This window comes from Paraburkholderia sp. RL18-085-BIA-A (assembly GCF_046027075.1).
Classification (GTDB): Bacteria; Pseudomonadota; Gammaproteobacteria; order Burkholderiales; family Burkholderiaceae; genus Paraburkholderia.
Genome location: NZ_JARESU010000061.1, coordinates 1 through 52,177, shown reverse-complemented (window position 1 = coordinate 52,177; position 52,177 = coordinate 1). Strand labels below are relative to the sequence as shown.

Annotated in this window: 47 protein-coding genes, 2 pseudogenes and 1 riboswitch; of the genes and pseudogenes, 15 read left to right on the top strand and 34 right to left on the bottom strand. The window is 61.9% G+C overall.

Annotation, left to right across the window (positions count from 1 at the left end; genetic code table 11):
* Positions 1 to 209: 209 nt before the first annotated feature.
* From P0D89_RS31155 to P0D89_RS31140, 4 genes are all read right to left on the bottom strand, one after another.
* Positions 210 to 1,391 carry a glycosyltransferase gene (locus P0D89_RS31155; protein ID WP_408361642.1) on the bottom strand — a complete coding sequence of 394 codons (1,182 nt, stop codon included), beginning with the start codon at positions 1,389 to 1,391 and terminating at the stop codon, positions 210 to 212.
* Between the two features lie 98 nt (positions 1,392 to 1,489).
* Positions 1,490 to 2,359, bottom strand: a complete 870-nt coding sequence (locus tag P0D89_RS31150) for a glycosyltransferase family 2 protein (RefSeq protein WP_408361641.1) — start codon at positions 2,357 to 2,359, stop codon at positions 1,490 to 1,492.
* On the bottom strand, positions 2,356 to 2,862 hold the full coding sequence (locus P0D89_RS31145) for an LbetaH domain-containing protein (protein ID WP_408361647.1): 507 nt from the start codon (positions 2,860 to 2,862) through the stop codon (positions 2,356 to 2,358). Before P0D89_RS31145 ends, P0D89_RS31150 begins: the two co-directional genes overlap by 4 nt.
* A gap of 1,274 nt (positions 2,863 to 4,136) precedes the next feature.
* Positions 4,137 to 6,383, bottom strand: a complete 2,247-nt coding sequence (locus tag P0D89_RS31140) for a polysaccharide biosynthesis tyrosine autokinase (protein ID WP_408361640.1) — start codon at positions 6,381 to 6,383, stop codon at positions 4,137 to 4,139.
* A gap of 941 nt (positions 6,384 to 7,324) precedes the next feature.
* On the opposite strand from P0D89_RS31140, the gene P0D89_RS31135 reads away from it, so the two are divergent.
* From P0D89_RS31135 to P0D89_RS31125, 3 genes are all read left to right on the top strand, one after another.
* Positions 7,325 to 7,549: a hypothetical protein gene (locus P0D89_RS31135; protein WP_408361639.1), complete on the top strand. Its 225-nt coding sequence runs from the start codon at positions 7,325 to 7,327 to the stop codon at positions 7,547 to 7,549.
* 315 nt (positions 7,550 to 7,864) lie between these two features.
* Complete coding sequence (locus P0D89_RS31130; RefSeq protein WP_408377666.1) at positions 7,865 to 9,292, top strand: cytochrome P450; 1,428 nt, start codon at positions 7,865 to 7,867, stop codon at positions 9,290 to 9,292.
* A gap of 436 nt (positions 9,293 to 9,728) precedes the next feature.
* A complete protein-coding gene (locus P0D89_RS31125; protein WP_408361638.1) occupies positions 9,729 to 10,997 on the top strand; it encodes a hypothetical protein in 1,269 nt (422 codons plus the stop codon).
* Positions 10,998 to 11,080: 83 nt separating this feature from the next.
* Here the strand turns inward: P0D89_RS31125 and atzF are convergent, their stop codons facing one another.
* From atzF to P0D89_RS31085, 8 genes are all read right to left on the bottom strand, one after another.
* Positions 11,081 to 12,886 (bottom strand): allophanate hydrolase, encoded by a 1,806-nt coding sequence (gene atzF / locus P0D89_RS31120; protein ID WP_408361637.1) that lies wholly within the window; start codon positions 12,884 to 12,886, stop codon positions 11,081 to 11,083.
* Positions 12,887 to 12,904: 18 nt separating this feature from the next.
* Positions 12,905 to 16,504 carry an urea carboxylase gene (uca, locus tag P0D89_RS31115; protein WP_408361636.1) on the bottom strand — a complete coding sequence of 1,200 codons (3,600 nt, stop codon included), beginning with the start codon at positions 16,502 to 16,504 and terminating at the stop codon, positions 12,905 to 12,907.
* Between the two features lie 174 nt (positions 16,505 to 16,678).
* On the bottom strand, positions 16,679 to 17,320 hold the full coding sequence (locus tag P0D89_RS31110) for an urea amidolyase associated protein UAAP2 (RefSeq protein WP_408361635.1): 642 nt from the start codon (positions 17,318 to 17,320) through the stop codon (positions 16,679 to 16,681).
* A 16-nt stretch (positions 17,321 to 17,336) separates the two neighbouring features.
* The gene (locus tag P0D89_RS31105; protein WP_408361634.1) at positions 17,337 to 18,041 is read right to left on the bottom strand and encodes an urea amidolyase associated protein UAAP1; all 705 of its coding nucleotides are present in this window, start codon (positions 18,039 to 18,041) and stop codon (positions 17,337 to 17,339) included.
* A 16-nt stretch (positions 18,042 to 18,057) separates the two neighbouring features.
* Positions 18,058 to 18,849, bottom strand: coding sequence for an ABC transporter ATP-binding protein (locus tag P0D89_RS31100; RefSeq protein WP_408361633.1), 792 nt, complete (start codon positions 18,847 to 18,849; stop codon positions 18,058 to 18,060).
* Positions 18,846 to 19,658, bottom strand: a complete 813-nt coding sequence (locus P0D89_RS31095; RefSeq protein ID WP_408361632.1) for an ABC transporter permease — start codon at positions 19,656 to 19,658, stop codon at positions 18,846 to 18,848. The genes P0D89_RS31100 and P0D89_RS31095 overlap by 4 nt, the downstream gene beginning before the upstream one ends.
* Before the next feature lie 35 nt (positions 19,659 to 19,693).
* Complete coding sequence (locus P0D89_RS31090; protein WP_408361631.1) at positions 19,694 to 20,764, bottom strand: putative urea ABC transporter substrate-binding protein; 1,071 nt, start codon at positions 20,762 to 20,764, stop codon at positions 19,694 to 19,696.
* A gap of 58 nt (positions 20,765 to 20,822) precedes the next feature.
* A riboswitch (guanidine-I (ykkC/yxkD leader) is annotated at positions 20,823 to 20,922 on the bottom strand.
* Between the two features lie 185 nt (positions 20,923 to 21,107).
* On the bottom strand, positions 21,108 to 21,272 hold the full coding sequence (locus P0D89_RS31085) for a type 2 periplasmic-binding domain-containing protein (protein ID WP_408361630.1): 165 nt from the start codon (positions 21,270 to 21,272) through the stop codon (positions 21,108 to 21,110).
* Between the two features lie 216 nt (positions 21,273 to 21,488).
* Here P0D89_RS31085 and P0D89_RS31080 point away from each other — a divergent pair, with 216 nt between their 5' ends.
* Positions 21,489 to 23,183 carry a mechanosensitive ion channel family protein gene (locus P0D89_RS31080; protein WP_408361629.1) on the top strand — a complete coding sequence of 565 codons (1,695 nt, stop codon included), beginning with the start codon at positions 21,489 to 21,491 and terminating at the stop codon, positions 23,181 to 23,183.
* A 20-nt stretch (positions 23,184 to 23,203) separates the two neighbouring features.
* Here the strand turns inward: P0D89_RS31080 and P0D89_RS31075 are convergent, their stop codons facing one another.
* From P0D89_RS31075 to P0D89_RS31065, 3 genes are all read right to left on the bottom strand, one after another.
* Positions 23,204 to 23,347 carry a hypothetical protein gene (locus P0D89_RS31075; protein WP_408361645.1) on the bottom strand — a complete coding sequence of 48 codons (144 nt, stop codon included), beginning with the start codon at positions 23,345 to 23,347 and terminating at the stop codon, positions 23,204 to 23,206.
* Positions 23,348 to 23,413: 66 nt separating this feature from the next.
* Positions 23,414 to 23,644 carry an SPASM domain-containing protein gene (locus tag P0D89_RS31070; protein ID WP_408361628.1) on the bottom strand — a complete coding sequence of 77 codons (231 nt, stop codon included), beginning with the start codon at positions 23,642 to 23,644 and terminating at the stop codon, positions 23,414 to 23,416.
* A gap of 12 nt (positions 23,645 to 23,656) precedes the next feature.
* The gene (locus tag P0D89_RS31065; protein WP_408361644.1) at positions 23,657 to 24,478 is read right to left on the bottom strand and encodes a LysR substrate-binding domain-containing protein; all 822 of its coding nucleotides are present in this window, start codon (positions 24,476 to 24,478) and stop codon (positions 23,657 to 23,659) included.
* A 124-nt stretch (positions 24,479 to 24,602) separates the two neighbouring features.
* Here P0D89_RS31065 and P0D89_RS31060 point away from each other — a divergent pair, with 124 nt between their 5' ends.
* Positions 24,603 to 25,454 carry an alpha/beta fold hydrolase gene (locus P0D89_RS31060; protein WP_408361627.1) on the top strand — a complete coding sequence of 284 codons (852 nt, stop codon included), beginning with the start codon at positions 24,603 to 24,605 and terminating at the stop codon, positions 25,452 to 25,454.
* Between the two features lie 667 nt (positions 25,455 to 26,121).
* On the opposite strand, the gene P0D89_RS31055 is transcribed toward P0D89_RS31060, so the two are convergent.
* Positions 26,122 to 26,478 carry a cupin domain-containing protein gene (locus P0D89_RS31055; protein ID WP_408361625.1) on the bottom strand — a complete coding sequence of 119 codons (357 nt, stop codon included), beginning with the start codon at positions 26,476 to 26,478 and terminating at the stop codon, positions 26,122 to 26,124.
* A gap of 292 nt (positions 26,479 to 26,770) precedes the next feature.
* On the opposite strand from P0D89_RS31055, the gene P0D89_RS31050 reads away from it, so the two are divergent.
* The 4 genes from P0D89_RS31050 to P0D89_RS31035 are packed head-to-tail and all read left to right on the top strand — an operon-like array spanning position 26,771 to position 30,875.
* Positions 26,771 to 27,847 (top strand): LLM class flavin-dependent oxidoreductase, encoded by a 1,077-nt coding sequence (locus P0D89_RS31050; RefSeq protein ID WP_408361624.1) that lies wholly within the window; start codon positions 26,771 to 26,773, stop codon positions 27,845 to 27,847.
* 15 nt (positions 27,848 to 27,862) lie between these two features.
* Positions 27,863 to 28,675: a class II aldolase/adducin family protein gene (locus P0D89_RS31045; RefSeq protein ID WP_408361623.1), complete on the top strand. Its 813-nt coding sequence runs from the start codon at positions 27,863 to 27,865 to the stop codon at positions 28,673 to 28,675.
* Positions 28,675 to 29,271 (top strand): cysteine dioxygenase family protein, encoded by a 597-nt coding sequence (locus P0D89_RS31040; RefSeq protein WP_408361622.1) that lies wholly within the window; start codon positions 28,675 to 28,677, stop codon positions 29,269 to 29,271. The genes P0D89_RS31045 and P0D89_RS31040 overlap by 1 nt, the downstream gene beginning before the upstream one ends.
* Positions 29,268 to 30,875 carry a rhodanese homology domain-containing protein gene (locus P0D89_RS31035; protein WP_408361621.1) on the top strand — a complete coding sequence of 536 codons (1,608 nt, stop codon included), beginning with the start codon at positions 29,268 to 29,270 and terminating at the stop codon, positions 30,873 to 30,875. The genes P0D89_RS31040 and P0D89_RS31035 overlap by 4 nt, the downstream gene beginning before the upstream one ends.
* Before the next feature lie 66 nt (positions 30,876 to 30,941).
* Here the strand turns inward: P0D89_RS31035 and P0D89_RS31030 are convergent, their stop codons facing one another.
* The gene (locus P0D89_RS31030; protein ID WP_408361620.1) at positions 30,942 to 31,853 is read right to left on the bottom strand and encodes a LysR family transcriptional regulator; all 912 of its coding nucleotides are present in this window, start codon (positions 31,851 to 31,853) and stop codon (positions 30,942 to 30,944) included.
* 320 nt (positions 31,854 to 32,173) lie between these two features.
* On the opposite strand from P0D89_RS31030, the pseudogene P0D89_RS31025 reads away from it, so the two are divergent.
* Positions 32,174 to 33,420: pseudogene (locus tag P0D89_RS31025) on the top strand (acyl-CoA dehydrogenase family protein).
* A 225-nt stretch (positions 33,421 to 33,645) separates the two neighbouring features.
* Here P0D89_RS31025 and P0D89_RS31020 read toward each other — a convergent pair.
* Entirely contained in the window at positions 33,646 to 33,837 is a 192-nt protein-coding gene (locus tag P0D89_RS31020) for a hypothetical protein (protein ID WP_408361618.1), read from the bottom strand.
* On the opposite strand from P0D89_RS31020, the gene P0D89_RS31015 reads away from it, so the two are divergent.
* On the top strand, positions 33,836 to 35,131 hold the full coding sequence (locus tag P0D89_RS31015; protein ID WP_408361617.1) for a metallophosphoesterase family protein: 1,296 nt from the start codon (positions 33,836 to 33,838) through the stop codon (positions 35,129 to 35,131). The two genes, P0D89_RS31020 and P0D89_RS31015, sit on opposite strands and share 2 nt — an antisense overlap.
* A 441-nt stretch (positions 35,132 to 35,572) precedes the next feature.
* Here P0D89_RS31015 and P0D89_RS31010 read toward each other — a convergent pair whose 3' ends face one another.
* From P0D89_RS31010 to P0D89_RS30960, 11 genes are all read right to left on the bottom strand, one after another.
* The gene (locus P0D89_RS31010) at positions 35,573 to 36,568 is read right to left on the bottom strand and encodes an ABC transporter substrate-binding protein (RefSeq protein WP_408361616.1); all 996 of its coding nucleotides are present in this window, start codon (positions 36,566 to 36,568) and stop codon (positions 35,573 to 35,575) included.
* 80 nt (positions 36,569 to 36,648) lie between these two features.
* Positions 36,649 to 37,353: an ABC transporter ATP-binding protein gene (locus P0D89_RS31005; RefSeq protein ID WP_408361615.1), complete on the bottom strand. Its 705-nt coding sequence runs from the start codon at positions 37,351 to 37,353 to the stop codon at positions 36,649 to 36,651.
* Positions 37,350 to 38,234: an ABC transporter permease subunit gene (locus tag P0D89_RS31000; protein ID WP_408377664.1), complete on the bottom strand. Its 885-nt coding sequence runs from the start codon at positions 38,232 to 38,234 to the stop codon at positions 37,350 to 37,352. The genes P0D89_RS31005 and P0D89_RS31000 overlap by 4 nt, the downstream gene beginning before the upstream one ends.
* Positions 38,235 to 38,281: 47 nt before the next feature.
* A complete protein-coding gene (locus P0D89_RS30995; protein ID WP_408377662.1) occupies positions 38,282 to 39,325 on the bottom strand; it encodes an ABC transporter substrate-binding protein in 1,044 nt (347 codons plus the stop codon).
* 105 nt (positions 39,326 to 39,430) lie between these two features.
* Complete coding sequence (locus tag P0D89_RS30990; RefSeq protein WP_408361612.1) at positions 39,431 to 40,255, bottom strand: ABC transporter ATP-binding protein; 825 nt, start codon at positions 40,253 to 40,255, stop codon at positions 39,431 to 39,433.
* Positions 40,249 to 41,283, bottom strand: a complete 1,035-nt coding sequence (locus P0D89_RS30985) for an ABC transporter permease (protein ID WP_408377660.1) — start codon at positions 41,281 to 41,283, stop codon at positions 40,249 to 40,251. The genes P0D89_RS30990 and P0D89_RS30985 overlap by 7 nt, the downstream gene beginning before the upstream one ends.
* Before the next feature lie 26 nt (positions 41,284 to 41,309).
* Complete coding sequence (locus tag P0D89_RS30980; protein WP_408361610.1) at positions 41,310 to 42,305, bottom strand: ABC transporter substrate-binding protein; 996 nt, start codon at positions 42,303 to 42,305, stop codon at positions 41,310 to 41,312.
* 381 nt (positions 42,306 to 42,686) lie between these two features.
* Positions 42,687 to 42,863, bottom strand: a complete 177-nt coding sequence (locus P0D89_RS30975; protein ID WP_408361609.1) for a hypothetical protein — start codon at positions 42,861 to 42,863, stop codon at positions 42,687 to 42,689.
* Positions 42,860 to 43,693, bottom strand: a complete 834-nt coding sequence (locus P0D89_RS30970) for a class I SAM-dependent methyltransferase (RefSeq protein ID WP_408361608.1) — start codon at positions 43,691 to 43,693, stop codon at positions 42,860 to 42,862. Before P0D89_RS30970 ends, P0D89_RS30975 begins: the two co-directional genes overlap by 4 nt.
* Before the next feature lie 141 nt (positions 43,694 to 43,834).
* Complete coding sequence (locus P0D89_RS30965; RefSeq protein WP_408361607.1) at positions 43,835 to 44,197, bottom strand: hypothetical protein; 363 nt, start codon at positions 44,195 to 44,197, stop codon at positions 43,835 to 43,837.
* Positions 44,198 to 44,220: 23 nt separating this feature from the next.
* Positions 44,221 to 44,361, bottom strand: coding sequence for a hypothetical protein (locus P0D89_RS30960; protein WP_408361606.1), 141 nt, complete (start codon positions 44,359 to 44,361; stop codon positions 44,221 to 44,223).
* On the opposite strand from P0D89_RS30960, the gene P0D89_RS30955 reads away from it, so the two are divergent.
* Positions 44,360 to 45,454: an AraC family transcriptional regulator gene (locus tag P0D89_RS30955; RefSeq protein ID WP_408361605.1), complete on the top strand. Its 1,095-nt coding sequence runs from the start codon at positions 44,360 to 44,362 to the stop codon at positions 45,452 to 45,454. The genes P0D89_RS30960 and P0D89_RS30955 overlap by 2 nt on opposite strands.
* 103 nt (positions 45,455 to 45,557) lie before the next feature.
* Here P0D89_RS30955 and P0D89_RS30950 read toward each other — a convergent pair whose 3' ends face one another.
* Entirely contained in the window at positions 45,558 to 46,238 is a 681-nt protein-coding gene (locus tag P0D89_RS30950) for an SDR family oxidoreductase (RefSeq protein ID WP_408361643.1), read from the bottom strand.
* Here P0D89_RS30950 and P0D89_RS30945 point away from each other — a divergent pair.
* Together P0D89_RS30945 and P0D89_RS30940 are read left to right on the top strand one after the other, a co-directional pair.
* A pseudogene (locus P0D89_RS30945) lies at positions 46,212 to 46,553 on the top strand (aldo/keto reductase); the annotation flags it as partial. The gene P0D89_RS30950 and the pseudogene P0D89_RS30945 overlap by 27 nt on opposite strands.
* A gap of 100 nt (positions 46,554 to 46,653) precedes the next feature.
* Complete coding sequence (locus tag P0D89_RS30940) at positions 46,654 to 47,517, top strand: MFS transporter (RefSeq protein ID WP_408361604.1); 864 nt, start codon at positions 46,654 to 46,656, stop codon at positions 47,515 to 47,517.
* A 195-nt stretch (positions 47,518 to 47,712) separates the two neighbouring features.
* On the opposite strand, the gene P0D89_RS30935 is transcribed toward P0D89_RS30940, so the two are convergent.
* The 4 genes from P0D89_RS30935 to P0D89_RS30920 form a co-directional block, all read right to left on the bottom strand.
* Positions 47,713 to 49,026 (bottom strand): replication-associated recombination protein A, encoded by a 1,314-nt coding sequence (locus P0D89_RS30935; protein WP_408361602.1) that lies wholly within the window; start codon positions 49,024 to 49,026, stop codon positions 47,713 to 47,715.
* Between the two features lie 314 nt (positions 49,027 to 49,340).
* Positions 49,341 to 49,454 (bottom strand): hypothetical protein, encoded by a 114-nt coding sequence (locus P0D89_RS30930; RefSeq protein WP_408361601.1) that lies wholly within the window; start codon positions 49,452 to 49,454, stop codon positions 49,341 to 49,343.
* Entirely contained in the window at positions 49,444 to 49,824 is a 381-nt protein-coding gene (locus tag P0D89_RS30925) for a GntR family transcriptional regulator (RefSeq protein WP_408361600.1), read from the bottom strand. Before P0D89_RS30925 ends, P0D89_RS30930 begins: the two co-directional genes overlap by 11 nt.
* A gap of 613 nt (positions 49,825 to 50,437) precedes the next feature.
* Positions 50,438 to 51,226, bottom strand: coding sequence for a COG4705 family protein (locus tag P0D89_RS30920; RefSeq protein WP_408361599.1), 789 nt, complete (start codon positions 51,224 to 51,226; stop codon positions 50,438 to 50,440).
* A 250-nt stretch (positions 51,227 to 51,476) separates the two neighbouring features.
* Between P0D89_RS30920 and P0D89_RS30915 the strand changes: the two genes are divergently transcribed.
* Positions 51,477 to 51,752 carry a hypothetical protein gene (locus P0D89_RS30915; RefSeq protein ID WP_408361598.1) on the top strand — a complete coding sequence of 92 codons (276 nt, stop codon included), beginning with the start codon at positions 51,477 to 51,479 and terminating at the stop codon, positions 51,750 to 51,752.
* Positions 51,753 to 52,177: the final 425 nt, after the last annotated feature.

Below are 52,177 nucleotides of genomic sequence, written 5' to 3'. Positions count from 1 at the left end.
TTGCGCTTTGACGAGACCAGGCCTGATGGGACACCGCGCAAGGTCCTCGACGTATCGCGTCTGAGCAGCCTTGGCTGGTCGCCCTCGATCGACCTCAGAACCGGAATCGAGGCCACCTATCGTGCGTTCCTCCGCGATGCAAGCCAGAATGAAGACAAGGTCCCGATGACCTGATGGCTGACAGGACATCGCCCAATCTTGCAGCGCGCCTATCCAATCGGTCGGGATACACAAAGTGACGCGTCGATGCCGCCAACCAGGGCGACGTAGTTTTGTGCAACGCGCTTCACGTGGTAACGCTCGTTGAAGCATCGCTCCGCTGCGGACCTCATCGCAGCCTTGTCTTCGTCTGACATCGTTGCCCAACGCATCAAGAGCCGGGTGATTCCCCCCTGTGTGTCTTCATCGGCCAGCCCGGCGCCATCGGCCACCACCTCCGGCCAGACGCCCACCTTGTACGTAAGCAGTACCGGTACCCCGCACGCCAGCGCTTCCGAAACCACCAGGCCAAAATTTTCTTGATGCGAAGGCAGCACCAAAACATCTGCGCAGCGCAATAGCGACCATTTGTCGGAGCCTTTGACCAATCCAGTCCACGTGATCATGTCGGCAATGCCGAGTTCGGCCGCCAGGTCTCGCAGTTTTTCCTCCAGTCCGGAATCGTCCGGGCCTGCGATGACCAAATGGTAGCGATGTCCCATGCTTTGCAAATCCCGGAAGGAGCGGATCAGCAAATCGCATCCCTTCTTCTCATGAATTCGCCCGAGGAAAAGGATGATTCTTGTTTTGTCGAGAGCGCGTGCCGAGCGCCATTGCTGGACGTCGACGCCCCGCGCCGCAGGCGGCGGCGCGGTTCCGATGACCACTACGGTCTCTCTCGCCTTATACAGTGGAAACGCCTTCCGCGCCAGTTCGCGTTCGCTTTGAGCCGTGAACAGAACAGCCTTCGCACCACCGATTAAGTGACGTTCGATGATCGTCCAGTAAACGAGCTTCTTCACATACTTCAGAGGATGCGCGTTGTTGAACCACGGATCTAGCATGCCGTGCGGCACGACGAAGTAAGGGATTTTCCGCGGACGCAACGCGACCAGTGCGGCCGCACCATGAAACTGCCACAACCCGTCCACGACGATTGCATCGTATTCTTTTGCATGAGCAGTGAGCCATCGAATGAGCGGCAGGCTGAACGCATACTTCCCGGCCTGGTGTCCGAGTCGTATGACACGTCCAAAGGCGGCGTCGTCCTGATCGACATGCGTTGGTGCATCCAGGCATACCACGTCAACGCTATGTCCTGAAACGCCTAGCTCCGCGGCCAGTCGCTTGAGGACTTCGGCGGGTCCACCGTATCGTGCATCGATGGATGAGATGATATGAAGTGTTCTCAATATTGTTCTCCCCTGCTTTGCGGCGTTCTGTCACGCGCCAGCTGGTGACCGATTATCGTGGCATTCTGAACGCGCCGCGTGCCGATCGATCCCGTTGCTCAATTCTCGGCATTGGCGCTTAGCTCTGGGCTCTCCGCCCGTGTCTGCGCGATTTTCGATTTTTCGCGGACCTTCAATACGATGAAGTATTCATAGATCGACTGCAGAACCGCATACATGAAGCCCGGACGTCCGTCTAGAAAACCGCGACGCACGAGATAGAGAAAAACGAACTTCAGAATCGGCCGGCACGGCAGCTCGTAGAAGAGACGCTTTTGATGGTAACGTCGAGTTTGAAAGCTTTCCCCGAAAAAGGCTTTGGACAAGCTGAGCCTATCCCGACTCCCGGCATTCAGCAGAAATTGATCAGCTTCGAGCGAACTGTAGGAGTTATGGCGCGCGACCCAATGCGAGATCCCTTTGCTAAACGGGTAATGATCAAGGAATTGCGAGAGCTGTTCCGTCTTTCCGTTCACCACGGTGACCGGGTTGACGAGCCGCTCGTAATGAATGTATTGCGGCTTGAAGAGACGTACGAAGTAAGGCGACGCCTGGACATGCTTAAGCCATCTCCCATTCAAGAAATCCCGGCGTCGAACCTGAAACGCAACTGCATCGGTCGGCTCGGAGACCACCTTCACAATTTCATCGGCAAGTGCGGCAGGAACGCGTTCGTCGGCGTCGAGATACAGTACCCACTCGTGCTTGAACTTGATGTTGCGTAAGCCCCAGTTCTGATGAGTGGACCAATCATCGAATGTCCGGCACATGACCCGGGCGCCGACACCGCGGGCGATTGCTACCGTTCCGTCGGTACTGTACGAGTCGAAGACCTGAATATCGTCGCACCATCCGATGACCGTCTCCAGGCAGCCCGGCAAGTCCTGCTCTTCGTTTTTCGTCAGAACGAGTACCGATATCCCGCTCATCTTGTCTCTCCCGGCCTGGTCCTGGTAGATACCTTCCGCGCGGGCATTCCGGCATAGACCGTCCACGCGCCAGACAAGCTACGCGTAACGACGGAGCGCGCCCCGATCACGGCTCCGGGCGCGATTCGAACGCCTGGGCAGACGAAGGCTTCCGAACAAATCCATACGTCGGGTCCTATTTCAATCGGCTCGGCCGTCAACTGAAACGATGGGTCATTGAAATCATGACTGCCAGTGCACAGTTGTGCGCCTTGCGATACCACGGAACGTTCGCCAAGCGAAATACGCTCGATAGAATAGAGGTTGACGCCATCGGCCACGCCTGCGAAATCGCCGATGGAAAGGTTCCATGGCGCCCAGATCTTCACGTGTGGATAGACATGAACCCCTGTACCGATCTCGGCCCCGAAAAGCCTCAACAACAGACGACGCCACCCGTGAGCAACGCGTGGAGTCGGTGCGAACAAGAGACGGTAGACGATTCCCCACACGACTCTTGCCATTCTGTTCGACAAGGAAAAGGAAGGCCCTACTCGCGAATTTACGCCCTTAAGGATCATTTTCTTACGAGAGATAGGTTGATGACTGTCACCATGGCCCGGCGGCAATCGGATGACGCAGCAATAGCCCAGCTGCATACCGTTCATGCGTTAACCATAAACACAACGACCGATTCGGCTTTCTTACTTGCGTTGCAACTTGCCTCTGCCAGACCACCCTGACTCATTGATCGGCGACAGGCTTTGCCCCTCAATTCGTCATCGTATGCTGACGCCTCTCGCCCGGGAAGATTTGGCGGAAACTCTCAAGCTTTTGGCGGCCTGCAGGGCCGAGCGCAACACGCTCCTGTGCATGCGCGGAACGCAGCGATGGAGCGGCACGTCCGTCGGACAAGGTCTTGCCGACATCAGTCAATGTGCGCTCGGCGCTTGCGCGTACCGTTACTCCGCAAAAGAGCGCAGCCAGCGGGGTGAGGAATGTCATTTGCAGAGACTTGCGCCAGCTGCATTAAAGATTTTTTCCATTGACCGTTGATCGCTCGGTGTACATGCAAAATTGAAAATGTTCAATAAAATAGCCGCGCCACCTACTATGTGTCCGGCGCATTCGGAACCTCCACGACTGGCTGCCGACAGAATCGATCCGGAAGGCAACGATGCGACACCGTCCGATCCCTACCGGCCCTCCATGCGACCGATTCGGCTAGCAGCTTTCGCAGGATCAGTTGGCGACAATTCGATGCATCGGGAGGTCTGCCACTTAAGTTTTCGTTCAATTACCTTGACCGGCTTCCGCGCGAGATCGATGCGGACCTGGTGTACTTTACCTGCCCTCCGTACCTTGCCCAGGTGACGGAGAACTACAACTATCTTTTAACGCTGTGGGACCTCAACCATCGGGAGCAGGTCGATTTTCCGGAGATTCGGGTGAGCGGGGAGTTCGAACGCCGCGAACATCTCTATAGATCGACATTGAACAAGGCAACGGGCGTCGTTGTGGGCTCCGATGCCGGCCGCGACAATGTAGTCAGACGCTACGGCGTCGATGGGGAAAGGGTCCACGTTGTACCATTCTCGCCAGCGGTCGGTACGCTATTGTCTGACGATGAGTATTGGGAGAAACACATCGATATCAAAGCCATGTACGGATTGCAATACGACTATGTCTACTATCCTGCGCGGTTCTGGCCACACAAGAACCACGTCTACATCTTGCGAGGACTGCGGATGAAATCGAGGTTCCCGCCTGTGAGACCTCATCGCTTCCGATAGCCACCTCATGCGGTGATGTCATCGTGCTTGCCACGTCCGCGGGTATAACGAGTCGCATTGCCGTACCTTGATCCGTACCCAAACCGATCGTCTGGAACATCGGTGAACAGCGTTCCGCTGACCGTCACCCCACTATCCCTTAGCCGATTCAGCGCCTCCGACTCTTCGCTGACCGGATGCATTCCGTGACGCACGACGAGAAGAGTGGTACCGGCCTGTTTTGCGAGCAGAGTGGCGTCGGTGACTGCCAGCACGGGAGGAGTATCGACAACTACGGCGTCGTATCGCTCAGAGGCCGCACGTAGGATTTCCGTCAGCCGCACGCTAGCAAGGAGGTCTGCCGCATTCGGCGATACGCCGCCCCGCGGTATCAGGTCGACGCCATGCATGACGTCTCGGATGACGACTTCGTGGAGATGTGCGCCGCGCAGCAACTCGCACAGACCGGGGCCGCTTTGTGGAGTGAAGGATGCATGGATGTTCCCCATCCTCATGTCTGCATCGATGAGAAGCACGCGCTTCCCGCCGGCTGCCAATACAGCGGCCAGGTTCACGGCAATGAACGATTTGCCGACGCCAGCACGGGAACTCGTAACGACCACCACATTGTTAGCAGGAGATGCGCTTGCCGACTGAAGGGCCGTCCTGAGGCTACGAAGGCCTTCCACGGCCGGGTCACCAGGCGCCCTCGCCGCCAGGACATGAAGGCCTGAGATCCTCCGTCTCATCATCTCTTGCAACCGCACCTGACGCTCGCTGTGGGGAACGACGGCACAGACTCGGACGCCCAAGGCGCGTTCGATTTCGACGCCCCGTTCGACACCGCCGCGCAGGGTCTTGTTGAGGATAGCCACGGCGAACCCTAGCAAAACACCCAACACCGCAGACAGAGCAAGGATCACCCGCCAGTTGGGCTTGACGGGGTTTTCCGGCGGCACGGCGACATCGACAATCCTCACGTTGCCGACATTGCCGGCTTTGACAACCCTCAGCTGTTGCGCGCTGTTAAGCAGATTCGTATAGAGATCGCTGTTCACACGAACGTCGCGCATCAGCCGCAAGGCCGCTAGCTCGGTGTCGGGAAGCATCGAGATGCGGCGACTCAAGGCATTTCGCGTGGCCTGCAAATCTGTGATTTTCGCGTCGATGGCGGCGAGCAGCGGATGTCCTGGCGTGTAACGCTGCGAGACGTCCGCGCGCTCCTGTTGCAATGTCCTCATGCTTGCATCCATATCGACGAGTTGCTGCAGAAGCAAACGACTCTCCTCTCCCAGGTCCACCGTGCCCTTGCTGTTGCGAAAGGCGTTATACCGGTCTTCCGAGCGCTGTAGCTCTTGCCGCAGCGTGGGCAGCTGACTCTCGAGAAACGTGAGGGAGTGTGCCGCTTCGGAGGACCTTCTTGCCGAGTCCTGGGCCACGTATTCCTGCGCGATCTTATTGACAACATCAGATACGCGTTCCGGATCTAGTCCCTCCAGAGATATGCGAATCATCCCCGATTGGGGTTTCGTTTCCAGAATAGACAACGCGTTCTGTATCCCGAGGATCGTCGCTTGAACCGAATGCCGTACGACCGTGAATTCGGCGCCGGCTCGCGCTACCATCGTAGTTATCAGGATCCGCGCCTCGCTGTTAGCGAGCCGGATCACCAGCTCCGTGCCGACCTTTCCCCGCCCTAACAGCTTTCCGTTCGGAGAAAGCAGTTTGAACGATCCATCAGGCCCGGCTCTCACCCGAAACTGCCGGTCGACGTCGGAGCGCGGAACCTCAAAACGGGCGACGTCGATGCGCTCTCCTCCCCAAGCAAAACGCGTCAGCCCGAACGGCGCACCGTTAGCGTCCGTTTGCTTTCGCAACGCTACAAGCCATTTCCCAACGATCGGGAAGTAACGGGGGCGCGCAGTAACCTCGAGCTGCAACTGTCGCACCGCCTCCCCCACGACAAGCCGTGACCGGATCAACTCCATTTCCGAATCGGCACCTGCTTTCACCTTGGAGTCAAAGAGCGAGGCAAGTCTTCCCAATGCCTCGTTGTCAGGCGAGCTCGAAGTCCGCGAGTCGATCTGTACGAGCACATCGGCACGGTAGAACGGCGTCTGCAGCGCAGCGTAAAACACTCCCACGCCGAAGACGGCGAGCGCCACTACGCATATTAGACGCCAGCTGTTGGCGACCACTTGCAGATACCCGGAAATTGCGGTCGCGTCGTCTTCGAGCCGATCGGGATGTGAGGCTTGCTTGCTTGGGAACATAGAAGTCGCCAAATGGATGCATTTTGCGTTCGACAACACGAGGACTCAGACAGTCTTGATTCCGTCCCATTGCGAATTGCGCTTTGAGCTACCCACGGCACCGCTTTCGCCAGTTTTGCGCGAAGAGCGATATCGGAATGGGTATATGGCAGCCGGCCGAAGCACCAGGCGAACTGTTGACACGGCTCATTTTGTTCACGGCCCCGCTCATGCCACTTTATGTAGCTGCCTGGGCGCCCACAAGAAAAGGACGGAAATCGGCAAGACGATGTCGGCTGGGGGGGCAGATATCGGTAAGAAGAATCACTGCACCCCCCGACTCGTGGCGGCGCGCAGCAAGGTTTTGTCTGCAGCCTGAAAGGAAATAGCATGTACAACTGATCGGATCGGCCACATCAGAGATGCTTAGGTACAAAACCACTCCTTGACCATCAACGGTTGCGTCGCGATAAGGACGAAAGGACGCTTAATGTCCGATATGAGGAGGACTGCTTATGTCACAGGCGAATAGAATTTTTGGGCAGCGGTTCGCGCAACGCGATCGTCCTTCATCTGCCCCATCCTGATCACGTACATCCAGGTTAGATAGGACCGATCTTCGCTTATGGGCAAGACTGGGCCTGTCAGATTTTGATCGACAATGCGCGGTTCTATCTCGACGCGTATCACGTCGACGGCCTGCGCTATGACGAAGTCAGCGCAATCGTGAATCGTGTCGGCGAAACGTTCGCGCTACACCTGAGCGCAATCGTGCGCGCGACGCGCCCGCGAAAATCACGATCTGACCTACGCGGGTCATAACGGCGCCGCGCGACTGACGTTTCTCGCGGATTCCGCCGACCGGCGCTCGTGGTATGCACACAACCACGTGCGCACAGTCACGACCCTATTGCTGTGCGCGCCAGACATTCCATTGCTATTCAAGGGCTGGGAGTGTTGCCGTGAGTTTCGACGAAATTCGCAAGCCGGCGTATCAGATGCGACCGCCGTCGGCGACGACGCGGCACGAAGTATGGAATAGCGACGTCGATGACGTCTATCCGAATCCCTCACCGGTTGGCAATGGTGGCAGTTTCGACGCATTGGGGCTGCCATTGGATGGTTTTGCGGCGTCCGGATGGCACGCGGTGCCCGCGAACGGCGCACTCCTATTAGTGAGGGGCTGACCGCGGCCAGCGACTGTCTGACTGTCGTTCGCTTCAGGCGGTCTACAGTTAGCAAAACGGATAGTTCACGAACGGCGGAACGGCAGCCCTTCCGAGTCAAGCGGTGGAAAGGCCGGGGGCACCATCGATGCAGGCATTGACCATATGTGAGCGCCTAAACTTAGTATCACGCGGCCAAAGGCGAATTTCTCAACGCCTGCATTTTCGATTAGCGGCTGCGATTTGCAAGCCGTGATCTATTCTCTACAAGAGCGTTCTACACGCCCATTGTCTTCGCACTGTGGCATGCGAAGCGGAGGAGAAGCGGAGGAGAGTATGGCGGACCTTCAACTCGACGCCAACCAGATCTCGCGCACGGTCGCGGATCTACCATGCCCGCACGGTTTGCCCCTTCTGGGCAATTTGTTGCAAATGCCACCGGCGAAACTTCACCTGATTCTGGAGCAATGGGCGAGGCGATTCGGGTCGCCATTCAGGGTTCAACTGGGCACGATTCCGGTCACAGTGTGGACGCAGGCAGATCTGTTCCAGACCGTCATGCGCGAGCGTCCGCACCTGTATCGACGCTTTTCGCCAATGGAATCCGTGATGGCGGAGCTTGGCGGAAACGGACTATTCTCCGCCGAAGGCCCGGCGTGGGAACCGCAGCGCCGACTCGTCATGCGCGCACTGTCCTTTTCCAACGTCAAGGCTTTCTATCCGTCTCTGGCAGTCATTACCGAGCGTTTTCTCGCTCGCCTGCAGCAGGCGGCAAAGGAGCATAGAACGCTCGAAATGACGGAAGAACTCAAGCGCTACACCGTTGACGTGACGAGTACGCTCGCCTTCGGCGAAGACCCGCATACCCTCGAACGGGAACAAGGGGTGATCCAGGAGCAGCTTGCCCTCATCCCCCCCGCACTCATGAGGCGCGTCACCGCGCTCTTTCCATACTGGCATTACGTCACGCTTCCCCAAGACCGACGACTCGCGCGGGCGATGGTGGAGGTGCACAGCTACATTCAGAAAATGATCGAACGGGCGCGCGAACGCATGCGCCAATTGCCTGAGGCGCCACCGCACAACCTGCTAGAAGCCATGCTTGCCGCGCACAACGAGCCCGATTCAAAGGTTACCGACGAACAGGTATCGGCGAACGTCCTCACGCTTCTGGTCGCGGGAGAGGACACGACGGCTAATGCGATTGCCTGGGGGCTCATGTACATCGCCGCAGATTCGCGTTTGCAAAACCGGCTATTCGAACAGTCGCGTGAGGCACTCGGTGAGTCAAGGATCTGTCCCGATTACGACGCATTAAAGTATCTCGACCTATGCGAGGCGGTATGCAGCGAGGCGCTCCGATTGCGGCCGGTTGCCGCAATCCAGACGTTCGAGCCACTCACTGACGTGTGCCTGGGAGGTGTTGCAATACCGGCAGGAACACGCATGCTATTTCTCGCGCGTCCAAGCATGCTGGACCCACGGAATTTCGTGCATCCAGAAACATTTGACCCTGATCGTTGGAAGCATCCGCGAGACCCGTCGGAGGGTGCGCATGAACAGAAGGCGTATCTGACATTCGGAGCAGGGCCTAGAGTGTGTCCGGGTCGATACCTCGCAGCGGTCGAGATGAGGCTGGTCATATCGATGTTGATGAGGAACTTCAAGATCGAACTGACAATTGATCCGGCCGAGATTGAAGAGGTTTCCGCGTTCACGATGGTGCCGAACAAAATGCCTGTGAGACTTGAGCCTCGTGCCTGATTTGCCCAGCTGTCCAAACCAGCTCGCGAGTACTTCATGACGAGGCGTTATTAATCAAGCCATCGTTTAAAAGAGCAGTCTCGAATTCCCGACATTAGAACCTCGGCCTATTCTCGGTCCTCCCGACCGTCCTTCACTCGATCGACACGGAGCGTCCAATTCACCTAAATGCGACATCAAAAGGCGCGAAATGACGTGGTTCATTTGGTTCGCTTTCTGATTGCATCTGTTACGCTAAATTACATGTAGCAGACAATGTGAAGCGATTTGTTAATCATGTATCGCCATCCGGGTTCGCGCGATTTGCACAGTCCATGTTTTTCGCGGGACTCGACCGGGTCATCCCGGCCAATCGATACGTTTCTAGCGAGGCGCTTGCTCCTGAAGTGATGCGGTGTACCCAATTCCTCTTTTAACTTCCAGGGCGGAGCACGACATGTCGACGGGATCGAGTTCACGATTGTTGCTCGTCATTGGTGTCTTCCTGATACTGACCGCTTGCGGCGGAGGCGGAGGCGGGAGCAGCGGCACGGGCGCTACGGGTGCCGCCGCCGCTAGTGGCGCCTCCGGCACCACCGGCTCTACGGGCTCTACTGGCTCGGACGGGGGAACGGGAGCGGCGAGCCCCGCGTCAGGCGCATCAGCCCCCAGCACTACGACGCCGACGATGGCCGCGGCGACACCGGTGATCGACGGTACGACGCTCGGTGATGCCCTCTGGCCTGCGGGCTCAACGTCGTCGGGCGGCCTGGGCCAAGCTGTGAGCGGACTCAACTGCACGCTGCGTAGCACTGCCTACACGTACACCCATCTGTCCATCTACCAGGACGGCCGCCTGCTCACGCTGCCGGGCAACGTCGGTGTGGTCGAGCCGACCATGGCTGCCCCGACGGGCTGCGCGTATCCGCTACACACGGTTGATTCGAGCGGGAAAATTCACATGGACGCGACCACTAATGCGTCATACACGCTCGGTCAGTTCTTCGCGATCTGGGGTGAAACGCTTGATGCGTCCAATGTCGCCGGAGTGACCGGCTCGCCAATCACGATCTACGTGAACGATGGCGGCACTCTCACGCAATACACGGGCGATCCTGCAAGTCTTGTGCTACCTCCGCACGGCGAGGTGACGATTGAAGTCGGCACGCCTTTGGCTCAGATCCCGACGTACACATGGACCGATCCGCCACCCTTCGATCCGAACCAGATCGCGCTCGTGTTCCTCGGTGTGGTGGGGAACAACTTCTGGCCGGCGGGCAACACGTCGACGGGTGGCACCGGTTCGCCAGTGGACGGTCTGATCTGCGCGCCCAACATGAGCGCGCTGTATCACGTCCATGCGCACCTCGCTATTTTCAAGGACGGCCAGTGGCTCGCGATGCCCGCCAATGTCGGCATTCTGTCGCAGTGCGACTATGAAATGCACACGCACGACCAGACCGGCATCATCCACATTGAAACGCCGACCTTCAAAAGGTTCACCCTTGGCCAGTTCTTCGATATTTGGGGTCAACCGCTTAGCAGCACGAACGTGGCCGGCGTGACTGGGAACGTGGTCGCCTACATCAACGACAACGGCGACTCGCGCCGCTATATGGGCGATTTGCGCGACATCGAGTTGACCTCGCTGCGCGACATCACATTGCAGATCGGCACGCCGCCAATTAGCACACTGGCCACCTATTCGTGGTACGAGCCGCAGTGATTGAGCGTGACGTGGCGGACGCGTGATCGTCCGCCAGTCGCTTCTAACGTGGCAAGTGGTGCGCGGTCAATACGACGCGTACGTCATCTGCGCTCGCTGGCGAGCCATGCTCGCCAGCCGCCAAACTTTGTGATGTCGGCCCCGAGCTCGATGCCATACCCTTCGCACACGAAGCCGGTTACCCACGCGCCATTCGCCAGTTCGACCTTCCCAAGCGCAAGCGGAGAGGGAATGGTCGCGATGAACGAGCCCAATTCCAGGCTGGGCATCTCCCAGACCTCGATGGCGATCGCCGTGCCGCCGTGCGCTACTCGCCACATGCCGGGCCGCCTCGTGCCGTCCGGCGTAGCTGCCAGCGCAGACAACCGATAGCGCGGAGCAGTTTGCGTCGCCTCCACCAGCCGCGCGCCGCGGCAGACCAGGTCGCGATTGAGCGGCAGACCCTCCATGTGGGCGCCGCACACCGCGATGCGCATCCGATCGTTGGCCGCCGTCGACCGCTTGCTCGTATCGGGCTTGCCGCCCCCCACGCATTCGACACCGCTGATTCGCTGCAGCATGTCGGCCACGCTCAACAGATACTGATCCGTGAACGCGCGCCCGAACACGGTCACGCCCCACGGCAGGCCATTCTTCATGAACCCGGTCGGCGTTGCGACGGCCGCGTAGTCGAGCAGATTCATGAAGTTGGTGTAGTAGCCGAGCAACGAGTTTGGCCCGATGGGGTCGCGCTCCAACTCCGCCAACGTGACGGGACGCGGATAAGTCGGCGTGAGAACGAAGTCCAGTGATTCGAGCGCGGCGTCGCAGATGCCCTTCAACGCTTGCAGGCGGTATTGCGCGCGAAACAGTTCGACGGCGGTGGCGCCCGGCGCTTTCGCCAGCACGTCGCGGATGACCGGCAACACGGCCTCCCCGTTCGCTTCGATCAACTCGCCAGCGACGTTGTAGCGCTCTGCGACCCACGGGCCTTGATAGAGCAGATTCGCCGCTTCGACGAACGGCCCGAAGTCGATTTCGACGGCCTCGCCGCCCGCGGCTTCGAGCATCGCGCGCGCCTTCGCAAACAGTGCCGGGCTTTCGGCACAGCCCGCGAATTCGAGTCGCGACGGCACGCCGAAGCGGAATGCGGCGAGCTTGCCGAACGCGCGTGCGTTGTTCCATTGCGGGTTCTTGCGGCTGTATGCATCTCGTGGGTCGGCTTGCGCGGTGAGCGCCAGCAGTTCGCTGGCTTCGCGTGCGGTCGCGGTGAAATAGGTCACGCAATCCAGCGTGCGGCACGCCGGCACGACGCCGGCGGTGGACAGCAAACCCTTGGTCGCCTTGAGTCCGACGAGATTGTTCAGCCCTGCCGGCACGCGCCCGGAGCCCGCCGTGTCGGTGCCGAGCGCAAAACTCGCGACGCCCAGCGCGACGGCTAGGGACGACCCCGCGCTCGATCCGCCCGACGGATAGTCGGGATGCACGCTGTTGCGGCACTTGCCGTACGGTGAACGAGTGCCGTTCAGGCCGGTGGCGAACTGATCGAGATTGGTCTTGCCGAGCGGCACGGCGCCCAGTGAGATCAACTGCGCGACGAGCGTAGCCGACTCGGCCGGCGTATAGGCGAACGCGGGACACGCGGCCGTGGTCGGAATCCCGGCCAGATCGATGTTGTCCTTGATCGCGAACGGAATGCCGTAAAGCGGCAATGATTCGATATCCTGAGTGTCCAGCCAGTCAAGATAGGGCGCGACTTCCGCTTCGCTCAGAAGGTGAATGAACAGATGAAACTCGGGATTCAGTGCAGCGGCTTTCGCCAGAAGCTCGCCGATCAGCTTGCGCGGCGTGAGCGTCCCGGCACGGTAAGCGGCGCGCAGCGAGGACAGGCGCAGATCGAATGAAGACATAGATGTTTTCTCCGGAAATCAAAGATGTTCGATGACGGCAACACGCTGTCCTGCGCGTACCGCAGAGCCCGGCGCCACGTGAATTTCGCCGACGGTCCCCGCACACGGTGCGCACACGGAGATTTCCATCTTCATCGACTCGATGACGAGTAGCACGTCGCCTGCCTCGACCGTATCGCCGGAACTCACGCGCACCTGCCAGAGGCTGCCCGCAATTTCGCTGTCCACCGCAGTTTCCCCATCTTTCAGCGGCGTCAGTTCCGCGCCCTCGGTGACCGGCGCGTCGAAGCTCTCCTCCGCCGTTCCCGCCTCGCGCCAGCGCTCGCGTTCGGCCTGAAACGCGGCTTGCTGCCGCGCGCGGAATTGCTCGATGCCGGCGGATTCGCGCGTCAGAAACGTTTGATAGTCGGCCAGCGACAACTCGGTTACCTCGATCTTCAACGGATATCGCCCGAGCGGAAAGTCCGCGCGAATGCGCAGCAGTTCGTCGGCAGGCACTTCGTAGAAGCGGATCTGGTCGAAGAAGCGCAACAGGTATGGCCGCCCGGCGAAATCCGCGAGTTCGCGGTAGCGGTTCCACATCTGCAACGTGCGGCCGACGAACTGGTAACCGCCTGGCCCCTCCATCCCATACACGCACAGATACGCGCCGCCGATACCGACCGAGTTCTCCGCCGTCCACGTGCGCGCCGGGTTGTATTTGGTGGTCACCAGCCGGTGGCGCGGATCGAGCGGCGTCGCGACCGGCGCGCCGAGATACACGTCGCCGAGCCCCATCACGAGATAGCTGGCATCGAAGACGATCTGTTTGACGGCATCAATGGAGTCGAGGTCGTTGATGCGGCGGATAAACTCGAGATTGCTCGGACACCAGGGCGCGTCCTTGCGCACCGTGGTCATGTATTTGTCGATCGCGAGCCTGCACGCGGGATCGTCCCACGACAGCGGCAGGTGCACGATCCGCGAAGGCGCGCGCAAATCCTTCTGCAACAGGACGTGCTGCCATGCGCGCTCGACGATCGCCACCAACTGTGGCAGAGGCAAAGTTTCAGGCTGATAGTGAATCTGCAGTGAGCGGATGCCGGGTGTGAGATCGATCACACCCGGCAGCGCCATCGCTTCGAGCGACTGCATCAGTGCATGGCCGCGAAAACGCAATACGAGATCGAGTTCCGCCGGGCCGATTTCGAGCAGCAGATGCGTGTCGCCGGAAACACGTGCGACGAGCCGTTCGCGATCCGTTCCGGTATCGAGCACGATCGGCGATGTAAGCGCTGCCGCCTTCGTGACTGCCGGTTTCGCCTCGATTTCGAGCGTCTGCAATTCACGCAAACGTTGGCGCGCGGCCTCGCGCGCCTCATCGATCCGCACCGGCACGAAACGTACCTTGTCACCGGCTTTCAACTGGCCGATTTGCCAAAGGTCCGCCTCAATGATCGTCACCGGACAAACGAAGCCGCCAAGGCTCGGGCCGTCGGGTCCGAGAATCACGGGCATGTCGCCGGTGAAATCGACGGCGCCGACCGCATACGGGTTATCGTGAATGTTCGACGGATGCAGTCCCGCCTCGCCGCCGTCCTCACGCGCCCACTCCGGCTTCGGTCCGATCAGACGCACGCCGGTGCGGCTGGAGTTGAAATGGATCTCCCATTCGGTGTCGAAAAACTGCTCGATATAACGCGGACTGAAGTACTCCGGCGAGCCGTGCGGACCGTAAATCACGCGCAATGTACGCACGGTTTCCAACCCAGGGACGTTGGCAAGCACCGCGCCCGCGCGTTCGTCCTGCAACGGGTGAAGATGCAGTACATCACCCGCACGCAGCGCACGCCCGCCATGTCCGCCGAACTGGCCGAGCGTGAAGGTGCTGCGGCTGCCGAGATACACCGCGACATCGAATCCGCCGCGCACGCACAGGTAGGCTCGCGCGCCCGCGCCACGGATCGTGCCGAGCGCGAGCGTAGAACCGGCGGCGACAAAGAGAGTCGTGTTCAACGGCTGTTCGATATCGTCGAGCAACACGGACAAATGCGCGCCCGTCACAGCAACGACCGCATCCGTGTTGAAACGCAAGCTCGGCCCGCTCATGGTGATTTCGAGCGCGGCAGCGTCCGCGACATTGCCGAGCAGCCCGTTGCCAAGCCGCAGCGCACGGTCGTCCATCGGACCCGAAGGCGGAATGCCGACAGCCCAATAGCCGAGACGGCCCGGATAATCCTGCACGGTCGTCTGCGTGCCGCCGCTGACCACCTCGATCGTGCTCGCCCGATACTTGAGCCCTTCGAGACAGCGCGTCCACGGTTCGCCCGATGCGAACGGCTGATCGTCGAGGATCTGCCGCAGATAGTCGCGATTCGTCTCCACGCCGTAGATGCGAGTGTTCCTCAACGCGTTATTCAGCGCAAGGCGTGCCGCGTCGCGCGTCGGCGACCACGCGATCACTTTCGCCAGCATCGGGTCAAAGTAGGGCGGCACTTCGCACCCCGCTTCCACCCATGTATCGATGCGCAGCGCGCGGCCGTCGGCGCGCGGAAACTCGATGTCGGTCAGCAAGCCCGGGCTCGGCTTGAACTCGCGGCCCGGGTCTTCGGCATAGAGCCGCGCCTGGATCGCGTGGCCCTGCGGCTGCAATTCCATCGCGAGTTCTCGCAACGGCGCGAGCGTGCCCGCGGCCAGTTCGATCATCCAACGCACGAGATCCACGCCCCAGACCTGCTCGGTCACGCCGTGCTCGACCTGCAGGCGCGTATTCACCTCGAGGAAATAGAACTGCTGCGCGGCACTGTCGTAGACGAATTCGACCGTGCCGGCCGAGCGGTAATTCACCGCCTTTGCAAGCTTCACGGCGGCGGCGCACAATGCGGCCGACATGCCGTCCGGCAAGCAGGGTGCAGGGGTTTCCTCGAGCACCTTCTGGTTGCGCCGCTGCACCGAGCAATCGCGCACACCCAACGCGATCGCATCGCCACAACCGTCGCCGAAGATTTGCACTTCGAGATGCCGCGCCCGCTCGATGTACTTTTCGAGGAACACGCCGGCATCGCTGAAGTTATTCTGGCCGAGGCGCTTGACCACCTCGAAATGCGCGCTCAGTTCCTCGACGTTCCAGCACACCCGCATGCCGATGCCGCCGCCGCCCGCGGTGCTTTTCAGCATCACCGGATAGCCGATCACCGCTGCCGCTTCGAGCGCCGCGGGCAGATCGTCGAGCAAGCCGGTGCCTTCGAGCATCGGCACGCCCTCTTCCGCCGCGATTGCGCGAGCCGTGTGCTTCAGACCAAAGGCCCGCAATTGCGCGGGCGTCGGTCCGATGAACGCAATGCCTGCCGCTTCGCACGCTTCGCCGAAGCTTGCGTTCTCCGACAGAAAACCGTAGCCCGGATGGATCGCCTGGACGTTCTCACGGCGAGCGATCTCGAGAATCTTGTCCATATCGAGGTAAGTGGCCGACGCCGGGCCATCGCCGAGACCGTGCGCGATGGGCGCCTCGCTCACGTGAAGGCTCGCGCGATCCGCTTCCGCGTAAACGGCGACACCGGTGACTTCGAGTTCGCGCAGCGTTCTAAGGATGCGGCACGCAATCGCGCCGCGATTGGCGATCAGGATTTTCTCGAACATGAAGGGAATCTTGATTCATGGGCGGGCCGTCCCGCCACGTGGGAATGCATGCCGCGGTCGTCCGCGGCAGAGGTCCGTGTCAGCGATCTGCGTGGGTCAGTTGTTCGCGCGTGCAGGTGCAGCATCGTCCGGAGCGAACCAGCATGACGAAGTAAAGCCAGTTGCGGATACGCTTCAATTCCATATCAGCAACTCCGCGGGCGTCGGGTTATAGGCATTGCACGGATTGTTCAATTGCGGGCAGTTGGAAATCAGCACGATCACATCCATTTCCGCGCGTAATTCGACGTACTTGCCTGGCGCCGAGATGCCGTCTTCGAAGGTCAGACCGCCTTCGGACGTCACCGGCACGTTCATGAAGAAGTTGATGTTCGCGCCAATGTCGTGCTTCGACAAACGTCCGTCGTGAGCACAGGCGCGCAGGTAGTTATCGCGGCAGCTATGCATGTAGCGCTTTTCCAGCGCGTAGCGCACCGTGTTGCTCTCCTGCGCGCAAGCGCCGCCGAGCGTATCGTGACGCCCACAGGTATCGGCGACGATAGTCAGCATCGGCTTGCCGAGGTTCGAATACAGCACAGTGCCCGTCGTCAGGTACAGGCTTTTCTGCCGGCGCAGCGTGCGTTGCGGGTCGAAACGTTCACGCGGATCGGCGAGACTGTAGAACAGCGTATCGACGGCCTGATTGCCTTCCAGATCGAGAATGCGCAGTGTCTGCCCAGCCTTCAGTTCGTGAAGCCACGGTTCTCCGGCCGCGAGTGTTTCGCGAAACACCGCGTGCTCCGGCCGTTTATCGCTGACTGTAAGCGTCGTTGTCATGGGGTCGGGGCTCCGCTCAAAGAAAGAGACGATCGGTATTGATGAAACCGCGTACGTTTTCCTCGCATGCGGTTCGGCAGAGTTCTGCGACGCCGCGCTCCGCGTGGCTCAACGCAAGCTTGACCGGTTTGGGCGCATATTCCGGATGCGGATCGAGCGGATGCTGGATCGCGGTGAGCACGACGAGCGTGTTCATCGGCGCATACAGGTCGACGTAGTCGCCGGCCTTCGAATTGCCGGGCACGAAATTCAGCGCGCCCTCGTCCGTGACATCGACACGGCTAAAGAGATTGAGCGTCATCAGCAGGTCCCGGATGTCGAGCCCCCACTTGCCCAGCTCGACGAGCAGATTGTCGGTGCCATTGCGATAGAACGCGTTGCGCAGTTCCTGATAACGGCCCATACCGTAGCGTTCGCGGACTTCGTCCGCATTCGATACGCCGCCGATGCTGTCGTGCCATCCACAGGTGTCCGCCACGATTGCGGCGAGCACGCGGCCCATATCGGAGTACAGGCAATGGCCGGCCGTGAGTTTCGCCGTGTGCTGGCACTTCAGCGTGTCGGGCAGGTTGAGCCGTTCACTCTTCTCGTTTGCATTGATCAACATGACGCTGACGTTCGCGCCGCCGCGCAGGTCGGTAATGCGCAACGACTGCCCGCGCTTGACGATCAACGATGCATGGCCGCCGCCGGGGACGGTTTCTTCGAGTAGCAGATCCATGGGGTTAAGACTCCTGTCAGGCTGAGACCGCTTCGACACGGGACGCGCCTTCCACCGCGGCCCGGGCCATATGGAGGGACGACGCCAAGCCGCGGCTGTGGTCGAGCGGAATGTTGTAGGTGATGCGCGCGCCGTAGGCGCCGGGTGCGTGAGGATCGACACGGACTTTGTCGAACACCAGCACGCGGCTGCCGAGCGTGAAGCCTTCCTTCAGGTCGTGCGTGACCATGAAGATCGTCAGCTTCGATTCGCGCCACAGACTCAGCAGCAATTCGTGCATGTCCTTGCGGATGCCGGGATCGAGCGCGCCGAAGGGCTCATCGAGCAGCAGCACGCGCGGCTTCATCATCAGCGCCTGGGCAATCGCCAGGCGCTGTTGCATGCCACCCGACAGTTGCTGCGGATATTTGTCCAACGCCGCGCCAAGGCCCACGTGTTCCAGCATCGCTGCGGCCTCGTCACGCGCCGCACGCCGTCGCGCACCGAACAGCCGGCCCGTGAACTTCGCGCGCGGCAATTCGAGTCCCAGCATCACGTTGCGGATCACCGTGAGATGGTCGAACACCGAATAGCGCTGAAACACCACGCCGCGATGTTCATCGGGTTCGCCGGGTAACGGTTCGCCGTCCAGCAGAATCTCGCCACGCGTTGCGCGCTCCTGGCCCAGCAACAGCCGCAGAAAGGTGGACTTGCCGCAGCCCGATGCGCCGACCATCGAACAGAACTCGCCCTCTTCGATGCGCAGGTTCAATCGTTCGAGAACGACCTGATCGCCGTATTCCTTCCAGACGTTGCGAACTTCGATCATCGTGCGCCCCCATACCAGGGGAACGACCATTGCGTCAGGCGGCGCAGCAGTTCGTCGATGAGCCACGCGAGCAGCGTGATCCACGCGACGTAAGGCAGGATCACGTCCATCGCGAGGTAGCGGCGCACCAGAAAGATGCGGTAGCCGAGGCCGTCCGTCGCAGCGATCGCTTCCGCCGCGATGAGAAAGAGCCACGCCGCGCCGAGCGACAAACGCATCGCCACCAGCAGACGCGGCAGCAATTGCGGCAGCACTAGACGCAGAATCAGCGTCCAACTGGTTGCGCCGAGCGTCTGCGCCTTGACCCACATCTCGGCCGGGATTTCACGGGCCCGCGAATGCAGGTCACGGATGATCATCGGAGTAATGCCGACCACGATCAGCACCACCTTCGACAATTCGTCGAGGCCGAACACGATGAACAGAATCGGCAGCACCGCGAGCGGCGGGATCATCGAGATCACCGTGATGAACGGTGAAAACGTGGCGCTCGCCAACGGCAACGATCCCGTCGCGATGGCCGCCACCAGCGCAATCACGGCGCTCACGACGAGGCCGATGCCGAGACGCCGCAAGCTCGATACCGTATCGGCCCACAGCAGATACTCGCCCGTGCGCTTGTCCTCGGTGAAAGCGACCTCCTTGATGGCCTCGCTCATCTGCGTCGCGCCCGGCAGCAGCTTGTCGTCGGGGTTGGCCTTGAGCCGCATCGACGACCCGGTGAAATACACCGCCATCAGCACGATGAACGGCAGCAACAGCAGCATCAAGCCGCCGCTTCGGCTGGGATGTCGATTGATGAGTCGCATGGATGGCCGCCTTGTCGAATGCGTGGGTGTTCGGCTCAGAGCTTTCCGGCCGCCGCCATTTCGACGTAGGTCGGATCGAACCGCAGCTTGACGTTGCTCTTGTTGCCGATCACGACGCCCTTATCGAACGCCATGCCGACCACGTCCGCGCTTTTGGCATCCTGTCCGAGCAGACCGTGATCGAACGAGAACCTGGCGACGCGCGTCATGATCTTCGGCATGTCGGGGCTGGTGACGAAATCGAGCGCGGCTTTCGGCGTATAGAACAGCGCGGTCGTCGACAGTTGACCCTTGAAGCCCGAGAGATCGGTGCCCGATGCTTTGGCCATCGCGGTGAGCGCGGCGGTGCTGTCGCCGTTGTTGGCGTGCATCAGCGCGACCATCTCGAACCATGCGCCGGTCAGCGCCTTGCCGAGTGCGGGGTTGTCGTGCAGGGTCCTGGTGTTGACCACCATCATGTCCATGATTTCGCCGGGGATCTTGCTGGAGTCGAAGACCTCGGTGACGTTCGGCTGCGCCTTCAGGTCAGCGAGCATCGGGTTCCACGTCACCGCGTTGTGGACCGCGGGCGTCGCAAACGCGCCGGAGATGTCCGCATCGGACGTATTCACCACCTTGAGATCGCGCTCGCTCATATGCGCGCTCTCGAGAGCGCGCGCCAGCAGGTAGTGCGAAACGGAGAACTGGACCAGATTGATCTGCTGGCCCTTCAGGTCGGCAATCTGCTTGCCCTTGCCCTTGATGAGCACGCCATCGTTGCCGTTCGAATAGTCGCTGACGATCAGCGCCGTCGAATCCACGCCGCCCGAGGCCGGAATGGTCAGCGCATCCATATTGGTCATCGCGCAGCCATCGAACTTGCCGGCAGTGTACTGATTGATGGACTCGACGTAGTCGTTCAGTTGCACGACATCGACGTTGATGCCATATTTTTTGGCCCACTTCGACACGATGCCCTGGGTCTTTGCCTGACCCCACGGCATCCAGCCGGCGTAGATGGTCCAGCAAACCTTGAAGTCGGTACGGCCTGCGGCAAACGCGGAAGTAGAAGCGAAGGTGGCGAGGGAGACAGCGGCGATGCCGAGAAAGCGAACGAGCTTGCGCATGAGGTTGACCTCGGAAGGGACGGTTAGCGACGGCAGGGAGCAGCGCGAACATCGCGTTCTCTCCCGGGCTTTTGTCCCGCCGTGTAACCTCGCCTGAGGTCGACGGCTCTCGGACCAGCGCCTGCGTGAAGCAGGCCGGAACCCTAGCCGTCCATTTCCAGATTGTGTGCGAACCGGATGATGCGCCGGCTCCTTGCCCTCGTTCTTAAGCGAGAAGCGTGCCATGCGGAAATCTCCGCATTCCGGCGCATTGCAGCGGATTTCTGCCCCGTTCGGGTGATGGTACGCACTCGCGTATGCCGATGCGGCACCTTATTCGTGCATTTGCCGCGGGGCTTCGAATTCACATCATGAACTCGGGCAACCCGGCCGCGAGAGCATCGACCGCGAAGCGCACCTTCCTCGGCAGATGCGGCGTCTGCAGCCACAGCGCGTACGCATCGTCGAGACAGCTGCTCTGGTCGGGCAGCACCTGAACGAGCGTAGCCGCCTGAATGCGCTCGCGCACGCTTTTCCCCTTTTCCTGGTGACAGCAACGGACCCGGTCAACTAATCTACGTTGCGGACTGAAAAACTAACGGCCCTGCGTGAGAGTTTGCTCGACCGTATTTAGCATTGGAGCCCCAGGCAAATGACGGCAAGCGCTTCAGCGTTGCGCAGATCTTCGGTCGACGGACTGCGTGGATTTGCATGTCCAGCCGACCATGCGTTCTCGCGCAAACTCATGTTGTGGGCACTTCGGGGCATCGTCGGCGCCATGCTTGCCGTGGTTTCGTTTTTGCTCTATGCCGCCGATGCACAGGCCCAAGCCAGCGCGCCTGCAGCAACGGGCGCAACGTCCGCCGATGTCACCCTCATGGACCGCCCCATCGCGACCTTTCGCGCGAGCCTGAGCGGCGCCACGCCGGAGCAGCGCGCGCGGCGCACACAGGCGGTGCTCGAAGGGCTCTCGGAGCGCACGCTCGAACTGCCGACCCAAACGGTCCATGGCTCGCTGGGCGAGCAACGGGGCGTCATATTCCGGCGCGGCGATCGTATTCTGTTCGCGCTCCTTCAGGACGATGTCGATCCTGCCGACACCCGCCCGTTCGACGACGTCGCCACCGAGACTCAGTCCCGGCTCGATGCCGCTCTGGCGGCGCGGCGCGCGCAATTGCACTGGCCGAACATCGTTCGCGGCATTCTGTATTCGGTCCTCGCGACGGTCATTCTCGTTGCGGCGATCTGGCTGATCGGCCGTATGCAAACGTGGCTCCAGGCGCGCATTCAGTACGCGGTCGAAGCCCATGTCCTGCGGCGCACGGCAAAGAGCTTTGACTGGACCGGCTCGGCCTTCCACCTCGCGCGACAGATCGTGCAATTGATGTCGCTCTTCCTCGCCGCAGCCCTCATTTACCTCTACCTGATCGTCGTGCTGGAGCGGTTCCCCGCATCGGAGCCGATGGGCGCTCGCCTAAGCGGTTTTCTCTGGTCGCTGGCCAACGACATCGCCTCGGCGATCGTCAACGCGATCCCGGGAATCATCACGGTCGTGGTCATTTTTCTGCTCACGCGTGCGCTTCAGAATCTGCTCGATAACGTCTTTCGTGCGGTGCAGCAGCGTAATCTGACGATCCCCGGACTGCACCCGGATACGGCCGGCGCCACCCGCCGCATCGTGAGCATCGTCGTCTGGGCGCTGGCGCTGACTTTTGCGTATCCGTATCTGCCCGGCGCGCAGAGCGATGTCTTCAAGGGCTTGAGCGTGCTGCTCGGCCTGATGGTCACGCTGGGGTCGTCCGGGATCGTGAATCAATTGATGAGCGGCATCGTCGTCACGTATAGCCGCGCTTTCCACAAGGGCGACATGGTCAAGATCGGCGATCTGACAGGAACCGTGGTGAGCGTGGACACGCTGTCGGTCAAGTTGACGAACGTCCGCCAGGAGGAAGTCACGATTCCGAACGCGGTCGTGGTGGGCTCGGTGGTCTGCAATTATTCAAACCGTGAAGGCAAGCCGCCCGCTTTCCTGACGGCCTCGGTCACGATCGGCTACGACACGCCGTGGCGGCAGGTGCAGGTGATGCTGGCGCTTGCCGCGGCGCGCACCAGACAGACGCTCGATACCCCGCCTCCTTTTGTTTTGCAGCAAGCCTTATCTGACTTCTATATCGAGTACGCCCTGCATGTTGCCGTGGCGGACCCCAACCTCCGCCCCGTCATTCTGAGCGAGTTGCACAGCCATATCGTCGACGTGTTCAACGAATACGACGTGCAGATCATGTCGCCGCACTTTATGGGGCAGCCCGCCGCCAACGTCGTTGTTCCGCGCGAAGGGTGGTACGCGGCGCCGGCCACATCCCCGGAGGAGTCGGGCAACGCGCAGGCTATACAGAATGCGCCGCCGTTCGGGCCGGCGGACAACTCGTCGCGGCGTTGATTCGCGAGAGCGGGTTTCAATCAGGCGCAATGCTTTGCCAACTGTCTGAGCGCTGGGCCCGCGTAGTCATGAAAGCGACGGATGCCCGAGCACAGATAGTTCAATCCGGGCTCCCCGTCGGGGCTTCGCACGAAACGGTTCTTCGGACACTCCCCCCAGCACAGATTCAGGTGCTTACACTTGCGGCAGAAATCAGGAAGAGAATCGCGCTTTGCGTAGCCGAAGCTTTGCTAGTGTTTCGAGAATGCCATTTCGCCGAGATGTATCGTAAGTATGTTGCCCAGCGAGTACGCCGGGTACACGTAGTGATCGCATGAATAGACTTCACCGTCGTGCTCGATCGCCAATGCCTTGCCGCAGAATTCGCCCGTCAAGCACGTTTGCGCGGGCCGCCCATCGTCTGGACGACGGCTGTTTCGAACAGGTTCACCAGCACGCGGCTCACGTCCTTTCCGTACCACCGGTGTCTACAACTAGCGCCTCAATTCCGCGAGAATTTTCTCCGCGAGAAATTCGCATGGCGGCCGCCTTGATCCGGTGCTCCGCGCGAGCACCATTTCAAGGGCGTCAATCTTTGGTAAGCCGTGAGCTTGGCCGAGCAGCACGAAGTGCGGCGGCACGGCACAGCGAGCCAGCGACACAACCGCGAGCCCAGCCTCGGCCATGGAAAGCAGACCGAGCAGACTCGGACTTTCATACGAAGTCCGGTAAGTGATCTTCGCGCGCTCGAGGCTACGAATTGCGTTTTCCCGCGCGACGCTGCCCGGCAGGAACACCGCGATCGGCAGGGGCCTCTCGCGCCAGATTTCATCGGCGCTCGGCGCCGCTGCCCACTCCATCGGCTCGAAGCGAATGAACTCCCCCGACAAACCCTTGACTCGCGTTGCGCATACCAGATCGACCGAACCGTCTTTCACCATTGGCGCAAGCGCAACGCTCGGCAACCCCACGACCTGAATCTCCACCTTCGGATAGGTCGCGGAAAATTTCTTGAGAATCGGCGGCAGCAGCGAGGAAGCGTAGTCGTCCGGCACGCCGATGCTCACGCGTCCGGTCACGTCTGGCCGAACCACCGCGGCCCACGCCTCGTCGCGCAATGCCAGCATGCGGCGAGCGTAGGTCAGCAGGACCTCGCCGTCCTGGGTCGGGACGACATTTCTCGGTTTGCGGACGAAAAGCGGCTTGCCCAGCGCGGTTTCAAGCGTCTTGATCTGCATGCTTACCGCCGATTGCGAACGATGCACCACCTCAGCCGCCCGGCTGATGTTACCGGTGTCGGCCACCGCGACGATCATCGTCATGACGTCCAGGTCGAGAGCTTTCAATGCTGGTATCAGAAAAATAGATAGATTCGATCAATATTACGCGATTTTCCAGGAAATCGACATCGGGCATAGTGGCCGCAAAAGGAGCCAGTCAATGAACGCCCGTACCGATTTCTCATTGCTTGCCGTACCAGAACTGTCGTTTGCGACGATCGCATCCGGCATCTGCGTGCCGTATCTCGAGTGCGGAGAAGGGGAACCGCTGCTATTCGTGCATGGTTCGCTGTGCGACTACCGCTACTGGAGCGCGCAGACCGCGGCGCTGTCGCAGCATTTCAGATGCATCACGGTGAGCCTGAGCCACTACTGGCCGGCGAGCGAGGCATGTATCCAGGGCGAGTTCGGCTGGCAGACGCACGTGGCCGAGCTGGCCGAGTTCATCGACGCAATCGGCCTCGCGCCCGTCCATCTGGTCGGGCATTCGCGTGGCGGCTGCATCGCGTTTCATGTCGCACGCGAGCATCCGCGGCTCGTGAAATCATTGACGCTCGCGGACCCGGGCGGTCCGCTGCAGATCGAGGGGATGCTGGATGCGTCTCTGCCCGCATCGACCAATGTGTTGCGCGCACGCGTCGCCGAACTCATCGAAGATCAGCAGATCGACGCTGGACTGGAGCTGTTCGTCGACTCGGTGAGCGCGCCCGGATCATGGCGCAGAAGCCCGGTTGCGTTTCGCACCATGGCAATCGACAACGCGGGCACGCTGCCCAAACAGGTGCGCGACCCGTTGCCCGCCTATTCCCGTGACGCGGCGCGCGACGTGAAGTGCAGGACGTTGCTGATCGACGGCCAGAAGAGTCCTCGGATGTTTCGCAACACCGTCGAAAAGCTCGCCGAATGGATCGACCATGCCGAGCGGCAGACCATCGAAGGTGCGTCGCATGGGATGAATGTGTCGAATGCCGGTGCCTTTAACCGGCTTGTGAGTGCCTTCGCGCGCTTCTGAACATCGCATGCGAGGCGCGCAAGCATGGGGGCTCATGCAGCACGCGCGAGCGGCCTGGCATGGACTAATGCTGCCCGGCGTTAAGTAGCAGCCAGATCTGCCGCGCCGGCGGTCCGGCAAGAATTCGCGCAAACACCGCACGGCACCGAATACAGGTGTAGTGCTCCTCTGCCCGCGCATCCTTCACCGCCCCAACGCCATTGAGCGTGAGATCGCGGTGCGGGATCGCAGTTGACGGCTGCCCGTAGAGATCCGCGCACAGCGCGCAAGGTTGAATCCAAAGGTCCATTCATGGGCTGCCAACTGTTGCGACAGTCATGGTTGCCGGCTTCCAGAACTACGTGAATCGCAAAGCCAAAGCGGCTCACGCCGCGAGTCGATGCTCATGATACAGCCGGTCCCGATCATCGAGAGTCGTGCGCGGCTGCCAAATCTCATGGATTGGAATCCAACCACACGTCAAAGTTCTCAGGTCTGTCGATGACGATACCCCGATTGTGCCCTGCGGTTGCGACCTCTGGCGGCGGCTCGTCTGTGATCGCAGCGAATGAAAACAGCTCAGCGGCGCTGCCGGGGCTGCTAGCGGTGACGACCAACGCGGGCATTAGCCTGGCCGCCGTGCTGTCGCGGTTGATCCCGAGCGAGTTGCTCGACGGTTTGACCTGTCTTATGGCGACCTCATCCAATGCGGCGGTGCTTCGCACTGCACGGTAGTCAGATCAGACTTTTCAACCGTTAGGTTGACAGAGCGTGCACCCGCCGGCCGCGTGCGATGGCGCATACCTGCGGGCACCGTCAGCATCTGGCCCGCCTGGAGGTCGACTGATCCATCCTCGAAGTCGACGGTGAGCACGCCTTCAACGACGAAAAATGTTTCGTCCGAGTTCGGATGCAGATGCCACAAATACGGCCCGTCCATGACGCTCAAGTGGACGTCGTGGTCATTCACGCTGGTCAGTACCTGATTCGAATAACCTTCACGCGTGCAGCCGGCGACTGCACGAACATCGATCGGTTGGATCATGTCCTCTCCGCTGAAGTTGCAAATGACGGGTTGGGCTCACGGTAAGCCGCGCGTGTCCGTCCATAGGGACTTCGAGAATACTAAAAATTAGCCGGAATCCCGAGGAAACACCTCAGGGAAACCCGGCGGCGCGCGCCTATCATGCGTGTTCGATATGTTTATCTGAATTTACTATTTAACCTGCGCATAACCCGGTGTTAGCCTGCATTGACCCTGCAGGCGTGGCCTCGTGCACTCGCCTGCTCCGCAAACCCTCCCGCCTGGCGGGATTGAGAGATCAATAGGAGCGAACGTGAGCGTCGAATTCATTGGCATGATCCAGCAACGAAAATTGTCTGAAACGCATGCGCCCAACGGCCCTGCAATCGACGTCGACTACGTGCGCGCCTTCGCTCAGGCGCACGAAAACGCGGGGTTCGACCGCATTCTGGTCCCTCACAGCTCGACGAGCCCCGACGCCGCAATGACGATTTCCTACGCGGCCAGCGTCACGTCACGCGTGCACTTCATGCTCGCGCATCGCCCCGGCTTTGTATCACCGACGCTTGCCGCGCGGCAAATCGCGACGCTCGACCATTTCTCGGGTGGCCGTCTCGCGGTGCACTTCATCTCGGGCGGCAGCGACGAGGACCAGCGCCGCGATGGCGACTATCTGAGCCACGACGAGCGATATGCCCGCACCGACGAATACCTTCAGATCCTTCGGCGCGTGTGGACGGAAGACAAGCCGTTCGACCACGAAGGCCGCTTCTATCGCTTCGATCAGGCGTTCTCCGACGTGAAACCGAAGCAGACACCGCACGTACCGATCTATTTCGGCGGCGCGTCGGCCCCCGCGCTCGAAGTCGCCGGCAAACATGCCGACGTCTACGCGCTATGGGGCGAATCGAAGCAGCAGGTACTCGAACAGATCACGCGCGTGCGCGCCGAGGCCGCGAAGCACGGGCGGACCGTGCGCTTCTCGGTATCGTTCCGGCCGATTCTCGCGCCGACCGAAAAGGCGGCGTGGGAACGGGCGGAACACATCCTCGAAGAGACGCGCCGGCTGCGCGTCCAGCAAGGCTTTTCGCGCGGCGGCCCGCAACAGAGCGAAGGTGCGCGGCGTCTGCTCGCGGCGGCGGGTGACGGCGTACGCGCCGACGAGCGCTTGTGGACCGCGGTCGCGCGAGAAATCGGCGGCCGGTCGAATTCGACCGCGCTGGTCGGCACGCCCGCACAGGTCGCGCAAACGCTCTCCGAGTATCACGAACTCGGCGTGACGACGTTCCTGATCCGCGGCTTCGATCCTCTCGAAGACGCGATCGACTATGGCAGAGAACTGATTCCCGCGACGCGCGAATTGACGTCGCGCGCGCGCCATGCGGCCTGAACGGAACGCGAGATCATGAGCACCCTACGCCGCCAATCTTCCACCTTGCCGTTTCGCGACCCGCCGATCCGCAAGTTCTGGTTCGACGAGAACGGCCCCGCAAGAACCGTGGCCGAGGAGCGCCGCCATCGTCAGGAACGGCTCGCCGGCGCGTTTCGCCTGTTTGCCCAGGCCGGGTTCGCGCAAGGGCTCGCCGGCCATATCACCGCACGGGACCCAGAATGGACCGACCACTTCTGGGTCAATCCGCTCGGCCGGCATTTCGGACGCATGCGCGTGTCGGACCTGCTGCTGGTCAATAGCCGGGGCGAAATCGTGATTGGCGCGGGGCCCGTCAATCAGGCGGCATTCGCGATCCACGCCGCGATTCACGAAGCGCGTCCCGACATCGTCGCGGCTGCTCACACGCATTCGCTGTATGGCAAGGCATGGTCGACGCTCGGCCGCACACTCGACCCGCTCACGCAGGATTCGTGCTCCTTCTACGAGGACCACGCGCTCTTCGACGACTTCAGAGGCGTGGTGCTGGATACGACGGAAGGCGCACGCATTGCCGCCGCGCTGGGCAACTTCAAGGCGGTCATATTGAAGAACCACGGCATTCTGACCGCCGGCCCGACAGTCGAAGCGGCGGCCTGGTGGTACCTCGCGCTCGACAACGCGTGTCATGCGCAACTGCTCGCGGAGGCTGCAGGCAAGCCGCAGCCGATTCCTCACGAGATGGCGGCGTTGACGCACGCGCAGGTCGGGCGGCCAGGCGGCGCGCAATATTCATTCGAGAGCCTTTATGAAGGTCTGGTCGTTGCCGAACCGGAGTTGCTCGACTGATGGCTATTCGCAAACTTCGGCACTTTGTGCGCACCATCGCGGAACTGGTCGACACGGCCGCCAGCGAAGCCGACCTGCTCGAACGCGGCGCGACCGCGTTGAGCGAGTTGATCAGCGTCGACGACTGGTTGCCCGATGCCTACGTGCAACCATCGGCGGATCGCTATCAGCAATTCCTGCTCTATGCCGACGTCCGCCAGCGATTCTCCGTGGTCAGCTTCGTCTGGGGACCGGGCCAGCAAACGCCGATTCACGACCACACGGTATGGGGTTTGATCGGCGTGCTTCGCGGCGCGGAACTCGCGGCGTCTTTCGTGCGCGATCGCGACGGCACGCCGCGCCAGACAGGCGATGAAGTGCGGCTCGAGCGCGGCGCGGTCGAAGCCGTCTCTCCGAACATCGGCGACATTCACCGCGTCCGTAATGCATACGACGACCGCGTGTCCATCAGCATTCATGTTTATGGCGCGAACATCGGCGCGATCCATCGCTCGACGTATCCACCCGGTGCAACGCCCAAGCCCTTCATTTCAGGCTATTCGAACGACACCGTCCCCAATCTGTGGGACCTCAGCAAGGAACTCCGTCTTTCATGAAGTCATATCGCGAACGTACTTACCAGGATGTGCGGGAAGCGCTGCTCGCCGGACGCGAGATCGCGTTGCTCGACGTGCGCGAGGAAGATCCGCACGCGCAGAGTCATCCGCTGTTCGCTGCAAACTTCCCGCTGTCGAAAATTGAGGTGGAAGCGTACACACGTCTGCCGCGCCCGGGCATTCCGATCGTGCTGCTCGATGCGGACGAAGGATTTGCCGCGCGCGCCGCCGAGCGACTCACCGCGCTCGGCTATACCGACGTGACGCAGCTCGCAGGTGGCCTGAAGGGCTGGATCGCGGCCGGCGGTGAAGTGTTTCGCGACGTCAACGTGCCGAGCAAGGCGTTCGGCGAATTCGTCGAGGCGCGACGGCATACGCCTTCGTTGTCGGCGCAGGCCGTCGATGCGCTGTTGCAGAATGGCGAGGATGTCGTCGTGCTCGATGCGCGCCGCTTCGACGAGTATCAGACGATGAACATTCCAGGCAGCATCAGCGTGCCCGGCGCGGAACTGGTCCTGCGCGCGCGGGCCCTCGCACCGGACGCGAAGACTCGCGTCATCGTCAATTGCGCGGGACGCACGCGCAGCATCATCGGCACGCAATCGCTCGTCAACGCGGGCTTGCCGAATCCCGTCGCCGCGTTGCGCAACGGCACGATCGGCTGGACGCTCGCCGGGCAGACCTTGCAGCACGGCAGCAACCGGACGTTCGACATTGGCGCGGGGCGCGATCCGGCGAACCTCGCCGCCGCGCGCACGGCGGCGCAAGCGCTCGCCGAGCGTGCGGGCGTGGGGCGCGCGTCGCTTGAAGAAGCCGCACGGTGGACGACGGACGCATCACGCACCACGTACCGCTTCGATGTGCGGACGCCCGCCGAGTACGAACAGGCTCACGTATCCGGATTCCAGGGTGCGCCTGGCGGCCAGCTCGTGCAGGAAACGGAGATGTTTGCGCCCGTGCGCGGCGCGCGTGTCGTGCTGTTCGACGACGATGGCGTGCGCGCCAACATGACGGCGTCGTGGCTTGCGCAGATGAATATCGACGTCTATGTGATCGACGGCGTGTCGCCGGACCAGTTGACCCAGAGCGGCGCATGGCAGGCCCCGAAGCCACAGCCATCGCCGACGCCGTCGATCTCGCCGGAGCAACTCGCCGCGCTACTGGCGGACAAGGAGAGCCAGACGGTCGTGCTCGACTTCACGTCCAGCGCGAATCATGTCAAAGGCCATATTCCCGGCGCGCACTGGGCGCTCCGCTCGCGTCTGACGAACGACTTCGACGATCTGCGCGTGTTGCCCGACGCGAAGCGCTATGTCGTCACGTGCGCGACCAATGTGCTTGCACCGTTCGCCGCGCCCGAGGTCGCAACGCTGACCGGCAAGCCCGTGCAGGTGCTCGAAGGCGGCACGTCCGCATGGATTCGCGCAGGATTGCCGGTCGAAACGGGCGACGCTTCTCTGGCATCGCCGCGTATAGATCGCTATCGCCGGCCCTATGAAGGCACCGACAACGCACATGAAGCGATGAACGCCTATCTGGAATGGGAATACGGACTGGTCGCGCAGCTCGAACGCGACGGCACGCATGGCTTCTTCGTGATCTGATCCGGGCGGTGTCGGTCCACGTGTCGATTAGCGCGGACCGGCTGCACGGCGCACACGCGTGCGGTGTCACGCAGCGCGAGCGAGACGCGCGGCCTTGAAGCTCTGCTCGATACTCCCGGACAACACGGCGATGGCGCTCTGCATCTTGCCGAGCGCGCGCGAGCGAACCATCCACACCGCGATTTCGGGCTTGAAGTCGGTGACCGGAACGATGTCCAGCTCAGATGCATGCGTGCTCCTGTTGAGGAGCGGCACGGGGACGAGACCCAGCCCCACGCCGTCCGCGACAAGGCCAAGTTGCAGTTCCGTGCCGAGGGTCTCCAGATTGAGCTTCAGCGTGTAGCCTTGCGCGGCGAGCGCATGTTGAAGACCCGCCCGGAAGCCGCAACCGTCCGGGTTGAGAACCCAGCCCAGGGGCTGACATTCGGCGAGCGAATAGGTGCGTTTCTTCATGCTGCCCTTGCGCGCGACCACCGCCATCTTGAGCGCCCCAAGCGAATTGGCGACCAGGGTCTCGGGCAACAAACGATTGGCCGGCAACAGCACGACGGCCGCATCCAGTTCGCCGTCTTCAACCTTTTGCAGCAATGGACTGCCCCAGCCTGTCGATACCCTCGCCTGAAGCTCGGGATGCGCCTGTCTGAGCGCATGCAACGCGGTGAGCATCGCCACGTCCGCGACTGTTTGCGCGACACCGAGTCTGAGCACGCCGGCAAGCGGCGCATCGTCGGTGACGAGATGGCGCAGCGCATCGACCTCGCGCACGATCGCGCGACATTGCTCGTAGACCGCGCGCCCCATTGGCGTGGTTTTTAACGGCTTGGTATTGCGATCCAGCAGCTCGACGCCGAGTGCTTCTTCGAAATTCTGAATCCGCCGCGTCACGGCGGGCTGGGTGAGTGTCAGCGATTCGGCTGCCTGACTCAACGACTGGCTGCGCACGACCGCGACAAATGCCTCAATTTCATCGAGTTTCATTGATCTTTTTCGGTTCCGGAAAGATACGTGGACTCACCACGTTGATCGGGTTTGTCCTAGCTTAGCGCGTTTGGCCTGTATCGCTCAATGCCGCAATGCATTGCGTTTTCGCATATTAACAAAGAAGAACAATGCGTTTGCGTAATAACCTGCGCGTCCGTATCGTAGGCTTCTCAGCGTTTCTGTACGCTGCTTCGGCGGGAACTACCCATGTATCGATTACTTGCCTGACTGGCGCTCGCCGCACTGCCTGTCAGGCAGTTCCCGCTCGCGTCGCCGTGATTCACGAGCGTCCTTCCCGCCCCGACACCGTAAAGAGCATGACGAGCCGACATCCCGATACCAACCTGATCGTTCCCGTGCACAACCTCGAGCACCACAGCACGCGCGACGCCGAACGCGACCCCGTGGCCGTCTGCGCATTCGCCGATCTGAACAGCGAACGCGCCGATCGCTGGCTGGCTTCGTTGACTGCGGAGTTCGCAGCAGGCGCGGCCGCGCTCGATCAGGGTCCGCATTTTCCTCACGACAACCTCGCGTGTCTGCGCCGCGCGGGATTGCTGTCGCTTACCGTGCCGCGCGCGCTTGGCGGCCACGAGGCGACTCTCGCGCAAACATTGAAGGTGGTTCGGGCCGTTGCGCGCGGCGAACCGTCGACCGCCTTGATCCTCGTGATGCAGTGTCTTTATCACCTTCGGTTGCAAGCGAATCCCAACTGGCCGGTCGCGTTGAAGCAGCAGATCGCGCGCGACGCAGTGGAGCGTGGCGCGCTGATCAATTCGCTGCGGGTCGAGCCTGAACTGGGTTCGCCCTCGCGCGGCGGCTTGCCCGCAACAGTCGGCAGGCGCGCAGGCGATCACTGGATTCTGAATGGACGCAAGATCTATTCGACGGGCAGCCCCGGACTCACATGGTTCGCTGTCTGGGGACGCACCGACGAGCCTGAGCCGCGCGTCGGCACATGGCTCGTGCATCGCAATACACCCGGTATTCGATTCGGCGAGCCATGGAATCATCTCGGTTCATGCGCGCGACGGGCAGCCACGAAGTGATCTTTGACAACGTGCATGTGCCGGCCGACTATGCGGTCGACCTGCAACCGCCCGGGCCGGCCAACGGCATGGACCCGGTCACGGCACTCTGGATGAGCGTGCTGCTTCCGTCGATCTACGACGGCGTGGCCCGCGCTGCACGCGACTGGTTCGTGCAATGGGCCGCGACGCGCGTGCCGTCCGGCCTGAAGGCGCCTCTCGCGAGTCTCGACAGCTTTCAGCAGACCGCGGGACGCATCGACGCGCTGCTCCTCAACAACCGGGTATTGCTCGACGCTGGCGCGACGGGCCAGATCGCGGTGAACGAGGCCGCGACCATCAAGTATCTCGTCAGCAAGAACGCAATCGACGCCGTCGAACTCGCGCTCGAAGCGAGCGGCAATCCTGGCCTGAGCCGCCACAACGCGCTGGAGCGGCACTATCGGGATGTGCTCTGCGCGCGGATCCACACACCGCAAAACGATACCGTCCTGGGCAATCTGGGGCGCGCCGCCTTCGCCCCGTTCGCGGGTTGAACGCCTGTCGTTTCATCGGGTACGTGAGTCATCAGGAGTAACACCCAACTGGTTTGACGCCGAATGAAGTTTGATGATCAAACGGCGTATCGGCCTGACGGATAACCTGAATAATTCAACGAACCAATTCGATCCGGTCGCGACACTTTTCCGCAATACGCGTGTCGTAGCGTTCGACGGATGCAACGGTCAACGCCGTTCGCCCGCTTCCCCGCTTACTCTTCGTCAGGAGGCGCTCATGCCGGCAAAACGCGAATCGAAACCGAAAACGAAGGCGAAAGAAACCACAACGAAAGAAAAGGACAGGAAACAGACGGCCGCAAAGGCCGCGGCCCCCTCCAGAAAGGCCGCCGCGCGTGCCAGGAGCGCGAACCAGGCGGCCTGGCTCGCCACCGCCGCCCCGCCCGCGATGCGCATGCTGGACAAGCCCGTGTTCGCGCAGCCCCAGCCGACCGCCGATCCGACGGTGTTTCGTGTGCCTCATCCATCGGACGCCGCCGCCTACAAGGAGATCGACAAGCTCAATGCGGAACACAAGCTGTTTCCACTGCCGTTTCCCGCGCCGAGAGGCGGCGTGGAACCTCAGCTCTCCCTCGCCGAAGTCATGGGCGGCAACACCGCCGCCATCGACAGGATCACGGCCGCCGGGCAACTCGTTTTTCACGCGCTGGGCGACTGCGGCAATACGAAAGGCCCCACGACCCAGAACGAAGTAGCCGATAAACTGACCGCCGACTGCAACGAAACCAACGCCGCCGAAGTGCCACAGTTCGCGTTGATGCTTGGCGACGTAGTCTATAGCTTCGGCGAAGGCGCGTACTACTACGACCAGTTTTACGAACCGTATCGCAACTATCCAGCGCCGATCCTCGCCTGCGCGGGGAACCACGACGGGATGGTATCGCCCGAGGCGCACGCCGCGAGCCTTGCCGCATTCCTACGCAACTTTTGCGCGGATACCTTTGCCGTGACACCGGAAGCCGGTGGGCTATCGCGGACCGCGCAAATCCAGCCCGGCGTGTTCTTCACGTTCGAGGCGCCGTTCGTACGCGTGCTGGTGTTCTACAGCAACACGCTCGAAGATCCGGGCGTGATCTCCGACCCGAACATCGGACGCACTCAACTCGATTTTCTCGACGCCGCGCTCAAACGCGTCAAGGCAGAGAAGTTCACTGGGGCGCTGCTGTTCGCGGATCATCATCCGCCTTACTGCGCGGGCGGACATGGATCAAGCACCGCCATGCTGGCGCAGATCGACGCGGTGTGCGAAGCCAACGGCGTCTGGCCTCATGCTTTCCTCTCCGGCCATGCGCACAACTATCAGCGCTTCACGCGCACGCGCAACGCGGACGGCACACAGATTCCCTACCTCGTGTGCGGCAACGGCGGACATGGTTTGATCAAGCTCGCCGCGCATGGCGCGCCCGCCATCCGCGCGCCGCAGATTCTGCAAGCGGCATCGTCGACTACGGATCAGGTCGTGCTTGAAAACTACGACGACAGTAATTACGGGTATCTGCGCGTCGTCGTCACCGCGGCGCAGTTGCGCATCGAATATCACTCGGCATCGGACGGGCTCAACACAAAAGCACCGAACGACTACGTGACGATAGGCCTAGCCGATCGCAAGGTGGCCCATTTCGTCGCATCGGACATGGGACATCCCATGGCGGCACGAGCGATACGCGCATTGGTGGACCACCAGGCCTAACGCTCGAAACAGGCCGGCGGGGCGCAATTTTCAGAGCATTGGAGCACCGTGTTTTCGTCAACGTGGGATTGCACGAAAATTACCTGCTTTAACGGGAGCAAAAGCCATCTAGTCTTTCGGCTTTTCTTCAACTTCAAGCAGATGAGTCGAGCGTTGACCAGCGTATGTCACATCGCCGGCGCTGTCGCATAAGATCGCCTAACGATACACGCGCCGGCCAAAGGATCCGCAGAACGTCGGCGCACGACGCCTGCTCGCCGAAGCCGACAAGGGTACGGTGGTCGACAGGCGGCTGTGCACCGGCATCACCCCATTAACGCGCGCAGTGGGAAATTCGACAACGCTCATCGGCTTGCCCCGGAAGGTCACGAAGGCCTTGCTCGAATACATCGCGCTCGATTTCGTCGATGCCCCAGAGCGACTCGGTCTAGACCTTCTGCGTCACACTTTCACCAGATAATCCGCGACAGTGATCTGCTGGGGCAGCACGTTGCGCTTCGTGAGCCAGTCGGCGGCCTTTTGCAGATCCTGCACGAACGCCTTATCGTCCACGCCGTGCATCGTGTAGCGGCGCTTCATCGCCGTCAGCGTGGCGCGCACTTCGTCGCTGTAGTTGCCCTGCTTCTGGGCGATGCGTTCCGCCTCGTCCGGATGCTCCGACGCCCACTGCGCCTCCTGCGCGTAAGCCTTGTTGACCGCCCTCACGAGGTCCGGATTGTCCTGCGCGAACTTGCGTGTGGTCACATACGAATTGAAGTCGATCTGGAAGTCGAGGTCCCGGCCTTCGAGAAAAATATCGTGTCCCTTGTAGTTCGCACGGGCGATATCGACACCCGGACTCCACATCGACCACGCGTCGACCTTGCCCTGCCCGAAGGCAGGCGCGGCATCCGGCGGGTTCAGATAGACCAGCTTCACCGAATTGCGATCGACGTTGTGCTTTTCCAGCGCGGCGACCAGCAGAAACTCGCCAAGCCCCGAACGATTGACCGCCACTGATTTCCCGACCAGGTCTTCGACACGCTCGATGCCCGAGCCATCGCGTGCGATGATGGCCGTGCTACGCGGGTCGACGACACAGAAGTTCGCGAACACCAGCGGCGAGCCCGCGATCATCGCGGCCAGCGCGGGCGTCGTGCTGCCGCCAAAACTGAAGTCGGCGCTACCGCCCGTCACCGCCTGCAGCGACGGCGCGTGATTCGGGAACGGACCGATCCACTCGACCTTGATGCCGTCGGCGGCGAGCGTCTTCGCGAACTCGCCGCGCTCTTTCGCGAGGAGCGGCAAGCCGCCCGCACCCCACCCGAGACGCACGGTATCGGTCTTGCGACTGCCGCAGGCGCAAAGGCCGGTGGCAAGGGCGGAAGCGGCAAGCGTGCTTTGCAGGAAGCGGCGGCGCGACCAGGGTGCGCGGGATGCGTCGAGATCGTAGGACATGGAAGTGAAAAGAAGAATGAAGAGTGAAGCCCGGTTCGGCCGTCATGAATGAATGGAAGCGGTCGGCGCGGCGGCTGTCGCTACGCGTGGCTATCGACGCCCAGTTCCGCGAGCAGGGTTTCTCGAAGCGCTGCCACTGCGTGCTGGGCCACCACGTACTCGCCCGCTATCGCACCGTCGCGCATTACCAGCGCGCGATCCGCGAGCGCGATCGCCTCGTCCACATCGTGCGTGACCAGCAGAACGCCAGGACGATGCCGCTCGACCAGCTGTTTGACGAGCCGCTGCATCTTGATCCGGGTCAGCGCGTCGAGTGCGGCGAAGGGTTCGTCCAGCAGCAACAGGCGCGGCTCCTGGACGAGCGCACGCGCGAGCGCGACGCGTTGCGCCTGGCCGCCCGACAGATTGCGCGGCCAGTCTTCAGCCCGTTCGCCGAGTCCCACCTCGGCAAGCGCGCCCAGCGCACGTACGCGGTTTTCCACGCTATCGGGCAATCCGAGCGCCACGTTTCTCGCGAGCGATTCCCACGGCAGCAGCCGCGGCTCCTGAAACACGACAGCGGGCAAACGCGGACCGTCGATCATGCCGCCGTCGACGGAGTCGAGACCCGACAGCGCACGTAACAACGTCGTCTTGCCGCAGCCGCTTTCGCCGAGCAACGCAACGAACTCACCGCGCTCGATGCGAAGATTCAGTCCATCGATAACGACACGCGAACCATACGCGCGACGCAACTGGCGAACGATAACGGCCGCCGACGACACCTCTCTCAGATGCATGCTCATCGCTTGCCGCCTTGTGCATAGTTGGGATGCCAGCGCAGCAGCCAGCGTTCGAGCCCACGCGCGAAGGCATCGGCGAGCACGCCGATGCCCGCGTAGATCACGATGGTCATGACGATCACGTCGGTGCGCAGAAATTCGCGCGCATCCATCGCGAGAAAACCGATACCGGTGCTCGTCGCAATCGTTTCTGCGACGACGAGCGCGAGCCACGCCGAAGCCAACGCGTAACGCACGCCGGTGAGGATCGACGGCAATGCGCCAGGAATCACGATGCGGCGGATCAGCGCGCGTTTGGACAGGCCCATCACCCGGCCCAACTCCAGCAGCTTTGGATCGACCTGGCGGATCCCGAGTACGGTATTCACATAGATCGGAAAGAGCACGCCCAGCGCGACGAGAAAAATCTTGCCCGCTTCACCGACGCCGAACCACACGATCACGAGCGGCAACAGCGCAAGAAACGGAATGGCGCGCAGCATCTGGATGTTGCGGTCGAAAAACGCCTCGGCGACACGCGAAAATCCGACCGCCGTACCGAGCGCGACGCCCAGCGTCCCGCCGATCACGAAGCCGGTCATCGCACGCAACAGGCTCACGCCCATATCGTTCAGCAGACGACCCTGGGCGATCAGCGAGACTGCGGTTTGCGCGACACGCGTTGGCGCGGGCAACACTTGTGGCGACAGCAGGCCGAGCCGCGCAAAGGATTCCCAGACGACCAGCACGACAAGCGGCATGACGAGCGAGATCGAGCGCAGCGTGCGGTCGGAAAAACGGGCGGTGGCGCGTTCCCGTTGCAAGGGTGCCGGGGTCGACACGGCGCGCGGCGACGGCACGATCGGCTCGTGCGTCTGCGGACGATGGGCGCTGGCGGATGGCATGGCGATCCTTACGATGGTTCGGTTGGCTTGGGCTTTCGGGCGGCGGCTTATGCCAGTACGTCGGAGAACACCCGCGACGAAAAACGATCGGAGTTCGTGCCGGCGTTGAGCACGCCGACCGATTTCAGATCATCGGCATACAGCGCGATCTCCTTCCTGAATGCATCGCCGACGGGATGATGGTGGTCGGTGTGACTCTTGAGCATCGCGGTCAACTGACCGACGTCCGCGCCCGGCGCGTACGCCGAGAAAATCGTGGCGGCCTCGGCGGGATGGTTGGCGCTCCACTCGGTCGATTCCAGCAGCGCTTGCGTCAACGCCTGCGCAGTCGCGCGGTCCTTGCGGATCAGCGAGCCGCGCACACCCAGCACGCAGCACACGCGGTTCTGATATTCGCCGCACAGGTTGTTCGACACCTCGTGGAGATGGTCCGATTCGCGCAGCGTCCAGATTGTCGGGTCGCCGTCGGCGATCGCCTGCACTTCGCCCTTCTTCAACGCTTCGCCCAGAAGCGTCGCCGGGTACTGACGCCAGTGCACGTCGTTGTCCGGATCGACGCCGAGCTTCTTCAGCGTGATTGCGAAGAAATTCTTCGCCGGACTCGCCATGTCGCTGACGCCGACCGTGCGGCCCTTGAGGCCTTGCAGATCGACGATGCCCGAGGTCTTTGTCGCGAGCAGGCGCATGCAGCCGCCGTGGATGCCCGCCGTCAGCTTGACGTCGAAGCCCTGCTCCAGCGGCTTGATCCAGCGCAGCGCCATGCCGACGCCCGCATCCGATTTGCCTGTCGCAATTGCTTCGAGCAACTGATCGGTCGAGCCCGCGAAGTTGATCAATTCGACCTGCAGGCCGTGCTTTTCGAAGAAGCCCTGCTTGAGCGCGGCCGGGACCGGCGCGGTGCAGATCGCGCCGGCGTTCCAGGAGAGTTTCAACGGCTTCAGATTGCTCCGGGCGCTCTGCGCGGCGGCTTGCAGACCGGGCAAGCCAAACGATGCCCCGCCGAGTGTCGCCGCGCCCGCGGTCCATGCTGCGTTGCGCAGCCAGGCACGACGCGAGAGGTTGCGCGGTGCCGCGTTGTCAGTGAGGTCCATGTCCTTGCTTCCCGGTTCGTAATGTGAGTGCGTGTGATGCGGTTGCTCTGTGCGTTCTGTGCGTTCGCTGTGTGCGGTGCGTTCTGTGCCGGCCGTTCGCGCGCCTCAAACGTCGAGTCCAAGCTGCGCAAGCACTTCCCGGCGCAGCGCGACCAGCTTCGGATCGTCGCGATGACGCGGGTACGGCGCGTCGTTGCGCACTTGCGCGACAATGCGCGCCGGCCGTTCGCTCAGCACGATCACGCGGTTTGCGAGATACAGCGCCTCTTCGACGTCGTGCGTGACGAGCAGCACGGAGAAACGCGCGTGCTGCCAGAGCCGCACGAGTTCGCCCTGCATCCTGATGCGCGTGAGCGAGTCGAGCTTGCCGAACGGCTCGTCGAGCACCAGCAGTTGCGGATCGTTGACGAGCGCCCGCGCCAACGCCGCGCGCTGCGCCATGCCGCCCGACAGCTGATGCGGAAACGCATCGGCGAACTTCGACAGTCCGACGAGTTCGAGTGCCGCGTCGATACGTTCGGCGGCGTTCCCTCGTCCCTTGCGGCCCGCGCGCTGCGCCTCGGGGCCGAGGCCGACGTTGTCGCGCACGGTTCGCCACGGAAACAGCGTCGGGTCCTGAAACACCACGACACGCGACGGGTCGGGACCGGCAATCGGCTCGCCATTCGCCTGTAAGAAGCCAGCCGCAGGCTTGTCGAGGCCGGCGACGAGCCGCAGCAAGGTCGACTTGCCGCATCCGCTCGGGCCGAGCAGCGCGACGAATTCGCCGGGTTCGACTGACAGGCTGATGTCGTCGAGCACGGGAAGTGTCTCGCCGCGCATCGCGAAACGATGGCTGACGTGCCGCACATCGATGCGCGCGCCGTCGCGAGCCTTGCCCTGGTTCGAAGCAACGTGCGCGGACGTCGCGGGTGAAGACGTTGTTACCATTTGAGCAATCCTTTTTGCCAGGCGAGCAACCGGTCGCGCAGCAGGAACAGTAACGAAATAAGGCCCGAGCACATCAACGCCATCACGAGCAGCGCAGCGTACATATTCGAGTAGGCGGCCCAGCCCTGCGCCCATTGCAGATACCAGCCGAGTCCGGCCTTGACACCCATCATCTCGGCGACGATCAGCACCGAAAACGACGCCCCGAGTCCCATGAACAGGCCGACGAAAACCGACGGCAACGCGGCCGGAATCGCCACCTTCAAAATCAGGAACGACGGCCGCGCGCCAAGCGTGCGGGCGACGTCGTAATACGCGGCGTTGACGCTGGCGACGCCGGACCACGTCAGCACCGCAACTGGAAACGTCGTCGCCAGCGCAATCAGGAAGACGCTCGCGCTGAAGCTCGACGGAAAGAAGAAGAAAGCGAGCGGTAGCCATGCGGTCGCCGGCAGCGGACCGATCAGCCGCAAAACCGGGTGCAGCCAGTAGCCGACCGCCCCCGACCAGCCAATGCTCACGCCAACCGCGAAGCCGGTCAGCGCGCCCAGCGCATAGCCGTAGACGAGCAGGCCGAGCGAATGGAAGACGCTCGACGACAGTCGCGGAAAATCGTCGAAGTACACGGCGATCAGTGCTTGTGGAGGCGCGAAGAACGGCCGCGGCAACCATTCGAGCTTGGCGGTCACGATTTCCCAGCCGCTGACGCCCAGGGCGAGCGCCAGAAACCACGGTGCGGCTGCAAGCCATCTGTGCGCGCGCGCGTCGCGGTGTTGCGCCGATACCGGTTTGCGCCAGCTACCCACGGCGATGAATACAGACAGCGCCGCGAGTATCAGCTGCAGAATGAGCAGTTCACGCGTGTAGGGCCAGTCGTCGAGGTCCGGCCACCAGTGCGTGATGGCCGCGCCGCCGAGCCATGCAACGGCGGCAAGCGCCGCGACGGCGAGCTTGCCCGGGTCGCGCCGCGCCGATTCCCCGCTTTCATGCAGACCGGCCAGTTCAAGTGTTTGCGGTTGGGTGGACATGTCGAATGCATCCCTGTGTGCGCGGGTTACGCGCCGGCGATGTGAGTATCGGTGATGGCGAGCACGTCGATACGGCGCGGCAGGATCGCGTCGCGGAACGCACTGTCGGCGACCTTCTGCAACGCGGCGATATCGGCGTTGGCAACGAAGCGTTGCTTGAGCGCCGAGCGTTTCGTGATCTGTGTCGCCGCGTCGATAGGCGCACGTGTCAGCGACGCGTAGATCCGCGCATACGCATCCGGATTCGCCAGCGCCCAGTCGCCCGCGCGCTGCAATCGCAGCAGGACGTCGGCGATCGCGGCGCGCTTGCGCGCATCGGTGACGGCCGCGCCTGACGCAGTGATGAAACCGAGTCCGCTATTGATGCCGGTTCCGTCGCGCAGAATCCGCGCGCCTCGTTGCGCGGCGATTCCGTAGTACGGATCGAACGTGGCCCATACGTCGATTGACCGCGAAGCAAATGCGGCGAACGCGTCGACCGGAAGAATGAAGCGGACCGATACGTCGTCCTTGCTCAAGCCGGCCTCGGCGAGTGCTCCATAGAGCTGGAATTGGGAAATGCTGCCGCGCGCCGACGACACGAACACCGTGCGCCCCTTCAGATCGGCGACGCTGCGAATCGGCGAGTCGGGCTGAACGAGGATGCCCAGTTGCGCGCCCGAACCGACGCGCGTCGCGACGATCTTCAGCGCCGGATCGCCGACCGCCGCCGCGAGCACAGGCAGATCGCCCGCAGGCGCGAGATCGACGGCACCGGCGCGCTGCGCTTCGAAAAGCGGCGCGGCGCCCTGAAAGTTAGCCCAGCGAAACGCGTACGGCGTGCCGTCGAGCACCTTTGCCGCTTCGGCCAGCGCACGCGTGCCGCCGGCCTGATCGCCGAGCACGAGCGTAGTGGACGCGAGATCGGCCGCTCTCACGCTACCGCTACGCAGTACGCCGAAGGCAGCCACGACGGGCGCGGCCGCAACCAGACCGAGCGTTCGTCGCCGCGTTGAAAAAAACGTTGAAACGGATGCGTCCATAGTTCCTCGCCTGCTCCCCGATTGCGATATGGATGCAAGCGTAACGACGAAGAACGTCCGTGAGAATTATTCTATTTCGATATGTTTATATGGATTCAATATTTATCGTTTGCATATTTTGATTCGAGCGGCGGCGCTGCGGAAACAGCCTGCGCGTTGCGGGTTGTGACGACGCGTGCGCCGACGCGCATAACGATCTCGAATGCCAGGAAAAGACGCGCGCCTCAATTCCACGAACGAGCATCGTCAATCTCGCGTTTCAGAGGCGTGTAGTCTGAGGGCCTTTCGCGCCGAACACCTACCCGTGGACTCGCAGATCAGCGCACTGGCTTCGCCGCGCACGTGGGCGCGGCGAAAACTATGAGGCGCGGAAAACAGGATCTAACTATTGAAACTCAGCGCCGACAAGACGAACCGCAGACCGAAGAAGCACAGCGATGAGCACAGCGGCAATGCAACAAAAACGGAGCCGTGTCGAAGGCCAATCAGGCAGGCCGCCGGCCAGAGGCGCAAGCCGGAGCTGAGGACGGCGGCGACTCGACGCCTGGCTTCGTTCATGATCGTTCCACCACGACTTCGAGGTATTCGCTCGGCAAAACGAGCGTCGAATCGCCCGACCGATTGCGGCTCTCGATCAGTGCCATCAGGTCGCCAAGGAGCGCCGCCTGACGCTCGCCGTCGAGTGCGGCAAACGCCTTGTTCACCGGCCCGTAGTATGTCCGGAACACTTCCATGAAGTGCGCCGGCGAACGATAGCGAAACGTGAAATGACGGCCAGTCGTGACGATCTGCCGGGCGGTTCCGTCGAAGAGGGCTTGCAGCCGCTCCTTCGTTCCCCAGAGCGCTGGCGACAACACGCCCGCGGGCGGCGTGATGTACTTGCCGATCGTCTTGAATACCTGCCCGATGAAGCTCTCCGGCGTCCAGTTTGCGAGACCGATCCGGCCGCCTGGCTTGCAAACACGTGCCAGCTCGCCCGCCGCCTTCTCCTGGTTCGGAGTGAACATGACGCCGAAGGTCGACATCACGACGTCGAATGAAGCATCCGCATAGGGCAGCGCTTCGGCGTCCGCTTCCTGGAACAGCACCGCAAGCCCTTCTGCCTGCGCACGGGCACGACCGGACTCCAGCAGTGAGGCGACATAGTCGGTGGAGGTGACGTCGCACCAGCGGCGCGCGGCGGCAAGCGTCGCGTTGCCGTTGCCTGCGGCAACGTCGAGCACGCGACTACCGGCACGCAAGTCGAGCGCTTCGCAAAGGTTCTCTCCGACAATCTGCAGCGTGGTGCCGACGACGGCATAGTTGCCCGTCGACCAGGCGGCCTGTTGACGAACCTTGACGGCAGCGAAGTCTGCGACAGGCGAGAAAGAGGAATCGACAGCGGACATAAAAAACTCCTGGGAGGCAAAAGGCAGCGATGCAGGAATGCATGGATTGGCTGCCCATTCTGGGGACGCCGCGAAATTGCACCGCAAGCATGCCCGCGCGACGATCGGGCAAATCAAAACCTGATCCGCTAGATGCAGCGGCTACTCAACGACGCTGACGCCTGAGCTACCCTTTTCTTGCAGCAGATCCCTCATTTTCAGCAAACCGTCTTTCACGGGAAGGACTGACTCGGGGTAGTGAACATGCACACAGGCTTCATATGGGAAGTCCGCCATGACTGCGGCATACACATCGGTGAGGTCGAGCCCAGGATGCTCTGTAAAGATCTCCGCGGCACGACTTGCACCATTTGCGGTTGCGGTGCGGAGTCTTGTTGTAAGCGCCGATATCATCGGCGCCGCGTGTAAAGCGCAGCGCCCCGGGCTTTCAGAGCGTGAACGCGTTGACGGCAGCGGCCGACCAGTGGCGTCCAGCCCCGCAAAAGCATTGACCACGAACAGCATCCGTGCGAGTCATGTCAGTCTCCTCATGATGGGTTGTCGGCCCGCTCCACAGTTCGTTGTTGTGGACTGGCATGGGTGCTAGTATCAGGACGCAAGTCGTATTGATGAATGACCAGGCGTCCAGATATTTTGCGCAGGACGCCGAAATTGATGGGCGCTTTCATGGATGCTCTTTCGGACGTCCTTCGCCTCGTGCGTCTGGGCGGGGCGGTTTATCTAAACGCCGACTTCACTGCGCCCTGGTGTGTTGTCGGCGAGGTAACGCCGGAGTTGTGCGGCGCCTTTCTGCCGCGCGCCGAACGCATCGTGTCTTATCACCTGCTCACGGAAGGAAGCTGCTGCGCCCGGCTCGTCGACGATCCTGCTTCTACGATCTGCGTCAACGCGGGCGAGCTTCTTGTCGTGCCACAAGGCGAAGCGCATCTTATGGGCAGTTCGCTCGAAGTTGCGCCCGCGTCCTCGGACGAGATGCTGTCGAGGTACCTGAAAACCTCGCCGGGTGAAGTGATGAAGTTGGGCCACGGCGGCGGCGGCGCACACACGCGCCTCATTTGCGGCTTTCTTGCCTGCGACGACACGCTGACGAATCCGGTGCTTTCAGCGCTGCCGCGCATTTTCAAAGTCGACATGCGCAACGATGCACAATCGGCGTGGCTCGAATCATCGCTAAAACTTGCGGCGGCTGAGGCAGCCGAATGGCGGGTGGGTAGCGCGATCGTGCTCGCGCGCTTGTCGGAGTTGCTGTTCGTGGAGGCTGTGCGGCGTTGCATCGACGCGCTGCCGGCCGATCGCAAGGGGTGGCTGGCGGGCGTCAGCGATCGCTTCGTCGGCCGCGCGCTCGCGTTGCTGCACGCGCAGCCCACGCATGACTGGACTGTCGACGAACTCGCGCGCAAGGCAGGCCTCTCGCGATCGGCGCTTGCGCAGCGCTTTACGCAACTGCTCGGCCAGCCACCGATGCAGTATCTGGCGCGCTGGCGTCTGCAGATCGCGGCGCAGGAGTTGCGCAACGGAACGCAGTCGCTCGCGGCCATCGCGGAGCAGGTTGGGTATGAGTCGGAGGCGGCGTTCAATCGCGCCTTCAAGCGGGAATTCGGCATGCCACCCGCGAGTTGGCGACGCAGCCGTGCGATGACCGATGGCCGGGCTTCGCTGTCCGATCCTGACAATTTCAGCCATCTCTCGATCGGCACCGCAGCGGCGCCGCCAGGTCACCCGGCGTCTCTCGACGGGCTTTCTGAAGGCCAGAACGCTTAGTGCGCCACCTCTACCCGCAACGAAGCCCGTGCACGGACATCCGGCTTGCTGCCAACAGGCTGCGTCCCTGCGTGAGCGACTTTACCCGTTCAGGCTCCGCCGCTCACAGTTCCTGTCTGGTTGGCCTGAACAGGATTTCATTCATATCGACATCGTCAGGCTGGCTCATGGCGAACTCGACCACGCGCGCGAAAGACTCGGCGGGAATCGCAAATTGCTCATAGAACTCCTGAATGCCCTTCGCAACATCGGATTCGGTGATGCTATTGGGCAATTCAGTGGCGACGGCTCCGGGCGAGACGATCGTGGCGCGGATATTGTATGGCTTCACTTCCTGCCGCAGTCCTTCGGACAGCATGCGCACAGCGGCCTTGGTCGCGGCGTAGACCGCGCTGCCCGGACGCACCTTGTGACCGGCAACCGACGACACGTTGATGATGTGCCCGCTCTTCTGCGCTTTCATATGCGGCAGTGCCGCAGCAATACCGTAGAGAACGCCCTTCAGGTTCACATCGATCATGCGATCCCAGTCTTCGATCTTGCCGCGCTCGAGTAAGGAATGAGGCATTAGACCCGCATTGTTGAGCATGACGTCGATCCGGCCGTAGGTCTTGACCGCCGTGTCGACGAGATGCTTGACCTGTGCGGCATCGATGACATCGGTGGCGACTGCCAGCGCGGCCCCGCCATTGGCAACGATGTTCCCGGCCAGTTCGTTGATCCGTTCGACGCGTCGTGCGCCCAGCACGACCACAGCGCGAACACGTCGTTCGACAAGACCGATTTCCGCAACGTCGTCCCGCGCTTTTCCGAGGAAAACCGCAGGGCCAATGCAGGTCTTGTCGACGTGCTCGGCAAGATCGCCGACGCCAAAGGCGCCACGCGCGCACAGATCGCACTGGCCTGGCTGCTTGCGCAAAACCCGTGGATCGTGCCGATTCCGGGCACCACCAAGCTGCATCGGCTGGAAGAAAACATCGGCGGGGCTGCGGTCGAATTGTCGGCCGACGATCTGTCCGCGATCGAAGCAGCACTGAAACAGATCCCGATCGTAGGCGATCGCTATCCGGCCCACCTGCAGCAACGCGTCGACCGCTGACGCATTCGCTGAATACCACTGCGCCTGCGCCGGTGCACAACGCTGCACCGGCGGAACCACCATTGGCCCGACAAGAATTGCCGAACCAGAATCCCGCGCCATGTCGTTGAACGATCCATCATCCACCCCGGCAGGAACATTTCCCGGCGCTGCGCCCGCGAACACGACGAACGCCGGCGCCAGTGCCGACGTCCGTCATGCCGCCGAGGAACACGGTCTGCGAATCCTGGCAATCCTGAGCCTGCTGATGGCTTTTGCCTCGATTTCCACGGACCTGTATCTGCCCGCCCTTCCCTCCATGGCGCTTGCGCTGCATGCCGACGCGGGTGCAGTCGAACTGACGATTTCCGGCTATTTGATCGGCTTCAGTCTGGGTCAACTGTTGTGGGGTCCAGTTGGCGACCGTTACGGCCGCCGCGTGCCGATTGCGATCGGGTTGGTGCTGTTCGTAATCGGTTCAGCCGGCTGCGCATTGTCGACCAGCGCGCCGATGCTGGTCGGCTGGCGCATCGTGCAGGCCGTGGGCGCATGCGCCAGCGTCGTCCTTGCGCGCGCGATGGTGCGCGATCTCTACACCGGCCACCGCGCGGCGCAAATGATGTCGACGTTGATGACGGTCATGGCGATCGCGCCGCTACTGGGACCGAGCGTGGGTGGACTGATCCTTCACGTCGCGTCGTGGCGCGATTTTCTGGGTACTGGTGGGTGTCGGCATCGCAACGCTGGCCGCGCTGCGCGCGTTACCCGAAACCCTGCCCGTGGGGCGCTGCAACCGGGAACCGCTCGGGCACGCACTGGCCACTTACGCCGATTGCTGGCGCGCTCGGCGCTGTCCCCGCGCGCTCGGGCGCCATGTCGGCGCTCATCGGGGCGAGCCAGTACGGGACGGGCATCCTCGGATCAGCCCTCGTCGGCTTCTTCGCCGATGGCACGCCCCGGCCGATGGGCACCGTCATCGCGCTGATGAGTATCGGCAGCCTGCTGTGCGCCACGCTTCTCGTACCCTCCACCGTTGCGATTTCCGACGAAGCGATGGCGATCGAGTGAATCAAGTGAATCAAATGAGCAAAATCGCGCGATCGCCAGAACAGACGATTCGTCGCGATGACTGCTTCAACCACTCTGCTTCGACGACGCTTGCCGCTGTACAACGCATCCCTTAGCGCTTGTCCTTCTTGCGCGTTTCGCGGTCGAGCTTGCGCAGATGGTCTAGCTTGTCGGCAATCTTCGTTTCGAGTCCGCGCGGCACGGGCTGATACCAGCGCTGCTCGGGCACGTCCTCGGGGAAGTAGTGCTCACCCGCGGCGTAGGCGTCCGGTTCATCATGTGCGTAACGGTAGTCCTTCTTGTAGCCGAGATCTTTCATGAGCTGCGTCGGAGCATTGCGCAGATGCAGCGGCACCGGCCGTGTGCGATCGCTGCGCACGAATGACAACGCCTGATGCCAGGCAAGGCTCACCGCATTCGACTTCGGCGCGACAGCGATATACACGAGGGCATGCGCGAGCGCCAGTTCCCCTTCGGGCGAACCAAGCCGTTCATAGGCTTCTGCTGCGCTCACCGCGACCTGCAACGCTCTCGGGTCGGCATTGCCGACTTCCTCGCTCGCCAGAATGATGATGCGGCGCGCGAGATAACGGACGTCGACACCCCCGTCGATCATTCGAGCCATCCAGTACAGCGCCGCATCCGGATCTGAACCACGAGCGGACTTGATCAGCGCCGAGATCTGGTCGTAGAACTCTTCGCCACCTTTGTCGAAACGCCTGGTGGTTGCTGCCGATGCACTGCTCACGAAGCCACCATCGATACGCTCCACGCCGGCCGCAGCGGCGGCATTGGCGAGTTGCTCGACGAGGTTCAGGAACTTGCGGCCATCTCCATCCGCGAATCCGATTACGGCTTCCAGCGCAGGTTCTTCGAACGTGAGGCCTTCCAGCCATGGCTGAGCGCGCGCATATAGCTGCCGCAATTCCACATCGGATAGCGGTTTCAGCACATACACCTGCGCACGAGACAGCAACGCGCTGTTGACCTCGAAACTCGGATTTTCCGTGGTGGCGCCGATCAGGGTCAGCAGACCGGTCTCCACGTGCGGCAACAGAGCATCCTGTTGGCTCTTGTTGAGACGATGAATTTCGTCGAGGAACAGAACGGTGGAGCGGCCATGATGGTCGAGCACCTGCTGGGCACGCGTAGCGGCCTCCCTCAGTTCCCTGACACCAGCGGCCACGGCTGACTCGGCGATAAACTCATAGTCGAAGGCCTTCGCGGCAAGCCTTGCGATCGTCGTCTTGCCGACGCCTGGTGGTCCCCACAGAATGAACGAGTGCAACCTTCTGCCGTCGAGCGTGAGGCGCAGGGGACGACCGGGGCCGAGCAGATGAGACTGCCCGACGACATCATCGAGCGATTCGGGGCGGAGTTGCTCGGCAAGCGGCGCACGAGGTTGGGTAGCGAAGAGGTCCGTCATGTTCGAAATATAGCGTGCGGGTTGCTGATACGGGTCCGATTGGACGGAACGAGACTACCGCACGTGGTGCATGGACGGAAGCCCGAAATTTAAGCTTCGGTCATCCTGAAGTCGGTTGCTGAAAGCGGATGTCAACATTCCGCGGAATAGCTGGACCAAGGTTGCTCAAGCCCCAGTTGGCCGAAATGAAGTTGGAGCGCGACTTACTGAAAGATTCGCGATGTACGTTGTGAAGGAGTCGCGGTGAGGTACGGCGTGATTAAATCGCGCAACTTCCGGATGCTGCGCCCTGATGCGGCCGACCTTTCAATCGGCTACCTCGCCGACTTCAAAACCGTCCAGCCCGACTCAATGTGCTTGCGCACCGCAAGCATCGCGGCAGTGACGTCTCCCGACCCAAGCGCTTGCAGGATTTCTTCATGCTCCATGACCGCATCCTGACCGCGATTCTCGGCTGCGTTGATAATATCGAACGGGTAACGCGCCGATAGAATCTGCGTGAAATGCAGGGTCCGCGGCATGCATCACGAGTTGCGTCTCCAACAGCAGCCGTAGAGTCAGGATTTCCAAAGATGTCGAAGCATCGAACGGCACTACCCTCGCACCGCGATACGAATCGGTACTGATATAGCCTTCGGCCTCGAGCAGTTTCAGCGCTTCGCGCACCGGCGTGATGCTCAGATCGAGTTGCTCGGCGATCTCGGCCTGCTTCAGCCGCGATCCACGAGCGATCACGCCCGAGATGATGCGTTCGCGTGTGAAGTCTGCAACCTGATCTTCTTTGGTTCGGCATTCCATCAAATGTAACTCGGGCCGGTATGATTTCTGTTCATAGCAATATGGTCCGACCGTTCTGTGACGCGGCGCCGCTCACCATCCGCTTCCGACAATTCAACCGGCCTGATTCTAAGCCAAACTGACGCCCATAAATTCGGCGATCATGCGCCGTGCGCGATCGACCACCGGTTTATCGATCATTTTTCAGTCCACAAACGATTGACGTTGATGAGCGGCGTAAACTGCGTCATTTCAATGTCGAGCTAACCGATTCGCACCGGAGGCTGACGATGCGGCTTGCGGATCCGTGAACGCTCATCACCATCGCGGTCATGTTCGTCGCCCCGCGGTAGGGGTCTCGGTCTCGCCGCCGGACCGGCCCTCTTCCTCAGTTCCGCGCTCACGCGTACCGATCCTGTGCCGGCCAATGAACTGCGCGTGAATGACGCCGGCGAAGATGAGCCGCTGGAGTTGTCGTTGTCATCGGCGCGCGTGCTCAACGAGGGTGCGGCCTTTGCGGCGGTGTACATCGCCCTCGCGATCCAGTCGGCGGCGAGTGGTCGTGGCCATCGAGGCGGCCGTCGCGTTGCGGCTTTCCTCTGGACGCGCGGGCAGATCAGCATGCGGGCCGGCGCTATGCCGAAGGCGTGCGACGCGCGGCGCGCGGCCGGATCATCGCGATGCAGCCCACGATGAAGGCGGCCAGAATGCCTGACGCGTAAAACCGGCTGAAGTGCAGGCCGCCTTGCGCAACGGGTTTGTCGAGCAGGTCGCCGAGGGTCGCGCCAAGCGGGCGCGTAAGCACGAACGCGGCCCAAAAGAGCGCGGTGCGCGACACGCGGGGCCATAGCCAGAGCAGAGCCACGACGGCGAGCGCCGCGCCGAAGATTGCCGCGCCGACCTCGTAGCCGAGCCCGAGGCCGCCGCGATCGTCTCCGGCGACCCAGTCGCCAAGGGCGGTACCTAACGTCTGCGAGAACAGGATGGTGGTCCAGTAGAACCATTCCACGCGCGGACTCGCGACGCTCTCGATCGAGACATTGCCCTCGACGCGATACCAGATGGCGAGGCTCGCGACGAGCAGCGTGAAGACGATCGAGACGCCGCCGGGATAGCCGACGCCCAGCGAGCGGTCGAAGAAATCGGCGAGCGTTGTGCCGAGCGTGGTGGTTGCCACGATGGTGGCCCAGTAGAGATACGAATGGAACCGGGGCGCGCGAATCTGCGCCGACACCAGCACGACAAAGCCGGCCAGGAAGATCAGCGAGCCGATCAGATAGCCAAGGTTCAGCGACATCGTTACCCAGTCGCCGCCGGTCTCGCCGAGCGTGGTGGCGGCGATCTTGACAATCCAGAAGGCGACGGTCAGCTCGGGAACCTTACTGACGGCATGATCAACGAAACGTTGGGGGTCGGAATGCATCGGAAAAACTCCTCATGTCGCACGCGGACGTAACGAAACGCTTTTCCACTATAAGCGCGCGCACCTTATCGTTCGCTTAACTCGCACGGGTCGCTGGGCATGTGGCTTGGGGTTTGTGCGGCATAAGCGGAAGATAAGGTTAGCTGCGTAGTCTGGGACAGGCGTCGCTAATCGGTGCGACGTATGAGTTCTGCAAGCGTCGAGACGCCTTGCAAGGACGAATTCGCAAACTTTGGAAGGAGAACGAACCATGCAAAGCCTGTTTTCTATCGGCATTCTCTCGCTCGCCCTGGCGCTACCGGCAGCGGCCTTCGCGCAGGACAATGCAGCGCCTCCTCTGGTGCAACCGGGTTCATCACAAACCGGGCCACACGAGACGCCGGGGCAGTCCTCTGGGCGCAGCACCGATACCTCGGGCTACGGCACGGAGGCTGGCGCCACCTCGGATTCGCAGTCGTCGCACGCGTCGCGCCATTACGCGCCCGCATCGAACTGGGGGCGCAGCGGTCTGTTCGCTCATCACTGAGCGGCGCCACGCCGTTCGCAAATTCCACGGACAGCGCGCTGCTTTGGCGCCCCTGTTGGCGAATTGCTTCTCGTTAGCGGGGGTGGCTCAATCGCGACGGCAGCGCACGCCAGAATCCGATAAAAGGAGCAGCAGCGATGAAGTCATCGCACAGTTTTTCGTGGGCATAGACCAAAAGAGGGCAGCCGGTAAAGGGCTGTACTGCCCGCGCAAGTGCGCCTGCAACGAGTGATTCGCGAGTCGCCACCGCCGTCCACGGGCGACTGTGCTCAGCCCGACGTGTCGGGGCGTTTGTTGTTCAGCGATGAGCGGACGCTCAGGCGACGATGCGAAGCAAATGTCGAAAGGTCGCTCCTCGCCCAGAGAATGTCAGAACGCAATTTGAACACCTATCATGGTGGTACCCGATCACGGGACGAACGAGA

What these genes read in the sequence shown, in the direction of transcription:
- P0D89_RS31150 (WP_408361641.1), bottom strand. Translation starts at nt 2,359, where the DNA reads ATGAGCGGGATATCGGTACTCGTTCTGACGAAAAACGAAGAGCAGGAC.
- P0D89_RS31145 (WP_408361647.1), bottom strand. Translation starts at nt 2,862, where the DNA reads ATGGCAAGAGTCGTGTGGGGAATCGTCTACCGTCTCTTGTTCGCACCG.
- P0D89_RS31140 (WP_408361640.1), bottom strand. Translation starts at nt 6,383, where the DNA reads ATGTTCCCAAGCAAGCAAGCCTCACATCCCGATCGGCTCGAAGACGAC.
- P0D89_RS31130 (WP_408377666.1), top strand. Translation starts at nt 7,865, where the DNA reads ATGGCGGACCTTCAACTCGACGCCAACCAGATCTCGCGCACGGTCGCG.
- P0D89_RS31125 (WP_408361638.1), top strand. Translation starts at nt 9,729, where the DNA reads ATGTCGACGGGATCGAGTTCACGATTGTTGCTCGTCATTGGTGTCTTC.
- atzF (WP_408361637.1), bottom strand. Translation starts at nt 12,886, where the DNA reads ATGTCTTCATTCGATCTGCGCCTGTCCTCGCTGCGCGCCGCTTACCGT.
- uca (WP_408361636.1), bottom strand. Translation starts at nt 16,504, where the DNA reads ATGTTCGAGAAAATCCTGATCGCCAATCGCGGCGCGATTGCGTGCCGC.
- P0D89_RS31110 (WP_408361635.1), bottom strand. Translation starts at nt 17,320, where the DNA reads ATGACAACGACGCTTACAGTCAGCGATAAACGGCCGGAGCACGCGGTG.
- P0D89_RS31105 (WP_408361634.1), bottom strand. Translation starts at nt 18,041, where the DNA reads ATGGATCTGCTACTCGAAGAAACCGTCCCCGGCGGCGGCCATGCATCG.
- P0D89_RS31100 (WP_408361633.1), bottom strand. Translation starts at nt 18,849, where the DNA reads ATGATCGAAGTTCGCAACGTCTGGAAGGAATACGGCGATCAGGTCGTT.
- P0D89_RS31095 (WP_408361632.1), bottom strand. Translation starts at nt 19,658, where the DNA reads ATGCGACTCATCAATCGACATCCCAGCCGAAGCGGCGGCTTGATGCTG.
- P0D89_RS31090 (WP_408361631.1), bottom strand. Translation starts at nt 20,764, where the DNA reads ATGCGCAAGCTCGTTCGCTTTCTCGGCATCGCCGCTGTCTCCCTCGCC.
- P0D89_RS31080 (WP_408361629.1), top strand. Translation starts at nt 21,489, where the DNA reads ATGTTGTGGGCACTTCGGGGCATCGTCGGCGCCATGCTTGCCGTGGTT.
- P0D89_RS31065 (WP_408361644.1), bottom strand. Translation starts at nt 24,478, where the DNA reads ATGATCGTCGCGGTGGCCGACACCGGTAACATCAGCCGGGCGGCTGAG.
- P0D89_RS31060 (WP_408361627.1), top strand. Translation starts at nt 24,603, where the DNA reads ATGAACGCCCGTACCGATTTCTCATTGCTTGCCGTACCAGAACTGTCG.
- P0D89_RS31055 (WP_408361625.1), bottom strand. Translation starts at nt 26,478, where the DNA reads ATGATCCAACCGATCGATGTTCGTGCAGTCGCCGGCTGCACGCGTGAA.
- P0D89_RS31045 (WP_408361623.1), top strand. Translation starts at nt 27,863, where the DNA reads ATGAGCACCCTACGCCGCCAATCTTCCACCTTGCCGTTTCGCGACCCG.
- P0D89_RS31040 (WP_408361622.1), top strand. Translation starts at nt 28,675, where the DNA reads ATGGCTATTCGCAAACTTCGGCACTTTGTGCGCACCATCGCGGAACTG.
- P0D89_RS31035 (WP_408361621.1), top strand. Translation starts at nt 29,268, where the DNA reads ATGAAGTCATATCGCGAACGTACTTACCAGGATGTGCGGGAAGCGCTG.
- P0D89_RS31030 (WP_408361620.1), bottom strand. Translation starts at nt 31,853, where the DNA reads ATGAAACTCGATGAAATTGAGGCATTTGTCGCGGTCGTGCGCAGCCAG.
- P0D89_RS31015 (WP_408361617.1), top strand. Translation starts at nt 33,836, where the DNA reads ATGCTGGACAAGCCCGTGTTCGCGCAGCCCCAGCCGACCGCCGATCCG.
- P0D89_RS31020 (WP_408361618.1), bottom strand. Translation starts at nt 33,837, where the DNA reads ATGCGCATCGCGGGCGGGGCGGCGGTGGCGAGCCAGGCCGCCTGGTTC.
- P0D89_RS31010 (WP_408361616.1), bottom strand. Translation starts at nt 36,568, where the DNA reads ATGTCCTACGATCTCGACGCATCCCGCGCACCCTGGTCGCGCCGCCGC.
- P0D89_RS31005 (WP_408361615.1), bottom strand. Translation starts at nt 37,353, where the DNA reads ATGAGCATGCATCTGAGAGAGGTGTCGTCGGCGGCCGTTATCGTTCGC.
- P0D89_RS31000 (WP_408377664.1), bottom strand. Translation starts at nt 38,234, where the DNA reads ATGCCATCCGCCAGCGCCCATCGTCCGCAGACGCACGAGCCGATCGTG.
- P0D89_RS30995 (WP_408377662.1), bottom strand. Translation starts at nt 39,325, where the DNA reads ATGGACCTCACTGACAACGCGGCACCGCGCAACCTCTCGCGTCGTGCC.
- P0D89_RS30990 (WP_408361612.1), bottom strand. Translation starts at nt 40,255, where the DNA reads ATGGTAACAACGTCTTCACCCGCGACGTCCGCGCACGTTGCTTCGAAC.
- P0D89_RS30985 (WP_408377660.1), bottom strand. Translation starts at nt 41,283, where the DNA reads ATGTCCACCCAACCGCAAACACTTGAACTGGCCGGTCTGCATGAAAGC.
- P0D89_RS30980 (WP_408361610.1), bottom strand. Translation starts at nt 42,305, where the DNA reads ATGGACGCATCCGTTTCAACGTTTTTTTCAACGCGGCGACGAACGCTC.
- P0D89_RS30975 (WP_408361609.1), bottom strand. Translation starts at nt 42,863, where the DNA reads ATGAACGAAGCCAGGCGTCGAGTCGCCGCCGTCCTCAGCTCCGGCTTG.
- P0D89_RS30970 (WP_408361608.1), bottom strand. Translation starts at nt 43,693, where the DNA reads ATGTCCGCTGTCGATTCCTCTTTCTCGCCTGTCGCAGACTTCGCTGCC.
- P0D89_RS30965 (WP_408361607.1), bottom strand. Translation starts at nt 44,197, where the DNA reads ATGCTGTTCGTGGTCAATGCTTTTGCGGGGCTGGACGCCACTGGTCGG.
- P0D89_RS30955 (WP_408361605.1), top strand. Translation starts at nt 44,360, where the DNA reads ATGGATGCTCTTTCGGACGTCCTTCGCCTCGTGCGTCTGGGCGGGGCG.
- P0D89_RS30960 (WP_408361606.1), bottom strand. Translation starts at nt 44,361, where the DNA reads ATGAAAGCGCCCATCAATTTCGGCGTCCTGCGCAAAATATCTGGACGC.
- P0D89_RS30940 (WP_408361604.1), top strand. Translation starts at nt 46,654, where the DNA reads ATGTCGTTGAACGATCCATCATCCACCCCGGCAGGAACATTTCCCGGC.
- P0D89_RS30935 (WP_408361602.1), bottom strand. Translation starts at nt 49,026, where the DNA reads ATGACGGACCTCTTCGCTACCCAACCTCGTGCGCCGCTTGCCGAGCAA.
- P0D89_RS30930 (WP_408361601.1), bottom strand. Translation starts at nt 49,454, where the DNA reads ATGGAGCATGAAGAAATCCTGCAAGCGCTTGGGTCGGGAGACGTCACT.
- P0D89_RS30925 (WP_408361600.1), bottom strand. Translation starts at nt 49,824, where the DNA reads ATGGAATGCCGAACCAAAGAAGATCAGGTTGCAGACTTCACACGCGAA.
- P0D89_RS30920 (WP_408361599.1), bottom strand. Translation starts at nt 51,226, where the DNA reads ATGCATTCCGACCCCCAACGTTTCGTTGATCATGCCGTCAGTAAGGTT.
- P0D89_RS30915 (WP_408361598.1), top strand. Translation starts at nt 51,477, where the DNA reads ATGCAAAGCCTGTTTTCTATCGGCATTCTCTCGCTCGCCCTGGCGCTA.